Origin of the sequence: Actinomyces sp. 2119 (assembly GCF_003591215.1) — a bacterium.
Lineage (GTDB): Bacteria > Actinomycetota > Actinomycetes > Actinomycetales > Actinomycetaceae > Actinomyces > Actinomyces lilanjuaniae.
The window spans coordinates 230687-288357 of sequence record NZ_QYRR01000005.1 but is presented as its reverse complement, the minus strand read 5'-3'; the positions used below and the strand labels follow the sequence as shown (position 1 = coordinate 288357).

General features: G+C 69.9%; 41 protein-coding genes (2 of these 41 running past the window's edge). 22 read left to right on the top strand and 19 right to left on the bottom strand.

From position 1 onward, the window contains the following. Positions 1-1726: the 5' portion of a 2-amino-4-hydroxy-6-hydroxymethyldihydropteridine diphosphokinase gene (gene folK, locus D4740_RS08000; RefSeq protein ID WP_119836397.1), read on the bottom strand. It extends 488 nt beyond the left edge of the window; 1726 of the gene's 2214 nt are visible here — the first part of the coding sequence; its start codon is at positions 1724-1726; its stop codon lies off the left edge, out of view. After that, positions 1723-2583, bottom strand: coding sequence for a dihydropteroate synthase (gene folP, locus D4740_RS07995; protein ID WP_119836443.1), 861 nt, complete (start codon positions 2581-2583; stop codon positions 1723-1725). Before folP ends, folK begins: the two co-directional genes overlap by 4 nt. Positions 2584-2830: 247 nt before the next feature. Between folP and D4740_RS07990 the strand changes: the two genes are divergently transcribed. From D4740_RS07990 to D4740_RS07925, 14 genes are all read left to right on the top strand, one after another. Then, a complete protein-coding gene (locus D4740_RS07990) occupies positions 2831-3772 on the top strand; it encodes an ABC transporter ATP-binding protein (protein ID WP_119836396.1) in 942 nt (313 codons plus the stop codon). Next, the gene (locus D4740_RS07985) at positions 3772-6330 is read left to right on the top strand and encodes an FtsX-like permease family protein (protein ID WP_119836395.1); all 2559 of its coding nucleotides are present in this window, start codon (positions 3772-3774) and stop codon (positions 6328-6330) included. Before D4740_RS07990 ends, D4740_RS07985 begins: the two co-directional genes overlap by 1 nt. A gap of 145 nt (positions 6331-6475) precedes the next feature. Next, entirely contained in the window at positions 6476-9043 is a 2568-nt protein-coding gene (locus D4740_RS07980) for an FtsX-like permease family protein (protein WP_259390739.1), read from the top strand. 121 nt (positions 9044-9164) lie between these two features. Further along, entirely contained in the window at positions 9165-11714 is a 2550-nt protein-coding gene (locus D4740_RS07975) for an FtsX-like permease family protein (protein WP_119836393.1), read from the top strand. A 506-nt stretch (positions 11715-12220) separates the two neighbouring features. After that, positions 12221-12433, top strand: coding sequence for an actinodefensin (locus D4740_RS07970; protein ID WP_119836392.1), 213 nt, complete (start codon positions 12221-12223; stop codon positions 12431-12433). A 145-nt stretch (positions 12434-12578) separates the two neighbouring features. Continuing rightward, a complete protein-coding gene (locus D4740_RS07965; RefSeq protein WP_119836391.1) occupies positions 12579-12797 on the top strand; it encodes an actinodefensin in 219 nt (72 codons plus the stop codon). Between the two features lie 162 nt (positions 12798-12959). Then, positions 12960-13160: an actinodefensin gene (locus tag D4740_RS07960; protein ID WP_119836390.1), complete on the top strand. Its 201-nt coding sequence runs from the start codon at positions 12960-12962 to the stop codon at positions 13158-13160. A 124-nt stretch (positions 13161-13284) separates the two neighbouring features. Continuing rightward, entirely contained in the window at positions 13285-14496 is a 1212-nt protein-coding gene (gene adfA, locus D4740_RS07955; protein WP_119836389.1) for an actinodefensin-associated protein A, read from the top strand. After that, positions 14493-14771 carry an actinodefensin-associated protein B gene (gene adfB / locus D4740_RS07950; protein ID WP_119836388.1) on the top strand — a complete coding sequence of 93 codons (279 nt, stop codon included), beginning with the start codon at positions 14493-14495 and terminating at the stop codon, positions 14769-14771. Before adfA ends, adfB begins: the two co-directional genes overlap by 4 nt. Further along, positions 14768-15622, top strand: coding sequence for a hypothetical protein (locus D4740_RS07945; RefSeq protein WP_259390738.1), 855 nt, complete (start codon positions 14768-14770; stop codon positions 15620-15622). The genes adfB and D4740_RS07945 overlap by 4 nt, the downstream gene beginning before the upstream one ends. Next, a complete protein-coding gene (locus tag D4740_RS07940) occupies positions 15589-17361 on the top strand; it encodes an ABC transporter ATP-binding protein (protein WP_119836387.1) in 1773 nt (590 codons plus the stop codon). Before D4740_RS07945 ends, D4740_RS07940 begins: the two co-directional genes overlap by 34 nt. Next, positions 17358-19592 (top strand): prolyl oligopeptidase family serine peptidase, encoded by a 2235-nt coding sequence (locus D4740_RS07935; RefSeq protein WP_119836386.1) that lies wholly within the window; start codon positions 17358-17360, stop codon positions 19590-19592. Before D4740_RS07940 ends, D4740_RS07935 begins: the two co-directional genes overlap by 4 nt. After that, positions 19589-19969 carry a hypothetical protein gene (locus tag D4740_RS07930; RefSeq protein WP_119836385.1) on the top strand — a complete coding sequence of 127 codons (381 nt, stop codon included), beginning with the start codon at positions 19589-19591 and terminating at the stop codon, positions 19967-19969. Before D4740_RS07935 ends, D4740_RS07930 begins: the two co-directional genes overlap by 4 nt. Further along, positions 19963-21441, top strand: a complete 1479-nt coding sequence (locus tag D4740_RS07925) for a S8 family serine peptidase (protein WP_147392879.1) — start codon at positions 19963-19965, stop codon at positions 21439-21441. Before D4740_RS07930 ends, D4740_RS07925 begins: the two co-directional genes overlap by 7 nt. Positions 21442-21527: 86 nt before the next feature. Here the strand turns inward: D4740_RS07925 and D4740_RS07920 are convergent, their stop codons facing one another. Further along, positions 21528-22217 (bottom strand): response regulator transcription factor, encoded by a 690-nt coding sequence (locus D4740_RS07920; protein WP_119836383.1) that lies wholly within the window; start codon positions 22215-22217, stop codon positions 21528-21530. Here D4740_RS07920 and D4740_RS07915 point away from each other — a divergent pair. Further along, entirely contained in the window at positions 22216-23526 is a 1311-nt protein-coding gene (locus tag D4740_RS07915) for an ATP-binding protein (protein WP_119836382.1), read from the top strand. The two genes, D4740_RS07920 and D4740_RS07915, sit on opposite strands and share 2 nt — an antisense overlap. A 172-nt stretch (positions 23527-23698) precedes the next feature. Then, positions 23699-23944, top strand: a complete 246-nt coding sequence (locus D4740_RS07910) for a hypothetical protein (protein WP_147392878.1) — start codon at positions 23699-23701, stop codon at positions 23942-23944. A gap of 40 nt (positions 23945-23984) precedes the next feature. Here D4740_RS07910 and folE read toward each other — a convergent pair whose 3' ends face one another. From folE to dacB, 6 genes are all read right to left on the bottom strand, one after another. Next, positions 23985-24533 carry a GTP cyclohydrolase I FolE gene (gene folE, locus D4740_RS07905; protein WP_119836441.1) on the bottom strand — a complete coding sequence of 183 codons (549 nt, stop codon included), beginning with the start codon at positions 24531-24533 and terminating at the stop codon, positions 23985-23987. 38 nt (positions 24534-24571) lie between these two features. After that, entirely contained in the window at positions 24572-26593 is a 2022-nt protein-coding gene (gene ftsH, locus D4740_RS07900; RefSeq protein WP_119836380.1) for an ATP-dependent zinc metalloprotease FtsH, read from the bottom strand. Between the two features lie 402 nt (positions 26594-26995). Continuing rightward, positions 26996-27907, bottom strand: a complete 912-nt coding sequence (locus tag D4740_RS07895; RefSeq protein ID WP_119836379.1) for a hypothetical protein — start codon at positions 27905-27907, stop codon at positions 26996-26998. 461 nt (positions 27908-28368) lie between these two features. Next, positions 28369-29922: a hypothetical protein gene (locus tag D4740_RS07890; RefSeq protein ID WP_147392877.1), complete on the bottom strand. Its 1554-nt coding sequence runs from the start codon at positions 29920-29922 to the stop codon at positions 28369-28371. A gap of 116 nt (positions 29923-30038) precedes the next feature. Next, entirely contained in the window at positions 30039-30593 is a 555-nt protein-coding gene (hpt, locus tag D4740_RS07885) for a hypoxanthine phosphoribosyltransferase (protein WP_119836377.1), read from the bottom strand. Between the two features lie 143 nt (positions 30594-30736). Further along, positions 30737-32134 (bottom strand): D-alanyl-D-alanine carboxypeptidase/D-alanyl-D-alanine-endopeptidase, encoded by a 1398-nt coding sequence (gene dacB / locus D4740_RS07880; protein WP_119836376.1) that lies wholly within the window; start codon positions 32132-32134, stop codon positions 30737-30739. 356 nt (positions 32135-32490) lie between these two features. Here dacB and D4740_RS07875 point away from each other — a divergent pair, with 356 nt between their 5' ends. Next, on the top strand, positions 32491-32988 hold the full coding sequence (locus tag D4740_RS07875) for an inorganic diphosphatase (protein ID WP_119836375.1): 498 nt from the start codon (positions 32491-32493) through the stop codon (positions 32986-32988). A 174-nt stretch (positions 32989-33162) separates the two neighbouring features. Here the strand turns inward: D4740_RS07875 and D4740_RS07870 are convergent, their stop codons facing one another. Then, the gene (locus D4740_RS07870; protein WP_259390736.1) at positions 33163-34701 is read right to left on the bottom strand and encodes an NlpC/P60 family protein; all 1539 of its coding nucleotides are present in this window, start codon (positions 34699-34701) and stop codon (positions 33163-33165) included. An 866-nt stretch (positions 34702-35567) separates the two neighbouring features. On the opposite strand from D4740_RS07870, the gene D4740_RS07865 reads away from it, so the two are divergent. The 5 genes from D4740_RS07865 to D4740_RS07845 all read left to right on the top strand — a co-directional run bounded on the left by D4740_RS07865 (position 35568) and on the right by D4740_RS07845 (position 40420). Then, complete coding sequence (locus D4740_RS07865; protein WP_119836374.1) at positions 35568-36953, top strand: O-acetylhomoserine aminocarboxypropyltransferase/cysteine synthase family protein; 1386 nt, start codon at positions 35568-35570, stop codon at positions 36951-36953. Between the two features lie 59 nt (positions 36954-37012). Then, the gene (locus D4740_RS07860) at positions 37013-38200 is read left to right on the top strand and encodes a homoserine O-acetyltransferase (RefSeq protein WP_119836439.1); all 1188 of its coding nucleotides are present in this window, start codon (positions 37013-37015) and stop codon (positions 38198-38200) included. Positions 38201-38369: 169 nt separating this feature from the next. Next, complete coding sequence (locus D4740_RS07855; RefSeq protein WP_162933787.1) at positions 38370-38657, top strand: hypothetical protein; 288 nt, start codon at positions 38370-38372, stop codon at positions 38655-38657. 118 nt (positions 38658-38775) lie between these two features. After that, entirely contained in the window at positions 38776-39189 is a 414-nt protein-coding gene (locus D4740_RS07850; protein WP_119836372.1) for a hypothetical protein, read from the top strand. Positions 39190-39229: 40 nt separating this feature from the next. Continuing rightward, entirely contained in the window at positions 39230-40420 is a 1191-nt protein-coding gene (locus D4740_RS07845) for an alpha/beta hydrolase (RefSeq protein WP_119836438.1), read from the top strand. A gap of 147 nt (positions 40421-40567) precedes the next feature. Here the strand turns inward: D4740_RS07845 and D4740_RS13455 are convergent, their stop codons facing one another. The 9 genes from D4740_RS13455 to D4740_RS07800 form a co-directional block, all read right to left on the bottom strand. Further along, the gene (locus D4740_RS13455) at positions 40568-42010 is read right to left on the bottom strand and encodes a hypothetical protein (protein ID WP_119836371.1); all 1443 of its coding nucleotides are present in this window, start codon (positions 42008-42010) and stop codon (positions 40568-40570) included. Positions 42011-42138: 128 nt separating this feature from the next. Continuing rightward, a complete protein-coding gene (locus D4740_RS13450; protein ID WP_147392875.1) occupies positions 42139-44928 on the bottom strand; it encodes a transglutaminaseTgpA domain-containing protein in 2790 nt (929 codons plus the stop codon). A gap of 38 nt (positions 44929-44966) precedes the next feature. Beyond that, positions 44967-46268, bottom strand: a complete 1302-nt coding sequence (locus D4740_RS07830) for a DUF58 domain-containing protein (protein WP_119836369.1) — start codon at positions 46266-46268, stop codon at positions 44967-44969. A gap of 90 nt (positions 46269-46358) precedes the next feature. Then, a complete protein-coding gene (locus tag D4740_RS07825; RefSeq protein WP_119836368.1) occupies positions 46359-47459 on the bottom strand; it encodes a MoxR family ATPase in 1101 nt (366 codons plus the stop codon). 70 nt (positions 47460-47529) lie between these two features. After that, entirely contained in the window at positions 47530-50238 is a 2709-nt protein-coding gene (gene ppdK, locus D4740_RS07820; RefSeq protein ID WP_119836367.1) for a pyruvate, phosphate dikinase, read from the bottom strand. A 387-nt stretch (positions 50239-50625) separates the two neighbouring features. Then, the gene (locus D4740_RS07815; RefSeq protein ID WP_119836366.1) at positions 50626-51705 is read right to left on the bottom strand and encodes a putative glycoside hydrolase; all 1080 of its coding nucleotides are present in this window, start codon (positions 51703-51705) and stop codon (positions 50626-50628) included. Then, positions 51702-54095 carry a GT4 family glycosyltransferase PelF gene (gene pelF, locus D4740_RS07810; protein ID WP_259390734.1) on the bottom strand — a complete coding sequence of 798 codons (2394 nt, stop codon included), beginning with the start codon at positions 54093-54095 and terminating at the stop codon, positions 51702-51704. The genes D4740_RS07815 and pelF overlap by 4 nt, the downstream gene beginning before the upstream one ends. Beyond that, positions 54092-55540 carry a hypothetical protein gene (locus D4740_RS07805; protein WP_119836365.1) on the bottom strand — a complete coding sequence of 483 codons (1449 nt, stop codon included), beginning with the start codon at positions 55538-55540 and terminating at the stop codon, positions 54092-54094. The genes pelF and D4740_RS07805 overlap by 4 nt, the downstream gene beginning before the upstream one ends. 285 nt (positions 55541-55825) lie before the next feature. Further along, positions 55826-57671, bottom strand: the 3' portion of a protein-coding gene (locus tag D4740_RS07800; RefSeq protein ID WP_119836364.1) for an ATP-dependent Clp protease ATP-binding subunit. The gene runs 752 nt beyond the window's last position; the window shows 1846 of its 2598 coding nt (coding positions 753-2598); its start codon lies off the right edge, out of view — the gene reads right to left on this strand; it ends in the stop codon at positions 55826-55828.

Here is a 57671-nt window from a genome sequence, read left to right as displayed (position 1 = left end):
CTAGCTCAGCGAAGGGGTCGGCCAGGCTCCAGGGAACCAGGACAAAGGCCCGTTCACGGGCGTGGGGGTGCGGTAGCGTCAGCCCGGGGTCGTCGGAGGAGACACCCTCCAGGGCCACCAGGTCCACGTCCAGGGTGCGCGGCCCCCAGCGCGTGGTGCGCACCCGGCCCGCGTCGCGCTCCAGCCCCTGGCACACCTCCAGCAGCTGCCTGGCAGACAGGGTGGTCAGCGCCGTCACCACCGTGTTGAGAAAATCGGGCTGAGGCTCGCTGCCCTCCGGCACGGCGGCGACGCTACGCGCCAGCGGAGCCACCTGCATGACCTGGATCCCCTCGGTGCGGCGCAGGGTGTGCACCGCCTGGCGCAGGGTGTCCAGCAGGTGACCCACGTTGGCACCCAGCGCGAAGACCACCCCCACCGGGCGCCCAGGCAGCTCTTCCAGCGGGTCAGCCGCCCCGCTAGCCGCTCCGGCGGAAACCGCCTCAGTCTCAGTCACGGGGAGGGGAGCGGGGGAGGCTAGGACCGTCTGCTCCGGGGAGGTGACCACCGGGCTGCCAGGCTCTTGCACCGCAGCGTCCTGGGCAGTATGGAAGACGGAGTCGGCTGGCTCGTCCTGAGCCAGGCTCCCGGCAGCCTCCAGGGTCTCCTGGGCAGCGGCATCCTCCTGGCCGAGGGCATCCTCCTGGCCAAGAGCACCACCCAGGGGCACGACGCCCTCGGCCACTGGCACGGCCTGAGTGAAGGCGGCAGACGGGGACAGGGGCGAGGACGGCACAGCCGGGGACACAGCAGAGGGGGACAGACTAGAGGAGGGCGGAAGACCGAGCCCGGAAGGGCCGGGCAGATCCGTACCAGCCGCTACCTCACCGTGGGAGGCAGGACTCGCCGAGGACGAGGAGGCGTGCCGCCCCTCGGCCGGGGGCTGGACCGCCAGGGCGGCAGTGGACAGGTCCTCGTCCCCCTCCTGGCCCCTCTCCGGGAACGGCTGCGCCGTCTCCTGCGCCGTCTCCTGCGAGGCCTCCTGCGCAGCACCGTTAACAGTGTTGTCAGCGGTGTCGTTGGCGGTGTCGTCAGCGGTGTCGCGGATCCAGGGATCAGGCGCCCAGGGGTCAGCAGGCGCTGCCTGCGCCCCAAGGACCGCAGCCTCACCCGGCACCTCCGCCACCACCTCACTGGCCGTGGCCTCGGACGTAGGCACGACCTGGTCAGCACCCGCCCAGGTGGGCCCAGAGGCAGCCTCCTGACTGGGGCCGACCTGCGCCGCTGAAGCCGCCGGGGCGCCGGAGGCCGCCCACGCCGCCTGGGTCACACTGGGACCACCCTGGACCACCGCGTCGTCAGCCACACGGTGGATCGTGACGGAGACATCCTCAAAGGCCACGTCCAGCGGCGCCTGGGGCTTGTGCACGGTCACCTCGACGGCAAGCACCCGGGGCACGCCGAGGACCTTCTCCGCGACACGGTCCGCCAGGGTCTCTAGCAGGCTGACCGGCTCCCCCTCGATCACGGTGACCACGGTCGTGGCCACAGCGGCGTAGTCCACGGCGTCGTCCAGGCTGTCGGTCACTGCCGCCACGGCCGTGCCGCGCTCCCCCAGGTCCAGGACGAGGTCGACGGTGAAGAGCTGGCCCTCCTCACGTTCAAAGGGCAGGACGCCGTGGTGCCCGCGGGCGGACAGCCCGACCAGGCGGATCCGGTCGGTGGTGGCTGTGACAGTGGTACTCACTGGTATTCCTTCCACAGGGAGGCGGTACGGAGGGCGTCCCGGTTGGCCGGGACCTCATGGACTCGCACAGCCCAGGCGCCAGCGGCAGCGGCCAGGGCTGTGGTTGCGGCGGTGACGGCGTCACGCTGGAGGGGCGTGGCACCCTCTGGTGCCGCCATCGTCAGGAAGCGCTTGCGCGAGGCCCCGACCAGCAGGGGCTGGTCCAGCTCGGCCACCAGGCGCGCGGTGCCTGCCAGGAGCTGCCAGGACTGGGTGTGAGTCTTGGCGAAGCCCAGGCCCGGGTCCACCACGACCTGGCTGCGGCGCGCACCCGCGGCGTCGAGATCGTCCAGGCGCTCCCGCAGCTCGGCAGCCACTCCCTCCAGGACCCCGTCCGGGTAGCTGGTCAGCCGGTCCATGGTCTGGGGGTCGCCACGCCAGTGCTGGCACACGTAGACCACACCCGTCTGCGCCACCAGGCGGTGCATGGCAGGATCGGCCAGCCCCCCGGAGACGTCATTGACGATGAGCGCACCGGCCTGGAGCGCCGCCTCAGCGGTCGAGGCGTGGACCGTGTCCACCGAGACGACAGCCCCCTGCCCGGCCAGCTCACGCACCACCGGCAGGACCCGGCCCATCTCCTCCTCCACCGTCACCGGTGCCGCGCCCGGCCGGGTGGACTCCCCGCCGACGTCCAGCAGGTCGGCCCCCTGGGCCAGCAGCTCGCGGGCACGGGCCAGGGCCGTCTCTGTGGTGGCCCAGCAGCCGCCGTCAGAGAAGGAGTCCGGGGTCACGTTGACCACGCCCATGAGGAGGGGCCGACCAGCCGCAAGCGTGTCCGGCAGAGGCGCCGGAGCCGGGGCGGTCAGCCTCGTCAGAGTGGTCAGAGAGGTCACGGACCCAGGCTAACGGGTGCTCCGCCCCCATGGGCGCACCACGGCGTTTTCAGCCCGTCGCGAGCCCGGGAGAGCTCCTCCCAAAGGAGGAGACCGGGCAGACAATCCGTTCCTTTGGCTCATAGGCAGGTCGGGAGGGGAGTCCTAGCGTTGAGGGCACCGGGCCAGAGGCGTCCGGCGAGATGTCCGTGCAGATGTCCCAAGAGAAGACCAAGAGAAAGGCAGGGCGATGTCAGTCGCTACAGGATTCCAGGCGGGGTCGTACGGGGGTGTCGGCCCTCAGCCGCAGGCTCCTGCCGTGCCCGGCCATGCTGGTCGGCGCGGTGAGACCGTGGTGGAGGCCCGGGGCCTGACCCGGGTCTACGGCAGCGGGGAGGCCCAGGTCATCGCCCTGGACGAGGTGAGCCTGGCCGTGCAGCGGGGCCAGTTCGTGGCGATCATGGGTGCCTCCGGGTCGGGCAAGTCCACCCTCCTGCACTGCCTGGCTGGGCTGGACGCACCCACGCAGGGCCAAGTCCTCATCGCCGGGCGCGACATCACCGCGATGAGGGACCAGGAGCTGACCACGCTGCGGCGCGACCAACTGGGGTTTGTCTTCCAGTCCTTCAACCTGCTGCCCACGCTCAGCGCGGAGGAGAACATCCTGCTGCCCCTGCGCCTGGCCCACCGCAAGCCCGACACGGACTGGTACAACGCCGTGGTGACCGTCCTGGGCATCGAGAACCGGCTGGAGCACCGCCCCTCCGAGCTCTCCGGAGGCCAGCAGCAGCGCGTGGCGGTGGCGCGGGCGCTTATCGGCCGCCCCGCAGTGGTCTTTGCCGACGAGCCCACCGGCGCCCTGGACACGGCCTCCTCGGCGGCGCTGCTGGACGTCCTGGCCCAGACCTGCCAGACCCTGGGACAAACCGTGGTCATGGTCACCCACGACCCGGAGGCCGCAGCCACCACCAGCCGCATCATCCGCCTGGCCGACGGGCGCATCACCCAGGACCAGGCCGTGGAGCGCCGCTCGGGCGCGCATGCGGCCAGCGCACCCGCCCCCGGCACAAACGCACCCGCCGCCCCCGGCACGCAGGCACAGGCGGCACAGGCTCCCGGGCACCAGGTCCGCGCAGCCGCCTCACCGGGCGGCGCCTCCTGGCGCCCCCGGCACGCAGCAGGGAGCCTGTGATGCCCGCCCTGCTTGACCTGCGGCGCACCGTGGCCGCCACCGTCGCGGTGGCCCTGAGCGCCGCCCTCATCGTGTTCTCCCTGGTGGTCACCGACACCTACACCACCCAGGCCTCCGCCGACGCCCGCACCAGCATCCACGGAGCCGACGTCGTGGTGACCAGCGAGGTAGCCACTCCCACCAGCAGTAACCGCATACCGACGGAGGTGGCCGAGGAGGTCGAGGCCCTGGACCAGGTGGCCTCCGTGCGCGGGGAGCACTGGAGTCTCTTGGACCTTGACCTTCCCGAGCAACTCAGGAACGGCGCTAACACGGACGTCATGGTCCTTGACCTGCCCGACCTGGACGGACCGACCAGCCTCACCGACGGGAGGCTGCCCCAGGCCACGGGCGAGTTGGCCATTGACACCACCCTGGCGCAGTCCCGGGGCCTCCGGGTGGGGGACACCCTCAACCTTGTCGCGTCCGCAGAAGAGGAGGGCGGTGAGGGTAGTGAGAGCAGCCTCAGCTCCAGCTCGACGGTGGTGGGCATCGTCTCGGCCGGGGCGGACAGCGGAGAGATGCTGGAATCGGGGGCCTCGCAGCATAACAAGATCTACGCGACCCCGGAGCAGCTGGAGGCCATAGGCGCCTCCACGGACTACTCCTTCCTCTACGTGACCGCCGCCCCGGGGGCTGACACGGCAGCCCTGCAGGAGGAGGTCGCCCAGGTGGTCCACACCTCCTCGGCTGAGGCTGATGTGGCCTCCGCCGAGGAGGTGGTGGTCCGGCGCACGGCAGAGAGCGCCGCCGGTGGCGGGATCATCACCACCCTGCTCAACCTGCTGGCCCTGGTGTGCGCCATGGTTGCCGGGATCGTCATCGCCACCACCTTTGCCACGCTGGTGGCACGCCAGACCCGCCAGGTCGGGCTGCTGCGCTGCGTGGGCGCCACCCGCCGCCAGGTCATGGGCTCGGTGCTGCGCACCGGCGCCCTCACCGGCCTGGTGGGCTCGGCAGCCGGGGCTGTCCTGGGCATCGCGGGCACGGCGCTCCTGGTCCGCGCCGGGGCCATGGAGCAGCTGGACGGCGCCAGCTTGACCATCTCACCCGCAGCCGTCCTCCTCGCCGTCATCGCCACCACGGTGGTGACCCTGGTGTCCGTCCTGCGGCCAGCGCGCCGGGCCGCCCGGGTCTCCCCCCTCATTGCCGTCACCGGCCAGGACCTCAACCGGGAGCACGCCAGCCGCAGGCGCCGCCGGGTGGCTGCCTTCGGGGCGCTCCTGCTGCTGGCCGGGCTGGTCACCACCGTCACCGGAATGTCCATACGGTCGATCAGCACCGCAGCCGCCGGAGGCGCGGTCCTGGTTATCGGTCTCCTGCTGGCCCTGCCGCTGCTGGTGACCGCCGGGGCGGCCCTCATCGAGCGCCTGTGCAGCGCCCAGCGTTTCCCCGTGCTCCACCTGGCCGCCCGCAACCTGGGCCGCAACCCCGGCCGCTCCGCCGCCAGCGCGGCGACCATCCTGGTGGGGGTCGGCGTGGGCGCGGTGCTCTTCACGGGCCTGTTCTCCTTCCAGTCCTCCTTCCAGAACATCCTGAACGACGTCTCCCAGAAGGACATCACCGTGCTGGGCGTGACGCCGGAGAACGAGGCCACAGTCACCTCCGCTGTCGCGGAGGCCGAGGGGGTGGAGTCCCTGACCACCGTGCCCGTCATTGACGTCACCCAGACCGTGGACGGGACCACCCAGGACCTGTCGGGCATCGCGGTGCTGGACACCGAGGCCATCAGCCCTGTGGTGTACTCCACCGCCGGCCTGGAGGACCTGGAGGACGGCGTGCTCATCGTCGGCGGCATCTACGGCATCCCCGACGGCACCACCGTCACCCTGACGGGGCCCGCTGGCAGCACGGAGGTCACCGCCCGTGTCCGCGAGGGCTGGGGTGCTGTGGTCACGCCCGGCACCGCCCAGCAGCTCACTGGGGGCACCGGGACCAACAGCATGGTGTGGGCACGCGCCACCGAGGGCAACACCCCAGGAGCCGCTGAGGCGAATATCCGCGAGGCCCTGCGCGGCCAGGAGGTCATGGTCGACGGCCGGGAGGACGCCTTCGCCACCGTCACCCACAACCTCAACCAGATCGTGCTCATGGTCTCGGTGGTCCTGGGCCTGTCCCTGGTCATCGCCCTGGTGGGCCTGGCCAACACCACCAGGGTCTCTATCCTGGAGCGCACCCGGGAGATCGGGGTCCTGCGTGCCATGGGCACTCAGCGCACCGAGGTCAGGCGCCTCGTGGTGGCCGAGAACGTCCTCACCGCCGGGCTGGGAGGGCTTCTAGGTATCGCTACGGGGACCCTTCTGGGAGCGGTAGGAATGATGACGATCATCAGCGCCATAACAGATGACCTGCCCACCGGGGAGAACAGCCAAGAGGCTGGCAGCATCGCCGTCTCCGTCCCGTTCCTGCCCCTGGTCATCACCCTGCTGGTGGCCCTGGCCGTGGGCGTGCTGGCCTCAATGCGCCCGGCGGGTGCCGCCAGCCGGGTGCCACCCGTCCAGGCCCTGGCCGTGGACTAGCGGGACCAGCCGCCGTGCGCGCACCCACCACACGACCCAGCCATCACCACCACCGGGACCTCCACGGGGACCAGCCTCGTGGAGGTCCTCGTGGAAGAAGACGCCCCGTACTTCCCATCCTTTCCATTTACTTCCCACTGTTTCCATGAAGGAGTCCCCCCTGATGCCCGCCCTGCTCGACCCCCGCCGCACCGTGGCCGCTATGGTGGCGGTAGCCATGAGCGCCGCCCTCATCACCTTTGCGCTCATCGCCTCCGACTCCTTCCGCGCCCAGCTCACCGCCAGTGCCCGGGCCAGCGTGGGTGAGGCCGACGCGATCGTGCTCGTGGACCCCAGGGACACCACGGCTGGCGGGCGGCTCTCCGCGCAGACGGTGCAGGAGGCCTCCCAGGCCGACGGGGCGGCAGCTGTTCGCCCCTACACCGAGGGCAACGTGTCGGTCCGCCACCACGGGGGCGTCTCCGACACCTCGGCGATCGTCCTGGACGTGCCGGAGCCGACGGGCGGCACCGAGCTGGTCCAGGGGCGCCTGCCGGAGGGGACCGGTGAGATCGCCGTGTCCCCCTTCTTCCTCCAGCACGAGGAGGAGCTGGGATCCGGTCCCGGCACCACAGTCGGCTCCACCATCACCCTGGCCTCCGGCGACCCGGGCTCCGGGCAGACCTCCACAGAGACCACCTCCACGGCAACCATCGTCGGCGTGGTCCAGCCCGGGGCTGAGATCACCCGCAACGACCCCAACGGCATCTCCCACATCTTTGCCACGGCCGAGGAGCAGGCTGAGCTGGGGCTCTCGCAAGACCCGGCCGTCCTCTACGTCACAGCACAGCCGGGAACCAGCGCAGGCGAGCTGGTCTCCACGCTCACCCAGGCCGTGACCGCCGTCCAGCCGGGCGCGGAGGTCTACACCGCCTCGGACATCATCACCATGCGTGCGCAGAACGCGGGCGCCACCAGCTCGAACGCGCTCAACCTGCTCCAGCTCATCACGCCGGTGTGCGCGGTGGTGGCCGGGATCGTCATCGCCACCACCTTCACCACCCTGGTGGCCCGCCAGACCCGCCAGGTCGGGCTGCTGCGCTGCGTGGGCGCCACCCGCCGCCAGGTCCTGGCCTCCGTGCTGCGCACCGCCACCCTCACCGGACTGGCCGGCTCCGTGGCCGGAGCCGCCGTCGGCACAGGCCTGGCCGCGCTGGTCATCAGCTCGGGGGTCATTGAAGGTGTGGGGACCGGCCACCTCACTGTGTCCTGGAGGTCCCTCGCCCTGGCCGTCCTCATCGGCACCGTGGTGACCCTGGTCTCCGTGCTGCGCCCTGCCCGCCAGGCCACCCGGGTCTCCCCGCTGGTGGCGCTGCGCGGTGAGGCCGCCGGGAGCGGCTCACCGCGCAGGCGCAGGCGGCTGGTCGCAGTGTCCGGGGCTGCCGTCATCATCCTGGGCCTGGGACTCCTCTGGGGTGGTGCCACGTGGCGGGCGCTGCAGGTCCTCGTCACCGGGGCCGTCGTGGTGGTCCTCGGCGTCATGATCCTCCTGCCGACGCTGGTCACCAGGGTCTCCCGCCTGGCCGAGGCCCTCAGTGGCGGCCCGCGCCGCCCCGTCCTCCAGCTGGCCACCCGCAACCTGGCCCGCAGCCCCCGGCGCTCGGCGGCCACCGCCGCCTCCCTGCTGGTCTGCGTGGCCGTGGCCGCTGCCATGGCCACGGGGGTGTCTGTCTTCACCGCCTCCTGGCAGCGCTATCTCAGCAGCAGGAGCCCTGTCGACATCATCGTCGGGGACCTGGCCGCAGGCCAGGACGCTGAGGCGCTTACTACCCAGGTCCAGGCGGTCGAGGGCGTGGAGACGGCTGTGGCCGTGCCGACCCTCGACGTGCAGATGACCTCAGCCTCGACAGAGGTCGATGAAGACGTCGACGACCAGACCGTCACCGTCATGGCGACCGACCAGGGGACGGTCTCCCCGGTCCTGCGCTCCCCGGAGGTGCTGGAGGGCCTGGACGACCACACGCTTGTCCTGGAGAGCGTCTACGAGATCCCCGACGGCACCCAGGTGACCCTCACCGGCCCGGAGGGCAGCACCGACCTCACGGTCCGCGTCAACCCGGGTGCCAGTGACGCTCTGGTCACGTCCGCAGTAGCCCAGCAGCTGGTCGGGGACGCCCCCACCGCCTCCACCCTGTGGGTACGCGCCAGCGGGGAGATCACCGACCAGGCACCGGCCGCAGCAGTGCGCGAGGCGCTTGAGGGCACCGGCCTCTACGTCGCTGACTTCATGGAGTCCCGCAGCGGCCTCACCGATGAGGTGGTCCAGGTAGCTGCAGCCGTGGGCGCCATGCTCGTTTTCACGCTGTTCATCGCCCTGTCCGGCATGGCCAGCACCACCTCCATGAGCGTCCTGGAACGCACCCGTGAGATCGGCGTGCTGCGCGCCACCGGAACCCAGCGCGCAGAGGTCCGCTCGCTCTTCGTCTCCGAGGGCGTCCTCACCACCCTCCTGGGCGGCGGCATCGGCCTTGTGCTGGGGTGTGGCGTCGGCATCGCGGGAGCCGCCGCCCTGCTCAACAACGGGGAGGGGAGCCCCCTGTCCGTCCCCGTGTGGCTGGCACCTGGACTGCTCATCATCCTCCTGGCTGCGGCGGCTGTGGGTGTGCTGGCCTCGCTGCGTCCTGCCGAGGCCGCCAGCCGGGTCCCGCCCGTCCAGGCGCTGGCCGTGGACTAGCAGGACCGGCCCCAGTCGCCGTGACCCCGTGAGCACCCGACGAACCAGCACGACAGGAAAACCGAAGCCCCAGAAAACAATAAAGGCCCCAAACAACCCCAAACAACAAGGAGTACCCCTGATGCCCGCCCTGCTCGACCTGCGCCGCACCGTGGCCGCCGTGGTAGCGGTGGCCATGAGTGCCGCCCTCATTGTGTTCTCCCTCATCGTCTCTGACTCCTTCCGCGCCCAGCTCACTGCGGACGCCTGGGCCAGCGTGGGTGAGGCCGACGTCGTGGCCGAGGCCTCCGCCACAGCAGACGAGGGGGTGTTCCCCGAGCAGGCCGTGCGCGACGTCTCCCAGGCCAACGGGGTGGCGGCGGTACGCCCCCAGATCCAGAGGCAGATGTGGGGAATCCCGCCGGGCGCGAACAGCGCCGACGTGTTCTCCCTGTTTGCGCTGGACGTGCCGGAGGTCTCGGGGGGCACCCGGCTGACTAGTGGCCGCCTGCCGGAGGGCGCCCAGGAGGTGGCGGTCTCCTCCACCTTCGCCCGGCAGTACAGCCTGGAGGTGGGCAGCACGACCACCCTGGCCCAGGGCCCACGCGGTGGCCCGGCCAGGACGACCACCACGGTGACCGTCGTAGGTATTATCCAGCCCAGCGCCGAGGTCGCTGCTGACGTCAGCTCCCTCCCTCTGGTCTTTACCACCGCCGAGGCACGCGCCGCGCTGGGGGTGCCCGAGGACCCCGCCTTCCTCTACATCACCGCCCGGCCGGGCACCAGCCCCGAGGAGCTGCGGGACACCGTCACCGAGGCGCTCCAGGCCACCCAGGCCGACGCGCAAGTCAGCACGGCCGCAGACGTGGTCACCTGGCGCGCCAGCACCTCCGGTGGGGGTGCTACCTCGACGGCGTTCCTGCTGCTGCGGCTGCTCACGCCGGTGTGTGCCGTGGTGGCCGGGATCGTCATCGCCACCACCTTCACCACCCTGGTGGCCCGCCAGACCCACCAGATCGGCCTGACCCGCTGCGTGGGCGCCAGCCGCCGCCAGGTCCTGGTCTCGGTGCTGCGCACCGGCCTGCTCTCCGGGGTGGTGGGCTCAGCAGCCGGGGCGGCCGCTGGCGCGGCCGTGGCCGCCACGGTGGTGCGCTCCGGGGTGGTGGAAGGGCTTGAGGCCCGGTACCTCACCGTGTCCTGGAGGTCCTTCGCCCTGGCCGTCCTCATCGGCACGGTGGTGACCCTGGTCTCCGTGCTGCGCCCGGCCCGCCAGGCCACCCGGGTCTCCCCGCTGGTGGCCCTGACTGGCCAGACCGCTGACACCAACGCACTGGGCAGGCGGCGGGTCGTGGTCGCCGCAGCAGGGGTGCTCATCGCCCTGGTCGGCTGCGGACTCACCTGGCAGGGCGTCACCGCGCGAGTGCTGGAGTACATTACGGCCGGAGCGGTGGTCACCGTGCTGGGGGTGATTGCTTCCCTGCCGCTGCTAGTGGTCGGCGCTTCCCGCCTGGCTGAGGTCCTCAGCGGGCGCGCGCGCCGCCCCATTCTCCAGCTGGCCGCCCGCAACCTGGCCCGCAACCCCGGACGGGCCGCCGCCACTGCCGCCTCCCTCCTGGTCTCCGTGGCCGTGGCCGCCACCCTGGCCACCGGCCTGTCCAGCGTTGACGCCTCCATGGAGGGCTACCTGGCCTCCGGCTCCCCGGTGGACATCCGCGTGGAGGGGATCACGGCTGAGCAGGACGCCACTGCCCTGGTCTCCCAGGTGGAGGCCGTCGAGGGCGTGGAGACCACCACGCTGGTCCCCCGCATCGAGGCCCAGGTCATCTCTAGTACTGCCGAGAGTGGCAGCAGCGCCGAGGATCCAGAAGACCCAGAAGGTGCTGGGGACCCGGACGACTCCTCCATGACCCTGGACGTCATTGACCGCGACGCCGTCGCCCCGGTCATCCGCTCCGACCAGGGCCTGGAGGGCCTGGACGACCACACCCTCATCGTCGGGGGCATCTACGGTCTGGAGGACGGCTCGGCCATCACGCTGTCCGGCCCGGCTGGCAGCGCCGAGCTCACCGTCCACGTGTCGGAGGAGGCGGGCACCGTCGTCACACCGGCAGTGGCCCAGCAGCTGGCCGGGGACGCCCCGACCAGCCTCTCCCTGTGGGCACGCGCCAGCGGTGACGGCTCTGACCAGGCACCGGCCACCGCGGTCCGTCAGGCCCTGGCGGGCTCCGGTCTCCTGGTCTTCACCTCCGCCGAGGGCAGGGCCTCCTTCACCCAGATGGTCCAGCAGGTCACCGTAGTCATTGGCGGGGTGCTCGTCTTCACGCTGCTTATCGCCCTGTCCGGTATGGCCAACACCGCGTCCGTGGGCGTGCTGGAGCGCACCCGTGAGATCGGGGTGCTGCGCGCCACCGGAACCCAGCGAGCAGAGGTCCGCCGCCTGTTCCTCACCGAGGGCCTCCTCACCGCCCTCCTGGGCGGAGCCATCGGCATCCTGCTGGGCTGCACGGTAGGTATCGCAGGGTCGGCTGCCCTGTTCGACTCGGAGTCCGGTGACAACCTGGTGATCCAGGTGCCCTGGCTGGTCCTGGCCGGGGCCTTCCTGGCTGCCGCAGCCGTGGGCGTGCTGGCCACCTGGCGTCCCGCTGAGGCTGCCAGCCGGGTCCCGCCCGTCCAGGCCCTGGCCGTGGAGTGAAGCAACCGGATCTGGTGACAGAGCCAAGACCTCGCAGTTTACTTCCAACCCATTGCGGCCCCGTGCTGCGCCTTATCGGTGCGGCACGGGGCCGCAAGGCATTTCCTGGCGTGCCACCGCTCCCCTTGCTAACAGCGCATGCGGACACGACAACCCGGTCTCCCCGCACGCCATATCCCACCTTTGCCGCGCTATATGTTCCGCGCCGACACCGTATGGAGTCAGGAACAACCAACACACTCACCCTTAAGGAGGAGGCACAGGAGAAGTTCCACCTTCTGCCCCATAACACTGCCCGAGGCGAGCACATAGTATTCAGGTATCAGAAGGAACGAAGACGGGAGCACGAGGGCAGCTACTTCATCTGGAATGAGATGCTGTCAGCCGCTCCCATCGGCACACCCCTTCTGACCTATTCACCATACCCCTCCCACCCGGGAGGTATATGGCAACCACACACCGACCGCCCCGGACTCAGGATACCCGGAGCAGAAAAGGAGGACACCATGTCCCAGTTCATCCGCCGCACCACCGCCCTGGCTGGCGCCGACTTCACCCAGGCCCTGCGCTCAGAGACCCACGCACCCACCGAGGGCGGCGAGCCCTTCGGCTGCCCCTTCAACTCCTTCACGTGTCACAGGCACTGCAAGAGCATCCCGGGGTACAGGGGGGGTTACTGCAAGGGCAGGCTCAACCAGACCTGCAAGTGCTACCGCTGAGCAGCGGAATGCCCATCCGACCCTGCCCTGTCCCACATACTGCAACCATGTGGGACAGGGCAGGGCGCGGCCCACGAGAGCAGATCAGAACCACACGCCGCAAGCCGACAGGGCACATAACCCTGGAAGAGAGAAAGAGAGAACCATGCCCCACTTTATCCGTCGCACCACCACTCTGGCTGGCGCCGACTTCACCCAGGCCCTGCGCTCAGAGACCCACGCGCCCACCGAGGGCGCCGAGCCCTTCGGCTGCCCCGCTCTTGAGTTTGTGTGCAACCGTCACTGCAGGAGCATCGCCCGCAATTACTACAAAGGTAAGTGCGTAGGCATGTTTAAACAAACTTGCAAATGCTTCTCCTACTAAAAACCTGGCCCCTCTCATCTTATGGATTGGGAGGGGCCAGGAAGCACCCCAACTAAGGTGCAGCAATTCACGAACCAACCCACCCCAAGCAACATACCGCATCTACACCAGCAGCCTCCATAGAAGCAGAAAACTGATCATCACCAGAAAAGGAAGAGAACCGTGCACCCGCTCATCCGCCGCACCACCGCCCTGGCTGGCGCCGACTTCGCCCAGGCCCTGCGCTCCGAGACCCACGCACCTGTCGAGGGCAGCGAGTCCTTCCCTTGCCTCGGTCATCCTGCTAGGTGCTTCGCCCACTGCCGCAAGGCCGGCTTCAGGGGAGGCTACTGCGTCCCCATTCGCCGCTGCGTCTGCTACTGACCCAGACTCCTGGCCCCTCCCAGGCCCCAAGACGAGAGGGGTCAGGAGCACCCCAACCAGCCTCGACCTGTCCAGGCCGACAGCCAATGTTTCCTAGCACCCCCGACCCGATTGAGACCTATCCATGACTACCCAGACCGATCCACCATGGAATGCCACCCCGGCGCTGCTGCGGTACAAGGAGGGAACCTGGCAGCAGGTCGATGAGAAGACCCTGGCCGACGAGCACGCCTCCGCAAACCTCATGTTCGTGCTCGCCCGTATCGCGGGCCTGCGCCCACCGTTCGGCCGCTCCGTCTTCACCGACGTGCTCCAGCGGACTCCCGGAACTGTTCTCAGCGGTGAGGAGATCACGCCCCAGGCCCAGGAGGGTGACGACCCCGGCACCCGCAGCCTGGAGAGCGCGGAGCGGCTCCTGGCCGCCTCACTGGCCCGCTACGGGGCCCGGGGCGCCGTCCAGTCAGCCCTGCCCGTGGACCACATGATCACCCGCTACCTCAGCGACATCACCTCACGGCAGCCGGAGACCTCCCCGCAGGGCGAGCAGAGGAGGAGCGCCACCGCCGTCGTCGACGCCCGGGGCGTGCGCGACCTCATCGGAGCCGTCGAGGGGGAGACGCGGGAGGAGGCGGGCAGCGCCTACCCTGCCTTCCTCCAGAGGCTGCTCAGGCGCGACAAGTCCCGCTCCTCCCAGCCCGGCCCCGTCCTGGCAGACGCTCCCGAAGCCTCCCCTGGCTCCCTTGACTCCGCTGACTCCACCGGGACGGCCCCGGAGGCTGCCGAGCCGGAGCTGAGCCTGGACCCCCAGTGGCTGGCTGGTGAGGCCATCCAGATGATCGACGTCGCCCGGATGGTCTCCCTGACCTCCTGGCAGGAGGCCGTCAAGGACCTGCCGCCCCGCACCAGCCAGCTGCTCTGGACCGCTGCGGAGGACCCGGCCACCAGCGCCCTCGCCCCCTACCGCCCCGCGCACGACCCGCAGGTGCTGGCGGCCTTCGCCCAGGTGCCAGCCACGCAGCGCGCCATCACCCTGCCCAACGGGCTGCGCACCCTGGACGCCGCCCTGTGCCAGCGCTACGGCCGCGACCCCGTGGACGACCATGCCGCCGCCCGGCTCCAGGCCGTCCGGGAGGCCCCCCGGGTCTGGCAGAGGTGGGAGGAGGAGCTGGCCCAGGGCAGCCTGGCCGCCCGGGGCCTCATTGACGCCGACGGCATGAGGCGCATCGGCCAGGACCCCTTCCTCAGACAGAAGTACGCGCTCAGCGTCAAGAAGACCGTAGAGACAGAAAGGTGGGTGACGTCATGGCTAGAGGCTGGCGGCTCGCTGACGGAATGAGCCTGACACACCTGAAGAACGGTGGCTGGACCCTCGCGGACCTGCACCGGCTGTCCGTCCACGAGATTGACGAGGACACCGGGACGGTCCTCCACGCCGCCGTGACTGGGGCGCCCGGTACCAGCTCCGACACGACCTCCGACTCCGCCTCCAGCTCTGCCTCCGAGCTCCTTGGGGCCGCAGTCGCCTCCGGGGTGCTCGTCGAGACGAAGGACCCCACAGCCTCCTCACCCACCGACGCAGACACCACGACACACAAGGAGACACAGCCATGACCGACATGATCACCATAACCCCCCTGCTCACCACCCTCCTGGCCCGGGCAGCCACCGGCACCCTGCTCGTCACTCTTCTTGCCGGAGGGGCCGTCGGCGTCCTGCTGGGCACCGCCGCCGCCAAGACCTGGGCTGCTGCGCAAGCCCGCCTGGCCTGGCCCCAGGGGGCGAACTTCCTGCGTCTCCACCTGTCCCTGGGCCTTGTCGTCTCGGTCGAGGTGCTTGCCTCTGCCGTGGCGCTCAGTCTGCCCAGCCTGCGCCTGGCCTGCCTGGTGCTCGCCGCCGTCTACGCCGCCTTCGTGGTGGGCGCCACGACTCTGAGAGGGCAGGAGTGCGGCTGCTTTGGCGTGGAGGGCATGACGGTCGGCCCCCTCCACATCTGGGGGTGCGCCCTGACCTCCGCCGCCCTGGGACTGGCTGCCCTCCTAGGGGACGGCCTCACCGCTGCCCGCCCCGCCCGCCTGGCCGCCGCCGTGGCCACCGCCCTGGTCATGACGCTGGCCCTCCAGCTCCTGCGCGGGCGCGAGTCCGCCAGCGCCCGGGCCAGCCAGGAGCACCACGACCGCCTCCTGGTGGTCCTCTCCCCCACCTGCCCGGCCTGCTCCGCCCTGAAGATCATGGAGAACCACGACGTCAGCGACACCGAGGCGGCAGGCACGGTCAGCTGGGTGGACCAGGACTCCCAGCCTGCTGCCGCTCTGCGCCAGGCTGGGGTGGACATCTCCTCCTTCCCGGCCGTGGTCTCCCTGGACAGTTCCAACCCCGCCGGGGCACAGGTGCGCTCCGGGCTCCAGGAGTGCAGGGAGGTGCTTCAGTCATGGCGGCAGCGTCACCTGGTCCCACAGGCGTAGGCACCGCTGGGCGGCGGGTGCTGTCCCGCTCCAGCGCCACCGGCCGGGCGCTGCGGGCCATGACCCCCTCGGTGATCATCATCACCATCCTGCTGGCCATCCAGTCCGGCCTGGCCACCGTCTCCCCGCTCATGCTCCAGCGCGTCATCGACGGCACCCGGCCCGGCGCCTCCCTGGCCTCAGCGGTCGTCATCCCCGCGCTGCTGGCCGCCGGTGCCGCACTGGCCAGCACGGCAGCCAACGTGATCGAGCAGCGTGTCACGGCCTCCACCGGGCAGCGATTCCAGGAACGGCTGCGCGTGCTCATGCTCGGTAAGCTCACCCGGCTTCCCTCCTCAGCCGTGGGAGCCGAGCCCAGCGGCGCCATGCTCTCCCGTATCACCAACGACACAGAGCAGGCACAGTCCTTTGTCTCCAGCATCCTGCCCCAGGTCTTCGGGCTCATCACCCGCCTGGTGGTCCTAGTCACCATCATGTCCTCACGCTCGGTCACCATCACCCTGGTCGTCCTGGGCCTGGGGCTGGTCCTCATCCTGCCCACCGAGGGGGTCTCACGCAGGCTCGCCGCCACCACCGACCGCATGCTCGACGCCATGTCCTCCTTCAGCGGCACCGTCATGGAGCGCACGGGCGTGGCCGGGCACCTGTTCTCCCGCACGGTGGCCGACACCGAGGTGGACCAGCAGCAGGCCAGGCAGACCGCCGCAGAGGTCCGGCGCACCTACACGCGCATGATCACCATCGAGACAGCCTTCTCCTCCTCCCTGGACCTGGCGGGCTCCCTGGGGACGGTGGCCATCCTTGTCATCGGGGGGCACAGCGTGATCCGCGGGGAGATGACGGTCGGCTCCCTGGCCGCCCTCATCACCCTGGCTCCCCAGCTCTACGAGCCGCTCCAGTCCGCCTCCGGGATACGCACCGCGCTGGCCTCCACCTGGGCCGCGCTCGTGCGCGTCCACGGCTTCCTGGAGAAGGACGAGGAATGGTACGAGCCGCCGGCAGAGCCCGTGGACGTGCTGGACACCGGCTCACTCATCGTCCGGGAGGTCGACTTCTCCGTCCCCAACGACTCGGGTACCACCACCCTGCTCCACTCAGTCAGCCTTACGGCGCGCTGCGGGGAGATCGTCAGCGTGGTGGGCCCCTCCGGCTCGGGCAAGTCCACCCTGCTCAGCCTCATCGCCGGGGCCAACCGACCCGAGCGCGGTCACATCACCTTTGGCGGCCTCTCCCCCGCGGACACGGGCTCCGCCAGGTGGAACCGCATCGTCCAGCTCTGCCCCCAGGACCCGTTCTTCCGCAGCGCCACCCTGCTGGAGAACTTCACCCTGGCCCGTCCGGGAATCCGTGAGGACCAGGTGGACAGACTCTGCCGCCAGATGGGCCTGGACCTCTCCCGGCTGGGCGACCGCACCGGGATGACCACCATGATGGGTGAGCACGGCATGCGGGTCAGCGGGGGCGAGCGCGCCCGCCTGGCTGTCGCACGGATGCTGGCCCTCTCGCCCCGAGTGCTCCTGCTCGATGAGCCCACCGCTGCCCTGGACGACGAGTCCACCCAACGGTTCATCAGTGTGCTGCTGACCCTGCGGCGCAACCACTGCGTCATCGTCACCACCCACGACGCCAGGCTGTCCACCGTGACCGACCGCACCTACCGCATGGAGGACGGGCGGCTCAGCGAGATGCGCCCCGCACGCGCCTCCGCCCTGGCAGGGGCGGGAGACCGGCTGCCATGAGGCACGACGCCACCCCGCAGCCCCCGGACGCCGCCGCCGTTCAGGTCGCCGCGCAGGCCAGCCTCCCACCCGCCGCGCCGGTCTCGGTCCGGGCGGTGTCGGCCGGGCTGGACCGGCTGGCCGTCCACACGCTCACCCTGCCGTGCGGTAGGCAGGCCGTCCTGGAGGCGCCCGCCTACCGCAGCCTCCCCCGTGCCCGGCTGGACCTCATCAGGCACCGGGGCACGGCCTACGACCGCCTCTGCGGGGACACTATCCCCTCACCTGTGCCCACCGGCTACGCCGGAGCCGTGGAGGGCGAAGCCCGCACCCTGCTCTCGCAGCAGGCCAGCGGGCTGCCCCTGCCCCACGGCCCCGGCGGATGGGTGGTCGCCCACCACCAGGACGACGGGCACGTCACCGTACGCCTCCACGAGCACGACGAGCACCACGAGCACGCTGCCGCCGCCCCCACCACCTGGGGCACCAGCACCCGCTCGCTGCTGGGCCTGCGAAGCAACCCGGCGCAGGAAACCCGCCTGTGGCGGCTGGGCGACCAGGTGGTCTGGCTGCGCCAGGAGCACAGCCCCTCCTCCTCCGCCCTCGTGAGGAGCCGTGACGACCGCGCCTGGCCGCAGGCGCTGGTGACCGAGCTCTTTGAGGCCGCCCTGTGCACCGTCATGGTCGGCCCCCGCCCCCTGCCCGGCCTGCCCAGGGGGGTCGTGGTGCTCCTGGAGACGCAGGAGCCAAGCACCCAGGGGCCAGGAGCCCAGGAGACGGAGGCCCGGAAGACACCGGGGACGCTGGTGGTCGGCCTGGCTCAGACGCCCCGGGAGCTGTCCGCCTTCCTCCACGAGGACCATGTCCCCCACCATCTGGTCGCCCCAGGCCCCGACGGCACCTGGTCCCCCTCCCTGGTCGGGGACCTCCCCCGGGGCTCGGTAGCCCACCAGCACCTGAGCGGCCAGCCCGTAGTGGTCTTTACCGAGCGCCTGGAGACCGCCACCACCTCCTACCGGGTGAGCGACGGCAGCGTCCTGGCCCGCGTCGAGGCCCGGGTGGACCACTACACGGGCGTACCCGGGCTCAGCGGCGCGTGGGTGGAGCACGCGGAGCCCCACCTCCTGCGGTGGGCCACCGGGTCGTGGAGCGACGGCACAGCCGTGACCCACCTCCAGGAGGAGGCCGACGGCGTGGTCACGGTCATGACCCAGGGGGGCCAGGGGCACCAGGAGGTCCCCATGGTCCCCGGCGCCTGGCAGGTCAGCCCCGTCGTACGCGACGACCCGCCCGTACCCCCACCGCCCCCAGCCGCGCACCCGCATACTCCCGTCCTGTGGTGCCCCTCCGTGCAGGACCCGGTAGCCGGGCGGCCCGGGCTGCTCCTGGCACGGCGGGAGGAGGGGCACGTGGTCGAGGTGGTGACCAGCGACCCAGCGGGCACGCAGACGCCCCTGGTGTGGTTCGACGACTCCGGTGACCTCCCGGCGGCACCCGTGGGCGGCCGGGGCGTGCGCCACGGCGTCGACCTGGGCACCCTGCCCGTGGGGGACGCGGCCTGGTGCCACGCAGGGACGCGGCCGGTTGTGCGCGTGGGTATCGACTACCACCACCTGGCAGCCCTGGAGCCGGAGGGGCTTCTCTCCGAGCTGCATCAGGCATGGCGCGCGGCGCTGGTGGTCATCAGCACCGAGCTCGGGGACGGTCCAGGTAGCGCCCAGGACACCCCCTTCCTGGGCGGGCACAGCTTTGGTGCGGCGCTGGCGGCCGTCGCCGTGCTGCGCGGCCTGTGCTCACCGGCGGGTGCCCTTCTGCGCAGCGGCGCCTACGACCGCTACGCGACCCCGCACGGCTTTGAGCACGACCACCGCACGGCCGCCTCACACCCGGGGCTCTACCGCGTCATGAGCGTGCTCCCCCGGGCGGGCGCGCACCGGGGCACCCCCTTCCTCATCAGCTGCGGCGGCAGCGACCAGAACTCCGCTACCACCCCGCAGCAGTCTCTGGCCCTCCACGAGAACCTCCTGGCCGCGCAGGCCGACACCATGCTGGCCGTCTTCCCCGAGGAGGGGCACGTCTTCTCCTCCCGGCAGGCACTCCTAGAGCGCCGACACCTGGAGGAGGAGTGGATGCGCAGCCACCCTCCCCACAGCCGCCCAGTCCACACAGCCCGGCCGGACCCGACAAGCCCGGGCCAGACGCACCAGCAGCAGGACGACCCGCACCCCACAGAAAGGAACTCACAGCCATGAACCACCGCACCCGCACGGACATCAGGCAGTCCGTACGCACCGTCCTGTCCTCACGGCAGCAAGGAGGGATGAGGGGGTGGCTGCCCCGCACCGGCCAGCCCTCCCCCAGGCCCCGCAACCAGGTCGAGGCCGAGCTCCTCCAGCTGCGCCGCGCCCTGGTCAAGGAGGGCAGTGAACTGTCCGGTGACATTGAGAAGGACGCCGCGCTCGTGCTCGCCGCCCGCAGACAGGGCCACCGGGTGGACCTCGTCATCGGCCGGGAGATCGCCCCGCCGGACCAGGACTGCCGGTACGTGTCCTGGGTGGAGCACAACGAGTCAGTCATCCTTACCGTGGCGCCGGTGCGCGAGCTCTACGAGGAGGTCGCCCGATGGTGAACCCGAACCGCCCCCGCGCACGGACCCGACACGCATGCGTGGTCCGGGACGTCCCGGGACGCGAGGCGGCAGCCCGGCGGCCCGCCTGGCTGCCGGTGCGCTCCCTGGCCGCTGTGCTCACGCTCCTGGCGGTCTGGACCGCCCCCGCCCTGGCACTCCAGCCCCCGCCGGGCCAGGGTCCCGCCCAGCAGCACGCTGAGAGCCCTAGCAGCCCCGGCAGCCTCGATCCTCCTGGGGAGGACCCCCTTGCCGCCCAGCAGTGGTATCTGGACTGGCGCGAGGGCACGGTCTCGCAGGAGGACGGACAGGGGGTCTCCGTCGGAGTCATGGACAGCGGGGTCGATGCCACCCACCCCGAGATCGCCTCGTCCTACGACGCTGAGCGCAGCCGGTCTTTCCTCCCCTCCGACTGCACACCGGGCAGCGAGTGCCCCGACCTCGACCCGGCGCACGACCCCTACGGCCACGGCACCGAGATCGCCGGGCTCATCACCGCCGACGTAGACGGGCACGGCATCGTGGGTGCCGCCCCCGGTGCCAGCATCGTCAGCCTCAAGGCCGGTGACGCGACAGGCCGCTTCTACGCCGAGGCCGTCGCCCAGGCCCTCAGGTACGCGGCGGACACGGGCCTGGACGTCCTTGTCCTCAGCTTTACCACCGACCCCTGGTTCCGCTACTGCCCCGACGCCCCAGGTGACACCGACCAGGAGCGCCAGGAACAGGCTCAGGACCTGGCTACCATCACCTCCGCCCTGGAGTACGCAGCCCACCACGGTGTCATCATGGTGGCTGCCGCCGGCAACGAGTCCTTCGACCTCGACCAGGGCACCGCAGACTCCTCCTCCATCGGATGGTCCGGGCAGGGCGAGCGCCCGGTCACCGACCAGTGCGTGACCATGCCCGCCCAGTCTGAGCACGTCCTCACCGTGGGCGCCCTCGACCCGGCGGGAGCCCGGACCTTCTACTCCAACGTGGGCAGCGCGGTTGACATCGCCGCGCCCGGCGGCGCACCCGTCTGGTACGACGACACCGACACACCGCACGGGCTGGAGTCCGCGATCCTCACTACCGCACCCACAGATGTCGTCCGCAGCGGGGGCACCGACGAGGAGGGGGTCTCGCTGCTGCCCGACGTGGTCTCCGACTGCGGCGAGGGGGGCCAGCGGTGCCGCTACTACTGGTACCGCAGCGGGACCTCCTTCGCCACCCCGCTGGCTGCTGCTGCGGTGGCCGTCCTCCTGTCCCAGGGTGTCCCCGCTCCACAGGCGCCAGGTCTTCTCCTCGACCTGGCCGCACCCGCAGCCTGCCCAGCCCCGGCCGACCAGGACCTGCCCTGCCGGGAGAGCCCGGACCACCCCGGACCGACCACCACCTGGTACGGCCGGGGCAGGCTGCGGCTGCCGACCGTACCGCCAGTGGGCACGGGCGACCATGACGAGGCGGACCAGACAGGCCAGCCACGTCAGCACTGAGGCGGGTAGCTCAAAAGGACGGAAAGACAGGAGACGGCCAGCTGGCGGGTCAGGAGGCCTTGCCAGGGGCTTTAGCCAGTCGCCTCTCAGCCGCCCGACCCGCCAGCCTCCTCCTGGTGGACGGCCACCACCAGCTTGAGGCGTGAGGTCACCCCGTACTTCCTCATGAGGCTGGAGACGTGGGTCTTGACCGTGGACTCCGCGACAACGAGCCTGTCGGCAATCTCCGCGTTGGAGTAGCCCTCGCACAGCAGCGTGAGCACCTCACGTTCTGCACCCGTGAGGTCCGGGCGGGCGGGCACCCGGGCCTCCCGCAGGTAGCCCTCCGAGATCAGCCGGGAGGTGGCACGGGGTGAGATCGTGGTCCCCCCGGTGCTGGCTGCACGCACGGCCTGCACGACCTCCTCCGGATCGGCGTCCTTGAGGAGGAACCCGCTGGCCTGCTGGGACAGGGCCTCAATCATGGCGGAGTCGTCGTCGAAGGAGGTCAGCACGAGGACCGCCGTGTCCGGGTACCTCGCCTTGACGCGCGCCAGCAGCTCCAAGCCGTCTACGGGGAGCATGCGTATGTCGGTGATGAGGACGTCTACCGGCATGCGGCTCATAAAGGCCAGGGCGTCAGTGGCTATGGTGAAGGTGCTGAGGACCTCGATCCCCTCCGCAGCTGAAAGGTAGGAGCGCAGGGCACCCAGCACAAACTGGTCGTCATCGACCGCGACAACCCGGATCATCTTGCCGGGGGTCCTGACAGGGGGTGGAGAACCGCTCGCAGGCATGCGACGATACTACCGTATCGTCACCGTTATCTCCGGCCCCTCGGACGTGATCGCAGTGCCTACCGCATGGTCCCGTATCTTTTCTCGGATTCCTCCAAGAGCTGCGGCGCTGGCCAGGCCCAGTTTCTTTGACACCTGGCAGCCCACCACCCGCACCCACCTGCTGCACGCAGGCCTCGCGGTGTTCCTGGTCCTGGTCGACGTACTCGACTTCACAGTCCCTCTCACACCCACCAGGCTGGGGCTCACCATCCTCAGCGCCTCCTGCCTCCCCCTGGCATCTCGCCTTCCTCTGGCAGGCTCCGCAGCAAGCCTGGCCATCACAACTGCCGCACTGGTGGTGCCAGACGAGATTGGTATTTTTGGAGTCACCGTGTGCTGGGCGCCGCTGACGCTGTTGGTCTCCCGGGGCTACCACCTTGGGGTTGTCTGGTCGATGACCGCCATCCACCTGCTCGGCACTGGCTTCCTGAGTGACCTGTACCCAACCCAAGCCCTGGCTAGGTTAGTCGTAGTCGGAGCCCCATCCATGACACTGGGTCTCACGCTGCGCCACCAGCGTCACAAGAGCGACGAGGCTGCCCGGCAGCGCCGGGAACGTCGGGGCCTCCGGCAGCGCCTGCTGGTCTCTGAGCTCCACGACACCGTGGTGCGTAACCTCACCCACGCCGTCATGCAGGCCGAGCAGGCTAAGATCGCCCGCCCCGAGGACTTAGAGCTCACCCGCGCCCTCGACTCTGTCATCGGCCCGGTACGCAGCGCCACGGGCCAGCTGCGCTACCTCCTCAGGGTTATGTCGTCCGCCTCCAGCGACGAGGCCCTGCTGCTGCTGTCCACCACCCCGCCCCGCCCTCTGGAGGAGACCCTGGCCCAGGCTGAGCAGATCCTCACCCAGCGAGACACCACCTTGGAGGTCACCGGCCTGGAGGCTCTTGACACCGCCACGATCGGCCCCGGCATGCGCCAGCAGGTCACCCGCGTCCTCGCTGAACTTATCGAGAACGCCGTCAAGTACACCAGCGTGCACGGACGCGTCACCCTCCTGCTGGAGACCGACGGCGGCACCCTGGAGTGCATGTGCACCAACACCCACGGTCCCACCCGCCATCAGCCCCCGCACAGACAGGCAGGACACCGGCACCAGGCAGAGGCAGAACAGGAGACACAGCAGGAACAGGTGGTCTCCTCCGGCCTGGGCCTGGACACCGCGCGCCGCCGCATCGAGTCGCTGGGCGGGGCGCTGACCACCACCCACACCCCGCGCCGCTGGACCACCGCCTTCAGCATCCCCCTCACACCCGCGGTCTAGAGCCCGCACCGGTCAGCAAGCAGCCCCAAGAGCAGCCACGGGCAGCCGCCGTGGTCCTTTGGGACGAGGCGAGCGGGAACTCCCGACCTTCCGCCAGCTGGCTACCCGTCAGAACCCCGGAAGGATACAGGTATCAGCCCACCCGCTACCGACACGCACTGAGGTGATCTTCATGTCCGTCCGCACCGCGCTCCCCACCGTCCTGGCCACCCTCCTCATTGGCAGCACGGCCATCCTGCCCACAACCGCCGTGGCAGCCTCACCCGACACGGGACACCAGTCCAGCGGCGGCTACGCCGCCAGAACCACCAGTATGCACACCGAACCTGCCAAGGCAGACACAACGGACATGGCAGTCACCAACGTCAAGGACAGGAACTGCTACAGCCCGCTTGGGGTCCGTATCTGCATCCTCTGACCTTCACGCCCCCACACCCCGCCCTACTTACGACCACCGCTCAGTGCCGCCCACCCAGGATGAGGCTCATGGCCTCACTCCGGGTGGCGGCACTGCGCATGCTGCCACGCACGGCGCTGGTGACCGTGCTGGAGCCCGGCTTGCGCACTCCCCGCATGGACATGCACAGGTGCTCCGCCTCCACCACCACGAGCACGCCCTGGCAGCCCAGCCGCTCCACGAGGGCGTCAGCCACCTGGGAGGTGAGCCGCTCCTGGACCTGGGGGCGGCGTGCGTAGCCGTCCACCAGGCGGGCCACTTTGGACAGCCCGGTCACGCGACCGTCCCGGTCAGGGATGTAGGCCACGTGGGCCACCCCGTGGAAAGGCAGCAGGTGGTGCTCACACACCGAGTACATGGGGATGTCGCGCACCAGGACCATCTCCTGGTGGTCGGCGTCGAAGACCGTCTCCACGTGCCGGGCTGGATCCTGGCCCAAGCCGGAAAACATCTCCGCGTAAGCGCGGGCCAGCCGCTCCGGGGTCCCGCGCAGACCCTCCCGGTCCGGATCCTCGCCGACGGCCACCAGCAGGTCGCGCACGGCCCGCATGACGCCCTGGGAGTCGTAGGCGCCCTGGGCCTGCCCGGTCACCTCACAGGCTCCGTGGTGCCGTAGTCAAGAGTCTCGTCGCTGCGCCACAGAGGGCGCTCAGCCTGCTTGACCACGGGGGCGAAGATCCTCTCCAGGTCCATCTCCAGCAGTGTCTCCCGCTCCAGGAGCTGGCTGGCCAGGTCGTCGAGCACAGCCCGGTTGCGGGTAAGGATCTCCCAGGCCTCACGGTGGGCGGCGTCCAGGAGCACCCGTACCTCCGCGTCGACGGTGGCAGCCACGTCCTCAGAGAAGTCCCGGCTGGTGGCGTTGAGCCCCAGGACGGTCTCGTTCTCCGTGGTCCCCAGCTTGACCGCCCCCACGGCGGCCGTCATGCCGTAGTCGGTGACCATCTTGCGGGCCGTGGCCGTGGCCTTCTCGATGTCGTTGGAGGCACCGGTGGTGGGGTCACGGAAGACGATCTCCTCCGCGGCCCGTCCGCCCATGGCGTAGACAAGCTGGTCCAACAGCTCGTTACGGGTAGTGGAGTACTTATCGTCACTGGGCATGACCATGGTGTACCCCAGGGCCTTGCCCCGCGGCAGGATCGTCACCTTGGTCACCGGGTCGGAGTAGGCACCCGCCGCGGCGCACAGGGCGTGGCCGGCCTCGTGGTAAGCGGTTACGCGCTTCTCGTGGTCGTTCATGACCCGGGTGCGCTTCTGGGGGCCTGCCAGCACCCGGTCGATGGCCTCGTCCAGGGCGCGGTTGTCAATGAGGTTGGCGTTGGACCGTGCGGTCAGCAGGGCCGCCTCGTTGAGGACGTTGGCCAGGTCGGCACCGGTGAAGCCTGGCGTCCTCTTGGCCACCAGCCCCAGGTCGACGTCAGGGGTCAGCGGCTTGCCCTTGGCGTGGACCGCCAGGATGGCCTCGCGTCCGCCCATGTCGGGGGCCTCGACACTGACCTGCCGGTCGAAGCGCCCGGGCCGCAGCAGGGCAGGGTCCAGCACGTCGGGGCGGTTGGTGGCAGCAATGAGGATGACGTTGGTGTTGACGTCGAAGCCGTCCATCTCCACCAGGAGCTGGTTGAGGGTCTGCTCCCGCTCGTCGTGGCCTCCCCCGGTTCCGCTGCCGCGATGACGGCCCACCGCGTCGATCTCGTCAACGAAGATGATGGCCGGCGAGTTCTCCTTGGCCTGCTCGAACAGGTCGCGTACACGGCTGGCGCCCACACCCACGAACATCTCGACGAACTCGGAGGCAGCCATAGAGAAGAACGGCACGCCCGCCTCCCCCGCCACGGCCTTGGCCAGGAGGGTCTTACCGGTCCCGGGGGGCCCGTACAGGAGGACCCCCTTAGGAATCTTAGCCCCCACGGCCCGGAACTTGTCCGGCTCGGAGAGGAACTCACGGATCTCCTCCAGCTCCTCGACCGCCTCGTCCTCCCCGGCGACGTCGTCGAAGGTGACGTCAGGCATCTCCTTGGAGCCGACCTTCGCCCGGGACCTGCCAAAGCCCATGGCACCGCCCCGGCCCCCGCTCATGCGCGTGAGCATCCACCACATGAGCCCCAGGAAGATCATGGTGGGCAGCAGGAGCTGGAGCATGGAGGACCACCAGGAGGAGGTGGGTACCACCGAGTTGAAGCCTGCTGAGGGGTCAGCACCCTGGACCAGGGAGTCCACCTGCTCCGCCTGGGCGTCGGTGAAGGTGAACTGGACCCTGTCACCCATGTTCTGCTCCGAATCACCCTGCCGCTTAGGCTGCTGGACGTAGCTCTGGGTCAGGTCCAGCTCGACGCGCTGAGTGCCGTCGATGACGGTCACCGACTCGACGATCCCGGGGTTGTCCCGCAGCAGGGCGAGGCCGTCGGAGGTGTCGATAGACCGGTAGCCACCCAGGGAGGAGGCCAGCGACCACACCAGCAGGACCACCAAAATAATGACGGGGGCGACCCACAGCAGGGGGTTGCCCAGCGCCCCACGACGCCTTCTGTCACGGCCGCCACGACCGCCCCTCTTGTTCTTCCCGCCCCGGAGGTCCGGGGTCCTTCGACCAGGCTGCTGGCCCGATTCACTCATCAGCGGTGGATCCCTTCACGTGTCTGATGCCCACACGGTAGCCGATGAGAGGCGGAGGGACCCCACCGATTCCTGTTGCGGTGCCTCACGTTCGCACACGGCGTGCAGAGGGGGTCACAACGAGCACCGCAGAACCAGCGGCGGCACCGACCTGCGGCCCCTCCACGGGAGGCGGCCGCAGGCTCTACATCGGCCCCAGCGGCAGCACCGGTATCGGCCCGGCCCTGGCCAAGAGGGTCATCGACCTGCACCACGGCCGCATCAGCGCCCAGAATACCGGTGAAGGCACCCGGTTCGAGGTCCGTCCTCCCCTGGGACGGCGACAGCGCCCCAGGCGCCGTCGCCGCCTGGCCCCAGGTACCCGGCCCCCGAGCACAGGATCATCCGAGAGGCCGACCTCCTCTAAAGGCTGCTCCAGGCTGGGCGGGCCACAAAGCTCAGATCTTTCTTGAGGAAGTTCCACATCTTTGACACGTGAACTCCCTGGCCGGCAGCTACGCCCGTGGAGTGCATGAGCATTCCGTCCCCCAGGTAGATAGCCGCGTGGTAGACGTTCCCGAATATGGTCCTCGCACCGACGCCGCCTCCCGTTACCGCATTCCGGTCCGGGTCGGAGAAGAACATGATGTCACCGCGCTCATAGTGGTTATCCACGTCCAGCCACACGTCTCCACGCGCATAGAACCAGCTGGCAAGATTATTCGCCGACCAGGCCCTGGAGGTCTCAAAACCATCACCAAAGTCGACGTAGTAGCCCACCTTGGTGTTCTGGTCGGCCACATAGGTCGTGTGCTGGTAGTCCCATCCCAGAACCGCCATGCCGACAAAGGTGGAGCACGACACCGCGTAGGGCTCCGAGGCGACCTGGTGGACCACCTGCCCCGTCAGCGGGGTGAGGCCGTTACCGTCCCACCCCAGGCGGGTACCCGCGTCGACAAAGCTCTGCCCCCGTGATATCAGGTCGTCTGCTGCCGCAGTGCTCGTACTGCGGGCAGGCTGGGTGGAGAAGCTCTGCGGCACCGCCCACTTGCCGTTGGCAAGGAGCATTGACACGTTCCCGAGCCTGCCTGAGGGCCGCGACGACTCCACGGCGTAGGTGACGCCAGCGCCGTCGCCGGCCAGCTCGTCACCCCGCGTCCAGACCGTCCCTGACGGGTTAGAGGCCTGCAGCAGGTCGTAGAGGGTGTCGTACTGCGTTGCCTCGACCGACCCCGGGGCTGCCGCAGCCGGCACCCAGGAGATAGTGGGCGAGGCGAGCAGGGCCGCTCCCAAAAAGGTGATACCGCGCCGCGAAATAGAGGTTGTCTCAGCCATGAGCCGCTGTCTCCTGTCATAGAGGTTCTGGCATCTTGCGGCCGTGACCATACCGCTACTACAGCTTCTGCCAAACAGGAGAGGCCTCATAGCGAGTGTCACATTGCTGACAACTATGAGAGCGTTCCGTCAGGCTTTCCAACACGGCCTGACCACGGGTCTTCCGCATCAACGATCCCGCTTATAGGAAACGGACCAGCGAGAACAAGAGGGTTGTCTGTCAGCACTAGGACCGTCAGCCCAACGCTTTCTGCCAGCGGTGAATTATGGGTGACCTCACCTTGTGGCACACGCTGGTTCCGCAGAATACGTTTCCATGCCACACGACCCGCCCCAGCCACACGCCCCGCAGCCCGAGAAAGGCGTGTGCCCGCACCTCTGAGAGGTGCGGGCACACGCTGTCGGCCATCAGATGGCGGTCCCAAATTGAGACCTTATTGTTGCCGTCTCCGGTGTCGTCGTCACCGTCTCCGGCGCACCAGCCTGCGGGCACCGTCCACCGTAGCCCGCAGACGCGACGCCTGAAGGCTGCGCTGACGCAGCAGCAGGAACACCGCGCCCGACGCCAGCATCACCAGAGCCACGACCCCGGCCAGAAGGCTGGAGGAGGGGAGCCCCGTACGTGCCAGCACGGAGTCTCCCTGGTCTCCCTGGCCATTCGCCTCTGCATCGGAGTCAGCACCAGGATCTGCCTGGGCCGCGGCTGCCTGCGCACCGTCCCGGGAACCTGCGTCCTCAGACTCGCCGACAGGGGCGTCATAGGAAGTCACCGCTGGGTCCTGGTCCTCCTCGGCCTCCTCCTGAGCCGTCCCGGCGTCCCCGTCCTGGGGGTCCGCTGCACCCGCGTCGTCGGCAGCCCCACCGTCCTGGCCAGCCTCAGCGTCCCCGTCCTGGGGGTCCTGCTGGACAGCCTGGTCCTGGTCCTCCTGGGCCTCGGCCTCCTCCTGAGCCGTCCCGGCGTCCCCGTCCTGGGGGTCCGCTGCACCCGCGTCGTCGGCAGCCCCACCGTCCTGGCCAGCCTCAGCGTCCTCGCCCTGACCGTCCTGCGCACCCCCGGCCTCGTCCTGGCCCTCATCCTGGGTGGCGGAGAAGACGCTGGAGGAGTCCCCCCAGCTCGGACGGGCCACGAAGCTCAGGTCCGCCTCAAGGCTGGCCCAGAACTGGGTGACCACGACGCCGCTGTCGGCAGACGGACCGGTGGAGTGGATCAGCTGGTTGTCACCGAGGTAGATCGCCGTGTGGTACACGTTACCGAAGAAGACGTCATCCGCCTGGACGGAGTCAGACTGCCCCCGGGGGTCCTGCTCGGAGAAGAAGAGGACGTCACCGGGCTCGTAGCCGCCCTCGCTGCCCAGCCACACGTCACCGTTGGCATAGAACCAGCTGGCAAGGTTGTTCGCCGACCAGAAGCCCTTGTCCTCAAGGACGCCGCCGAAGTCGACGCCGTAGCCGACCTGTGAGTTCTCGTCAGCCACGTAGGTGGTGTGGGAGTAGTCCCAGCCTGCCAGCGCCATTCCGACGAAGGAAGAGCAGGTCACCGCGTAGGGCCGACTCATCGTGGAGTGGACGACCTCACCGGACAGCGGCGTGAGTCGGCTGCTGTCCCACACCAGGTCGTCCCCCGCCTCGGCAAAGGTCCTGGCACGGGACAGCAGGTCCTCCACCGCCTCGGGGTCCGGCGAGGTGCTGGGAGAGGTGGCCAGTCCCTGCGGGACCGCGTACTGGCCGTCGCTCAGGGAGACGGCGATGCCACCCAGCGCTCCCTCAGGAAGAGTGCTGGTGATCTGGAAGGTCATCCCAGAACCGTCACCGGCCTCCTCGTCTCCGTCGGTGACGACAGTGCCGGACAGCCCGGAGGCCGCCTTCATGTCGGCAACCGTGTCAAAATGTGTGGCAGTGGATGTCGTCTGCCCGAGCGGCCCGGCCCCGGCAGCGGCAAGCGCCGGGGATCCCAGGCCAAGAGCGACGACAAGGGCTCCAAGGGCTCCGGCTAGGGGCCGGAGCACCGGTCTCATGAGTGGCAAGATCTCTTCTTCCTGTGGGGTTCGGGGACAGCTCGTAGAAGACGGCACGCTGCAGACCTGAGCCCCCGCACCCGCCCGCGGGACGAGCATCCGAGGAGGATCAGACCTCAGGCGCCGTAGACCTCCGGACGCAACGTACCAATTACGGAGAGATTACGGTAGTTCTCAGCGTAGTCCAGCCCGTAACCGACGACGAACTCGGTGGGGATGTCGAAACCGACGTACTTGACCCCCACCTCGACCTTGGCCGCCCCAGGTTTGCGCAGGACACTGGCGATCTCGACCGAACTTGCCCCCCGCGATGAGAGGTTGCCCACAAGCCATGACAGGGTGAGGCCCGAGTCGATGATGTCCTCGACGATGAGGACGTCGCGACCGGTGATGTCGGAGTCCAGGTCCTTGAGGATGCGGACCACCCCGGAGGAACGGGTCCCGGACCCGTAGGAGGACACCGCCATCCAGTCCATGGGCACCGATCGGTGCAGCCGACGGGACAGGTCCGCCATGGCGTAGACAGCGCCCTTGAGGACGCCGACAAGCAGGAGATCCCGTCCCTCGTAGTCCGCGTCAATCTGAGCAGCCATCTCGTCAAGGCGGCGCCCGATCTGTTCCTCGGTGAGCAGGACCTGCTGGAGCTTGCCCCCCATGTCCGTGACGTCCATTGGCATCGCCTTCCTCATGGCAGGTAGCCGGTCAGGGCAGGTACCGGCCTGTGTCGCGCCAAGCCTGCCACAGGCCGCAGCCGCAGCGCCCCACGGCACACGCCGCCACGGCCTCCTGGCAGACGCTCCTGCGACGTGTGACGTCAGCCCTGGCAGCCACACCCGGCCAGAGGCACCATGAGGTGCTCATCGAGCGCAGCCCTGGCCGCCGTCAGCCCGCCCTCGGCAAACCCGTCCACCACGACCGCGAAGGCCAGGAGCCGCCCGTCGGCGGTGGTCACCACCCCCGACAGCGAGACCGTCTGGTCCAGGGAGCCGGTCTTGGCCCGCACCGTCCCCGCCGCAGCCGTGTCTAGGAAGCGGTCGTCCAGAGTCCCGTCCAGAGCACCCACAGGCAGGGCCGCCAAAAGGCTGCGCCCGACCTCCCCACCCTGGTCACCGGCTGCCCGGCCGACAACCTGTGCCAGCAGGCGGGCGGGAACCTTGTTCCCCTTGGCCAGGCCGGAGGAGTCCAGGAGGGTCACGCCAGCAGTGTCAAAACCGTCCTGGCCCAGCTGGGCCAGGACCGCCCGCGCGGCACCCTCAAAATCGGCGCTCTCTCCCGCTGCGGCCGCGACCAGGTGCCCCTGGACCTCGGTCATGGAGTTGTCAGAGGTACGCAGCGACAGGGACAGGACGTCCGCCAGCGGCGCCGAGCTGACCGAGGCCACGGTCGCGGCGGAGTCCGCGGCCGCGGCCCGGGTGATGCTGCCCTGCACGCTGACCCCGGCCTCTCTCAGGTGGTCCGCAAAGGTCTGGGCGGCGTGAAGAGCCGGGTCGGAGGGATAGCCCCCCTGACCGTGGTAGGCGGACACGTCCACCATGATTGGCTGCACCCCCGACACCCACGCCTCGTTGCCTGCCTCCCATGCCTCGTTCCAGGTCGGCCCGCTGAAGAGAGTGTCGTCCAGGCGCAGGGAGACACCAGTGACCCCCTGGCTCCTGAGAGCCTCCGCTGTCTGACGGGCCAGATCTCCCAGGCCTGCCCGTCCCGCCGTCGCCGTGGGGTCCCCCTCGTCAGCGGCGAGCAGGACATCCCCCCCACCCACAAGAGTCAAGGTCTCACCGTCAAGGACCGTCGAGGTCTCCAGGGCGTGCTCCGGCCCCAGGAGGGACAGGGCGGCCCACGCGGTGAGCAGCTTGTTGGAGGACGCAGGCGTCAGGGCAGTACCAGCACGGTGGTCGAGGATCTCCTCACCGGTGACGACGTCGATGACGGAGGCGCTGACACTGGCCTCCTCCAGCGCCTCGTCCTCCTCAAGTGCCCGGACCAGGAGGTCCAGGGCGGCTGCCTGCGGGACAGGCACGTCCTCGGGCAGGGGGGAGGGTTGGGACACCGTGGCCTGCGGCGAGGCCACTTGGGGGAAGGGCTGGGGGGTGATGTCCTCGGCCGCGGCGGTGACGGGGCCAGGCACCAGGTCGAGGGCGTCGGCCAGCCCGTAGTAACCACCGGCAACAAGGAGAGTCGCCGCCGTCAGAGCAGCGATCTGGGCCTTGCGCATGTGTTCTCCGTTCATCCTCAGGTGCCGTCGAGCCACGGCAGGAGCGCACCCGCCGCTGTCAGGCAACTACCTGCCAGCGGCTCAACCAGGGCCGGTCCCACAACCAGGCACCAGCCAGGCTACCGGACGCGATGACCGGGAGAGCAGACGGCTCCCGGAGAGACCGGCCAGCGGCGACCGCCAGGACGGCTCATGACAGCCCAGGACAGCCGAAGATGAGGCCTGTGGCTGCTGTCGCCAGGGCCGACTGTGGGCCACACTAGTGCCGTTGAGACCCCACCAGCCGGGACGGGACCGCACCCCGACGTCGTGCCTAGGGCACTTTTCGGGCTGGAAGACACGCAAAGGAGGCTCCCGTGGAGTTCGACGTCACCATCGAGATCCCCAAGGGAAACCGCAACAAGTACGAGATCGACCACGAGACCGGCCGGATCAGGCTGGACCGGATGCTCTTCACCTCGACGCGCTATCCCGACGACTACGGCTTCATTGACGACACGCTCGGAGAGGACGGCGACCCCCTGGACGCGCTGGTGCTCCTGGAGGAGCCCACCTTCCCTGGCTGCGTCATCCGCTGCCGGGCACTGGGAATGTTCCGCATGCGCGACGAGAAAGGCGGGGACGACAAGGTCCTGTGCGTACCCAGCGCGGACCAGCGCGCATCCTGGCGCACAGACATCGAGGACGTCAGCGAGTTCCACCGCCTGGAGATCCAGCACTTCTTCGAGGTCTACAAGGACCTGGAGCCAGGCAAGTCGGTGGAGGGAGCCCACTGGGTCGGGCGCGAGGAGGCGGAGGAGGAGATCCGCGTCTCCTACCAGCGCGAGGCCGAGCGAGTCGCGCGCGAGAGCTGACGGGGGACCTGGCTCCGCCTCTGCGCTCCACCTCGGCAGCAAGGCCGCGAGCCAGGCAATCCAGACAACGAAAACGTCAGAGGACAACGCGGTGGAGTGTTGTCCTCTGACGTTTTCGTTGCGCTTTGTACTTGTACTTGTTGCGCAAGCTTGCCACGCAGGCCGCGTACGCCGTCAGGGCCGGACGGCGTAGGGCATAGCCCCGGAATAGCGCATCGCGGTGATCCGCACCGTGTACCCGAAGGTCGGCGCCTCGATCATCATGCCGTCACCGAGGTAGATGGCGACGTGGTAGATGCCCGACTGGGTCCCATTGGAGGACCAGAACACCAGGTCCCCCGGCTGGGCGCCGGACAGGGGCACCTGCGCTCCCTGGCCGTACTGGACCCGAGAGGAGTGGGTGAGGTATATGCCAGCCTCGCGGTAGGACATCATGGTCAGTCCCGAGCAGTCCAGGCCCGAGCGCGACTCCCCGCCCCACACGTACGGGGTCCCGATGTAGCTCCTGGCAGCGGCAATCGCAGTGGTCGCACCGGAGCCTGAGGATGTTGCAGGTGCAGCGGGCGCCTCCTGGGCAGGCGCAGGCTCCTGGGCGGGCGCCTCCTGGGCAGGCGCAGGCTCCTCAGCCGACTCCTCCTGGGCCGGCGCAGGCTCCTCAGCAGGCGCCTCCAGGGCAGGCTCCTCCTGGGCCGACGCAGGCTCCTCAGCAGGCGCCTCCAGGGCAGGCTCCTCCTGGGTCGGCGCAGGCTCTTCAGCCGACTCCTCCTGAGCGGGCTCCTCCTGGGCAGCCTCGCCATCCTCGGCCGCCATCTCGTCCTCAGGCTGCGGCTGCGCAGACTCCTGCACTGGCGGCTCAGAGGCCTCATCAGCAGCCTGCCCCTCGGAGCCCTCGCCCTCCTCAGAGGGCTGGGCCTCCTCCTGGGTCACACCAAGGGCTTCCCTGGCCGCCTCTTCCTCGCTCTGCCTGCGCTGCTCCTCCAGCTGGTCCTGGTACTGCGTCTCCAGCTCAACGGTAGTGCTGCGCTGGGTGGCCAGCTGCTCAATGAGGACAGCACGCTGGTCCTGGGCCTGTGTGACCGCGGTCTGGGCGGCCGTGGCAGCGGCATCGGCCGTCGTCTTGGCCTCCTGCGCGTTCTGGGCCGCAGTCTCCTTGGTAGTGAGCCTGCTGTCAGCAAGGTCCTTCTTGGACTCGGCCACAGCCTGGTTCGCCTCGACCTCCTGGACCTTGGCGTCGGTGGTCTCCCCCACGCGCGTCAACGCCGCACCGGCGTCAGCGAGGTCAGACAGTGACTCGCTGGTCAGGTAGGGCGTCAGGGCTGTCAGAGCGGTGCCGCCCTCCTGGTAGGTCTGCACGACGACGGACCCGAGCTCGGAGCGCGCCTCCTCAGTCTCCTGCACAGCAGCCTCGGCGTCCTCCTGCGCCTGCTGCGCCTGTGAGGTGGCCGTAGCCAGCTCGTCCACCGCCACAAGGTAGTCCTCGTTGGCAGCCTGGGCATTGACCTGGGCCGCCTCCAGGTTGGCGCTCAGCTCGACGAGGGCCTCCTCCAGGTCCTCGATAGATGCTGACGTCGTCGTCTCAGCGGCCCTGGCGTCGTCAATGTCCTCCTGGTCCACGGGGTCGGCGTACGAGGCGGGCGTCAGGGTGCACGCCAGCGCCAAGGCGGCGGCAGCCGCCAGGCCGCGCCCCCATCGGTTCTGGTACTTCAGGCTCACGAAGGTCTCCGTCGTCAGGCAGTTGTCACGGGTCAGCAGGGTGCTGGTCCGCCCGCGCTGCGGGTCACTGCGGGTCTTGGTATCGCCACATTAGTCGCTCGCGTTCATTCTGGAAACACTGCCCACATCATTCACATCAACAACTTACACCTCTGTCATTTCAGGCATTCCCCGCTATGACGCGGATCGACAGCGCTGAGACCGACGAGCGGCTTTTGTGATATCTCTCTCACTAAGGGTGGGTGAAGGGCGGCGCAGGGCGCGAGAAGGGGTGCCGTCCCCTCCTGAGCCGCCGCCCGGCGCTACGCACCGACCACCCCGGACGCAGTCCTCACCGAGTTACTCCGGGTACTCCAGGGACTCCGGTTACTCCGCGCCACTCCGGGCTACTCCGGGCCACTCCGCCCCCTCCCGGGCGCCGTCGGCCGTTGTCGACGACGCCAGCGTGGCCGACGCCCGGCCGATCCCCCTCCCGGACGCTGCGGACCCCGCAGCCTCACACTCGCGCCGCACCTCACGGACCGGTAGAGTGCGCACCATGTCCTGCACCCAGCACCAGACCGGGACCCGGCTCCAGGCGGGGGACAGCACCCGTCGAATGCGCCGCTGACGCGTACGCCAGCCCGCACGCGTCACCCCGCCCCTGCCCACCCTGGTGACAGCAGAGGACGCAGGACACCTTCCCGCACCACGCACCGCCAGCGTCAGGAACCGGTCAGGCAGTTGGCTCGCGCCCGGTCCGCCCCGGCCTGAGGCGGTCGGAGGACGGCAGCCTGAGGACGACCGAGGTCCACGGGCCGCAGGTGCACAAGGTCCAGGTCGTTCCAGCGCTCCCCCGGTCACCGCCGCCTCCAAGGAGCACCCCTATGCCAGAACCGACGTCCACCCAGACCAGCCCCACCACTGCTGAGCCCCCCAGTCCCGGCAGCCCGCACGGGTGGCGGTTCGAGACCAAGCAGGTCCAGGCAGGCCACGACCCCAGGTCGGACAGCACCCGCTCCCGGGCCATCCCCATCTACCAGACCACCTCCTACGTCTTCGACTCCGCCGAGCAGGCCGCCGCGCGCTTTGCGCTGGCCGACCTGGGCCCTATCTACACCCGGCTGAACAACCCGACCAACGAGATCGTCGAGAACCGCATCGCCGCCCTGGAGGGGGGCGCAGGAGCGCTGCTGACCGCCTCCGGGCAGGCAGCCCAGACCCTGACCTTCCTGACCCTGGGAGGCGCGGGCAGCAATATCGTGGCCTCCCCCTCCCTGTACGGGGGCACCACCAACCTGCTGGCCCACTCCCTACCCCGGCTCGGCATCGAGACACGCTTCGTGGACGACCCTGCCGACCCCCAGGCGTGGTCCTCCCAGGCCGACAAGCGCACCATCGCCTTCTTCGGGGAGACGATCCCCAACCCCCGCGGTGACATCCTCGACATCGAACCGGTGGCCGCAGCGGCCCACGCCCAGGGCATCCCTCTGGTCGTGGACAACACGGTGGCCTCACCGTTCCTGACCCGCCCCATCGAGTGGGGCGCCGACATCGTCGTGGCCTCAGCCACCAAGTTTCTGGGAGGGCACGGCTCGTCGGTAGCCGGGGTCATCGTGGACTCGGGGAACTTCGACTTCGCGGCTGCGCCGCAGCGCTTCCCCGGGTTCAACACGCCCGACGAGTCCTACCACGGCCTGGTCTACGCCCGGGACCTAGGTGTGGGCAGCCCCCTGGGAGCCAACCTGGCCTTTGTCCTCAAGGCCCGCACCCAGGGGCAGCGGGACCTGGGCTTCCCTCTGGCCCCGCACTCGGCCTTCCTCATCGCCCAGGGCATCGAGACCCTCTCCCTGCGCATGGAGCGCCACGTGGACAACGCCCTGGCTGTGGCCACCTGGCTGGAGGCGCGCGACGACGTCGCCGACGTGCGCTACTCGGGCCTGGCCTCCAGCCCCTACTACCACCTGCACCGCAAGTACTGTCCGCGGGGCGCGGGAGCGGTCTTGGCCTTCGACCTGCCGGGGGGCCGACAGGCCGGGGCCGCCTTTATCGACGCCCTGCGGCTGTTCTCCAACCTGGCCAACATCGGTGACGTGCGATCCCTGGCGGTCCACCCGGCCACCACCACCCACTCCCAGCTAGACGACGCGGGGCTGGCCGCCTCGGGGATCGGTGCCGGCACGGTGCGCCTGAGTGTCGGTATCGAGCACATCGACGACATCCTGGCGGACCTGGAGCGCGGCCTGGCTGCCGCCTCAGGAGGCCAGCCGTGAGCCTCCCGGGCACGCATGACCCGGGCACGGACCAGGCGCCCCGCCCCTCCCCCACGCTCATCAGCGACACCGAGGAGGCTCCCGCCTACGGCGTGGGCACAGCCTCCTCCAAGCTGGTGGACCGCGAGGCAGGCTCCCCCACCGGGGCGTGGAGGCCCGGCAACGACCCGGGACGCCGACGCTTCCTGGAGATCGGGAACATGCCCCTGGAGTCCGGCGAGGTCCTACCGGACACCACGCTGGCCTTCGAGACCTGGGGGCGCCTGTCCGAGCAGCGCGACAACGCCGTCCTGGTGCTGCACGCTCTGACCGGGGACTCCCACGTCACCGGTGAGGCAGGACCCGGGCACCCCACCCCCGGGTGGTGGCCCGGCGTCGTCGGCCCGGGCAGGGCCATCGACACGCAGAGGTACTTCGTCGTGGCCGCCAACATCCTGGGCGGGTGCCAGGGCTCGACCGGGCCGTCCTCCCTCGCGCCGGACGGCCGCCCGTGGGGGTCACGCTTCCCCTGGCTGACCACCCGCGACGCCGTGGAGGCCGAGACCCGCCTGGCTGACGCGCTGGGGATCGAGGCCTTCCACCTGGTGGTCGGCGCCTCCCTGGGAGGGCACCGAGCCCTCGAGTGGGCCGTGAGTCACCCGCACCGGGTACGCAACCTGGCACTGGTAGCCACCGGGGCCTCCACCACCGCCGACCAGCTGGCCTGGTGCCACCTCCAGGAGCTGGCGATCGTGGGGGACCCCTACTTCCTTGATGGCGACTACTACTCCCACCCGGTGGGGCCCGTGCGAGGCCTGGCGCTGGCGCGGGCGCTGGCCCACACCACCTACCGCTCGGCCGCCGAGCTGGACCAGCGCTTCGGCCGGGCGCACCAAGGGGAGGAGGACCCGGCAGTGGGCGGCCGCTACCAGGTGGAGTCCTACCTGGACTACCACGCGGGCAAACTGTTGGCCCGTTTTGACGCTAACACCTATCTTATTGTCACCCACTCCATGATGGTCCACGACGTCGGGACCGGGCGCGGGGGGATCCAGGCCGCCCTGGGGCGGGTCACCGCCCGCACCCTGGTGGTGGACGTGGACTCTGACCGCCTGTTCCTGCCCGCCCAGGCCCAGGAGCTGGCTGACGGCGTACCGGACGCCAGAAGGCGCACCGTGGCCTCCGTCCACGGCCACGACGGGTTCCTCATCGAGACCGACCAGATGGAGGCGATCCTGCGGGAGTTCCTGGAGGACCCGGAGGCCTAACCAGAGGAGCAGGAGGCGGACCCACCTCTGCCACGGCTCGGCACCCCGTCGCAGGAGCACATTTCTCTCCCATGTGAGAAAAGTGTTGCGCTAGACGACATTGACACATTTGTCACGGCTCGATAACGTGGTGGTGGCACGCCACCACGGAACTAGCGGAGCAAGAGCCTTGGCAGAGAACAGGCAGAAGACAGCGATCGGGAAAGTGCTGGAGCGCACCAGGACCGCACGCCTCACGCTGGACCTGGAGAACGACTCCACCAAGGCAGTCACGCTCAGCCAAGACCTGTCGGACTCGTGGACGTCTCCCCGGGCGACCGACTACGAGGAGATCCTCTTCGAGATCGTCAACACCATGCGCTCTGCCTGGTCCAACCTGGAGCTCACGCTGGAGGAGGCCTTTGACGGCCAGCCCGACGAGGTTGAGGAGGACGATCCCAGGGCTAAGTGGGACTAGGAATAAGTGGAGCTAGGAATAAGTGGGACTAGGAAGTTAGGACTAGCGGGCACCGCAGCCCTGCCCGGCACGCACCAGCAGCCCGGACAGCGGTACCACGACGAGCAGAGGACAGCCAGTGGCCTACATCTACCTTTTTATCAGCCAGTCCGCTATTGATACCCGCACCCAGGCTGCGGTGTCGGCCGCCCAGGTCGAGGAGGACGTGGTCGCGGCGAGCCTCGGCGGGCTCAGCACCGGGCTGTCCTCCATCCCGCACCCGGTCACGCAGGCAACGGGTGTGGCGATCTCCCTGGCCTCTCCCGTCATGACGGAGGAGGTGGGTGCGGTGGACCTCTCAGGGGAGGACTACGCCACCGGCCACGAGTGGATGAGCGCCCACCACACCATCGACACCGCCTCGGTCCTGACCAGCACCGAGCACAGCAGACAGCTCCAGAAGTGGCTGGAGGACGCCTCCATCCCCGAGGTCACCCTCGAGAACGCCCTCGCCGCAGGCGTCCAGGACGGACAGCACAGTGCCAGCCACTGACAGCACCGCAGGCACTGGCAGCAGCCCGGCAGGTGTCGGCATCAGCGGCGCCAACCCAGCAGGTACCGGCGCCCCCGCAGGCACCTGGGCACGCGACATCCTGGGTCCCGGCTTCCAGGCCCGCACCCTGGAGCTGGCACCGGACACCGAGGACGACGGCGCGGTGGCCACCCTGGTGCGGCACGTCCCCGCCGAGGACCCGCACGCCCTGCCCGGCACCCCCACAGCCCCCGTCTTCGCCTACCTCTACCTCCACGGCTGGAACGACTACTTCTTCCAGACCCACCTGGCCCGGGAGGTCTCTGCCCTGGGCGGGGCCTTCTACGCCCTGGACCTGCGCCGCTACGGCCGCTCCTGGCGCGAGGGGCAGATGCACGGGTGGTGCACCTCCCTGCTCGACTACGACGAGGAGCTGGGGCTGGCCCTCAAGATCATCCGCTCCGGGCACGACCTACGCCCCGGGCCGGGCGGGGGCGGAGGCCGTGACGGCCGGGCTGCCGCCCCGGCCAGCCGCCGGGAGCAGGACCACTGGGACCGCGCTGTCCAGAGCACCCCTGTGGTCCTCAACGGCCACTCCACCGGAGGCCTGACTGCCGCCCTGTGGGCGCACCGTCACCCCGGCGTCCTGTCCGGCCTAGCGCTCACCTCCCCCTGGCTGGAGACGTGGGGCGGGCATCCCACCCGCACCCTGGGTCGGCCGGTGATACGCACCCTGGCACGTGTGAGCCCACGCATGGAGCTGCCCACCGGCACCATCAGCCCCTCTGATGTGTTCTACGTGGCCGACGGCTGGAACGACGAACGCGACGGGGCGCTGCCGGACCCCTCCTGGGCGCAGGACCCCTACGCCACCGGCTGGGACCTCAACCCCGCCTGGGTCCTGCGTCCCTGGGCTCCGGTGCGACCCGGCTGGCTCCTGGCGGTCCTGAACGGCCAGGCCCGCGTGGCCCAGGGCCTGGACATCGACTGCCCCGTGCTGTCGATGGCCTCGGCCCGTAGCCGGGTGAGCCTGGGCTGGACGCCGCAGGCACGTCACGCCGACACCATCATCGACGCCCAGGCCGCCGCCCGGAACTCTGTAAGACTGGGCAACCTGGTAACCATCACCCGTTTTGCGGGCGGTGTCCACGACCTCACCCTCTCCGAGCCGCCCGTGCGTGAGCGGGTCTTCTCCACGCTGGGGCGCTGGCTCACGTCGTACGCCCTGCACACTGCGCACCCGAACCATTGAGAGCAACCTGGTCCTCACAGGACACCGAGTCCTCGTAAAGTACTGGCACGTCAGTCGTTCTGTGAGCGTCCTGCGAGGATGCGGCAGACCTCGCGTGCAGGCTACGATGACCGACGGGAGCCCTGCCAAGGGCGTGCCGGAACCACGTCACGACGGCGACCGGCGCAGGTCCTCACGCAGGTCCCCGAGCTGACGGCCACGCACGCCCAGCCTCCACACGCGCCACCCGTCGGCGTCGTCCACGCCCTGGGCGGCATTGGCGGCAGAGGTGGGGTCAGAGAAGGTACGACCGTCCACCAGGGTGATGATGCCTCCGGCAGACAGGACAGCCTCGTGGTAAATGCCCCGACGCAGCCCCTGCCAGATGATACGCGTGGGACCCTCCAGGTGACGCGCGATCGCCGCCAGGTCTGCGGCATCCTGTGCCGCCACCTCCGGGGTAGGGCGAGTGACCGCCTCCGCCTCGGCCTGGGCCGCCGCACGGCCCGGCGGGCTGACGGGCCAGGCCTGAGCCAGGTGCGCCGCCTCCGTGTCGTCCTGGGGCGGGGTGGAGACCGAGGGCGGCGTCAACGGCTGCACCGGTGCCTGCTCCTCACCGTCACCTGCGTGCCGGGAGGCCCCCGGTGCTGCCGCGTGCTGCCCGACGGCAGCACCATCCCACCCGGAGGAGCCCGGCGTACGGGTCCCCGCCACCGTGTCCCGCAAGCGGTGGCCGCGGGCGCGGGAGGCAAGCTCCTCGGCCTCCTCCTGGAGCCCCTGGGCGCCGTCGCGCACACCAGCCGTGCCCGCTACCGGCGTGGAGTCCGCTGCACCTGCTGTACCTGTCTGCGTCCCGGCTGTCTGCTCCTCAGCCACAGCCTCCGCGCGGAAGTAGTCTGCTGGCGGGGCCGACCCCTGGCCAGGATCAGCGGGCTGCCGCGGGGCGACGACCTCGATGGAGCCCGTGACCGGCTGGGGCCTGGCCTGCTGCGCCTGCGCAGCCCTGGTACCGGGACCGGTCAGGCCAGGGCGCTGAGGACGAGCCACCAGCAGCGGGCCGCCACCGCTCAGGTCGCTCATCCGGACCTGCTCAATGACCACGACCACCCGGGACTCGTCTACGACCCGGGTGTCAACCTCGTAGAGCTCGACCCCCGAGCCCATCAGCACCGACATGCTGGAGCGGACGTCAGGCGCCAGGGACGCCGCCAGCAGCGTCAGGCGCGGGCCGGACTCTACCTGGGAGGGCATGGCCTCGCGGAACTCGTTCCAGTCCTCCCGGAAGGCCGCCAGCCCGCCGGCGTAGCGGCTGGCCAGCTCACGCCGCCCGGCGGCCGCGGCTGCCGTCAGACGGGACATCGCCGACATCAGGCCCGCGGCGTCAACCGCGCTGAGGACCTCTACCAGGACCACCTGACCGGTCGCGTCCAGGGCGGTCAGGCTCTGCCCGTGGTCCACCTCGCTCCACCCCAGGGGAAACAAGGGTCGACGCAGCACGTCGACAACCTGGCGCTGGATGGCGGCAAGGCCGCGAGCCCGGGTCTCAGCATCCGTGGGGCGGCCGAGCCGTACCGGGAGGAGGTGGTTGCCATCGAGCTCGTACATGGCCATAGAAGGTCTGCCTTTCCTCGTCGTCGTGCCCGGCCCTCCGTCATGCGGAAGGCACCTGGCACGCCCCAGATGACCTGGGTCCCGGCAAAGAATCCTCTCGCGCGAGACGGAGGACCGTGTCCGGGGCGTTATTCCATCCTCTCACGCCCGTGGACATGTTCCGGGGATTCTCGGGTGGGCGCCGCCCGCCTGTCTGTGTCGCCGTCCCGGCGACCCGGTGACGCAGCACCACGACGGCGATCTGACTGTAACACTGACCGTGGCAGGTCAGGGGGCGGCAGGAGGCTTGCAGGCAGCACCACGGCCAGGAGCCGACGCCACCTCCCCGCAGCACTGCGCAGCCCGGCACTGGCGGTGCTGAGCCTCTCGTCGGCCTCCCGCCTCCCAAGAGCCTCGTGAGCAGGCTCAGCCTCCTGCCGGGTCGGGGGGCCGTAACGCTCCGCGACAGCCCCGGCAGCCAGTCGGGGGACCGCCTCCCGCGCCCGCCTGAGCAGGTCCCCGGTGTCCGGGTCCGCACCCTGCGGCTGCCGGGTAGGGGAGGATAGGACCGCCACGAGCCGCTCAGCCACGGCCTCGTGCGTGCGCGCCCTGCCCACCGGCGCCCGGCTCAGGAGCCGCAGGTCGGTTCCTAGCGCCACCAGCTCCTCCCAGGCCGCTGCCGCAGGGTCCCGGCCTGAGCTCACCCGCCGACGACGTCGGCGCCCGGCTACCGCACGTAGCAGCCCCGGAGCCAGGAGGCAGGCAAGAAGCACCGCGAGCACCACCACGGCGCTCCAGCGCGACGCCGACGTAGCCGACGCGCGCACCCCCGCCTGCGGCGCGGAGGCGCCCTGGGCCTCGGCAGCCGAGGGCGTCCCCGGCTGGGAGGCGGGCTGGCCCGGGGTGGGCTCGGCCGGGGAGGACGTGGGAGGCGCGGACACGGCGTCCTGGCCCTGCTGGTCCGCCTCCACGCCCGACCCACCGGGCGTGGGCTCGAAGGCGACCCACCCCTCCTCCTCCACCCACACCTCGGGCCAGGCGTGGAGCTGGTCGCCCCTGACCTGCGTCCACCGGCCCGGTCCCGCAGCAGCAGAGGCGTAGCCCACGGCGATGCGTGTGGGCAGGCCCAGCGACCGGGCCATGACGGTGAAGGCGGAGGCATAGTGGACGCAGTAGCCACGACGCTCCTGGAGGAAGGTCGCCACGGTTTCCATGGCTGAGCCCCCCTCAGCGCCCTCGCCGCTATCTCCGCCAGAACCTCCGCCAGAACCGTCGTCTGTGCCGTCTGTGCCACCGGGGGCCGACTCGTCGTAGACGAAGCCCTCCCCCCGCAGCCAGGATGCCAGCGCCGCCGCCCGGGAGGCGGCGTCCTCACCGGCACCGGCCTGAGCCACCGCCTCACGCGCTGCCTGGGCGGCCGCGACCGGGGTGTCCTCAGGGAGACGGGTGTAGCGCTCCAGCACGTCCCAGGACGCGGCGAAGGCGACAGGCACCTGCGCCGCCGGGTGCCCAGAGGCGTCAGCGACGGCGTTCCAGCCCACAAGCGTGTAGGCCGTCCCCGACCCCAGGGTGGTACCGACGCCTGTGGCCGTGGAGGTCCCCTCAACCCAGCGCCACGCCTCCAGATCAGCCTCCAAGTCAGCCTCGACGTCAGGATCGGCGTCAGGATCGGCGTCGAGGTCCAAGCCCGCCCCGCTACCCGTGGGAGACGGGGACGGCGCACTCTCCTGCCCCTCGGGGCTCTCCTCCACACCGGTGCTGACGTCCTCACCGGCTCCGACCACCAGGGCCGTGGACTGGAGGACAGGCAGGTGGTCGGTGCGCAGGTCCTGCACGCGCACCTGTAGCGCCGTGACCGCACCGGCGCCGTCCCCCGCGGTACCGACCAGGTGGTCCAGGTCTGAGCCGCTCAGCCCGGAACGAGCCACGGCCCCTCCCGCTGTCAGGGCTCCCTCTCCAGAGGAGTCCTGGAGCCGGGAGACCTGCGTGGGGCCGGGGCTGCGCTCCGGCTGCCAGGAGGTCCCCTCCAGGTCGGCGACAACGGCGAGGGGCAGTCTCAGGCTGGTGCCCGTCTCCAGGTCACCCGTGTAGGACAGGACCGTGGTCCCCGGGCCTCGAAGCAGGTCCCGGGACAGGGTCAGCCCCAGCTCTGGCTCACTCGTCCGCGCCCTCACCGGTGCCCACACCTGCTCCGTCACCACGGGAACCGCCCCCGTCAGGGCGATGGACACGACCACGGCAACCGCCCCCATGACCAGGCAGAGCCTGCTCCGTGCCGCGCTGGGGCCGTGGGAGGCTCCCGGGTCGTGGCTGCGTGAGGGCCAGTAGCGCTCGGGGGCGGAGGTGACCACCAGGGCGGTCAGGCACAGCGCCACGCCCACGAGGCACAGCCGTGGCGGCTCCTGGCCCCTGACCACCACGGGCACAAGGAGGGCAGCGGCTGGAACCAGCCCGGTCAGCCCGACGACGTCGGCCCCGCCCGCTGACACGAGAGCACAGGCCCACGACAGCAGCAGGCAGACGATGAGGAGCCCCGAGCCCAGGGTCGCAGAGACCTCCAGGGGTGGTACGCCTGTGGCCAGCTCCTGACCTGCCAGACGCGCCGCCCCGACCGGGTCGTGCCACCACACTGCCGCACGCGACCACCCTAGGACGGCAGTCAGCACGCAGGCCGCCGACACCAGCCCCACCACCAGTCCCAGGGCCGGGCGGGAGGGCCGAAGGCCGCGCGCCACCCCCGGGACCACCACGGCCGAGGCGGTCACGGCTAGGACCTGGTACTGCCAGGCGCCCGGGAGCAGCACCGGCTCGACCGCACGCGCCCCGAGCCACCACAGTGTGGTGACAAGGAGCGCCGCCAGGAGCGGCTGCCAGCGAGCAGGCTCGGTCAGGACACGGGTCGCAGGGTTGAGCGGGCGCAGCCGGGCCGCAGGGCGCACGGGCTGCACACCTGCCCTGCCACGTCCCGGCCTGGACCTCACCTGCCGCCTCCCTCCTGGACGGCGGGCACACGCAGCACCTGCCAGCCCTGCGGGACCTCGCCGACAGCCCCGCAGGCCGCCGGCTCCTGCCCACCGCCCGCCGTGCCGCCGACAAGAACCAGGGTCCCGTGCACGGAAGGGTCCAGGAACGAGTAGCCGACACCGCTGCTGCGGTCACCACCGGCAGAGCCCTGCCTGCCTTCCTGCGCCCCGGGAGAGGCAACCGCCTGGACGACGACGTCGACGGCGAGGCCTGCCCGGAGCCCGGCCTGGACGCCCTGCTCCCGCAGCGCGGCCGGGGCCAGCGAGGCGACATCGCCACCGTGCAGGTCCAGCTGCGCCAGGACTCTCAGGAGAACGACGGAGCACGCCCCCTCCGCCTCCCACTGCACAAGACTGCCCCCGTCGGCCCCGTCGGCCCCGTCGGCTGCGGCGGGAAGGACCAGCACGGCCAGACCCAGGTCACGGTACCGGGCGGACCACTCCTGGATGATCCCAGCCGCCACGGATATGGCGACCTCAGCGTCCTCGTGGCTGGCACAGACCCCGGGTCCCGCCAGGAGGGCCAGACGTGCCCGGGGACGGGACTCGCGCTCCCGGTCGCTGACCAGGAGACGGTCGGCGCGGGCAGACTGCTTCCAGTGGACAAGCGCCAGCATGTCACCAGGACGGTAGTCGCGCAGGGTGCCGGGCGGCTCCCCGCCCTCGCTGCCGTGCTGCTCCCCCGGTGCAGGCCCCGGCACCACGGCGAGCTCCTCCTCCAGGGCCACCGGCCGGGGAAGCACCAGGAGCGTGGCTGACACGCCCAGCGGCAGGCTCCCACGAGCCAGGCCCAGCGGCTCCCACAGGACAAGACGCGAGACGCCCACGACCGCAGGACCGCGCCGAGCGGCCTCCAGCCCCAGCACACAGCCCCGGCGGTCCACAGGCGCCAGTGTAGAGACGCCGTCCACCCTCCACAGGACCCAGGCGGGCACGGCCACGGGCAGCCGCAGCCCCACGCGCACGCCCACCAGCACCCGTTCTCCCACCTGGGGCAGGGCGGGCAGGTCCAGCTGCACCCGGGGGCGGGCCACGGCACTGACCAGGGCCGTGCCACCCACAACGGACAGGGACACCAGGACCGGTGCCGCCAGGACCAGGGCGGCGCAGGCAAGCAGGCGAAGACCCGTCAGCCACCAGGCACCTGCTAGGACAGCCCCTACCGCTACCAGCCCCCAGCCCTGAGGCGTGGGGGCGGCCCAGGGGACGCCCCATCGCGCCCGGAGACGGTGGCGCTGCACCGCAGCAGTACTCACCGGGCTACACCTCCTGCACCTTTTCCTGCACCTTCCGCCCGCCCGCCTGCCGGGCACCCGTGAGCAGGGCAGAGCCCGGACCGGGACCCGTCACGAGCCCGGGACCGGTGTGCGCGACACGATCTGTGCCAGGACCTCACCGGCTGCCTGGTGCGCCTGGGCCGCTGAGGCAAACCGGTCGGCAGGCACCAGACGATGGGTCAGGACCGCGTCAGCGACCTGGGCGACGTCGTCAGGAGAGACGAAGTCCCGCCCGGCTGCGGCCGCCCGGGCACGGGCCAGGCCAGCCAGCTGCAGGCCCGCCCTCGGGCTGGCCCCCAGGGCCAGGGCTCGGTCGTGACGGGTCGCCGCGACCAGGGCCACGATGTAGGCCGCGACCGGCTCGGCCAGGTGCAGGCGGGCGACAGCGCTGCGCGCCCGGCGCACGTCCTCGGCACAGGCCAGTGGCCTCAGCGCCTCCAGCGGGTCCGCGCCAGCGCGGTCGGTGTGCATAGCGGTCTCCGCCGCTACGTCCGGGTAGCCCATGGAGATACGGGTCATGAAGCGGTCGCGCTGGGCCTCTGGAAGCCGATAGGTTCCCTCCATGTCCAGGGGATTCTGGGTAGCGACGACCATGAAGGGATCGGGTAGCGCCAGGCTCCGGCCCTCCACGCTCACCTGGTCCTCCCCCATGGCCTCCAGGAGGGCGGACTGGGTCCGCGGGGTCGCGCGGTTGACCTCGTCGGCGACGACGATGTTGGCAAAGACCGGCCCGGGGTGGAAGCGGAAGTCCCTGGTGGACTGGTCGTAGACGCTGACTCCGGTGATGTCAGCAGGCAGCAGGTCCGCGGTGAACTGGATACGAGACACGCTCAGGTCCAGGCAGCGAGCCAGCGCCAAGGCCAGGGTGGTCTTTCCCACTCCCGGGACGTCCTCGATAAGAAGGTGACCACCAGCCAGGAGGGTGGCCACAGTGGTCTGCACGGCCTGGGCCTTGCCGACCACGACCGACTCCACCTGCTGGCACAGGGCCCGGGCCAGGGCAGCCAGGGTCTGGGGAGACGACCCCTGCGCGCCCGGCTCCCGAGCGCGCGCACGCAGGTCGGCGGGGGAGACCAGGCGTTGAGCCCCCCTGCCCGCGCCAGGGCCGGGAAACGGCACCGAGGCTGGGGACACGGCAGAGGACGCCGCGGAAGACGCTGCGCTGGTCATGGCACGATCATGTCATGACCAGCGCAGCACTGGGCTGAGGCGTGCGCCCCAGGCACGCACCGCCCGGCGCCTACTCCCCTGCCGACGAGAGCACCGCCGCGCGTCCCGCCTCCAGACGCGCCACCGGCACCCGGAAGGGCGAGCAGGACACGTAGTCCAGGCCCACACGGTGGAAGAAGCCGATGGACTCCGGGTCGCCCCCGTGCTCACCGCACACGCCCAGCTTGAGCCCGGGCCTGGCGGAGCGTCCCCGCTGCGCCCCGAGCTCCACCAGGTGGCCCACCCCGCGCTCGTCAACGGTCTCGAAGGGGGAGACGCCAAAGACCCCCTCCTCCAGGTACTCCTTGAAGAAGGTGCTCTCCACGTCGTCTCGGGAGAATCCCCAGGTGGTCTGGGTCAGGTCGTTAGTGCCGAATGAGAAGAAGTCCGCCTCCTCCGCGATCGTGTCCGCGCTCACCGCCGCCCGCGGCAGCTCGATCATGCAGCCTACCGGGAAGGCCAGCTCGTACCCGGTCTCCGCGGAGACCTCGGCCAGGACGGCCTCAGCGCGCTCCCGCGCGATCTGGAGCTCACGGACGCTGCCCACCAGCGGGATCATGATCTCCGGGAGCGGGCTACCCCCCTCCCGAAGCCGCTCGACCGCCGCCTCAGCCACGGCCCGCACCTGCAGCTCGATCAGCCCGGGCATGGTCAGCAGGAGCCGCACGCCGCGCAGCCCCAGCATCGGGTTAGCCTCGTGGTAGCGGCGCACCACCGCCAGCAGTTCCTCTTCAGCAGGGTCCAGGGTGCCGCGCTCGCGCTCCAGGGCGACCTTGACGCTCAGCTCGGTGAGGTCAGGGAGGAACTCGTGCAGCGGCGGGTCAATGAGACGCACCGTCATGGGGCGCCCGTCCATGGTCTCCAGCATCTGCACGAAGTCGCCCTTCTGCAGCGGCAGGAGCGCCGCCAGGGCACGCTCGCGCTCATCCTGGTTCCCGGCCAGGATGAGGTTCTGCACGTAGCGCTTGCGCTCCCCCAGGAACATGTGCTCGGTACGGCACAGCCCCACCCCCTGGGCGCCACGGTGGATGGCGTGACGGGCGTCGTCGGGGGTGTCCGCGTTTGCTCTCACCTCCAGGCGGCGGACCTTGTCCGCGTGGCGCATGAGCCGGTGCACGCTGGTAACCAGCTCACGGGTGTCCACGCCGCCAGCCGCCTCCAGCGCCTCCTCCAGGCCACGGCGCAGGTAGGTCATGACCGGGGAGTCCACCACCGCGACCTCCCCGAGGAACACCTCACCGGTGGTCCCGTCGATGGCGATGACGTCCTTGCCGGTGAGGACCTCCTCACGGCCAGCTACTCGCAGCGTCTTGGCCTCGGCGTCCACCTCCAGGGCCTCAGCACCACACACGCAGGTCTTGCCCATACCGCGGGCCACGACGGCGGCGTGGGAGGTCTTGCCACCCCTGGCAGTCAGCACACCGGAGGCGGCCACCATGCCGGGCAGGTCGTCCGGGTTGGTCTCCCGGCGCACGAGGATGACGGACTCTCCCGCCTCGGCGCGGGCCACCGCCTCCTCGTTGTCGAAGACGACGTAGCCCACAGCCGCCCCCGGGGAGGCGGGCATGGCCCGGGTGAGCAGGTCCCGGTCGGTCTCACCGTTGAACTGAGGGAACATCAGCTGGGTGAGCTGGTCGCCGGTGACACGGGTCAGGGCCTCGTCCATAGTGATGAGCTTCTCGTCCACCAGCTGGGTGGCTACGCGGAAGGCCGCGGCAGCGGTGCGCTTGCCCACCCGGGTCTGCAGGAGCCACAGGCGGCCGCGCTCAATGGTGAACTCGATGTCGCACAGGTCGCGGTAGTGGGTCTCCAGCTTGCGCATCGCCGAGCGCAGCTCGTCGTAGGAGGCCTTGTCCAGGTGCTCCAGGTCAGCCAGGGACAAGGTGTTGCGGATACCCGCGACGACGTCCTCACCCTGGGCGTTGACCAGGTAGTCCCCGTAGACGCCTGAGCGCCCGGTGGAGGGGTCGCGAGTGAAGCACACCCCGGTCCCTGAGGTCTGGCCCATGTTGCCGAAGACCATGGTGCACACGTTGACAGCCGTGCCCAGGTCGTGGGGAATCTTCTCCCGGCGACGGTAGATGTGGGCGCGCTCGGTGTTCCAGGACCGGAAGACAGCCTCGGTGGCCATGTCGAGCTGGGCGCGCGGGTCCTGGGGGAAGTCGATACCCGCGTGCTCACGCACGATCGTCTTGTACTCCTCCACCAGCTCGGTCAGCGCCTCCACCCCCAGCTCGTAGTCGAGGCTGACGCCCCTGGCCTCCTTCTTGGCCTCCAGAGCGTCGGAGAAGTGGTCGCCGTCGATGTCCAGGACGGTCTTGCCGAACATCTGGATGAGACGTCGGTAGGAGTCCCAGGCGAAGCGCCTGTCCCCGCTGACGGCAGCCAGTCCCTCCACGGAGGAGTCGTTGAGGCCGATGTTGAGGACGGTCTCCATCATGCCGGGCATGGAGAACTTTGCCCCGGAGCGCACCGAGACCAGCAGGGGGTCCTGCTGGGCCCCCAGCCCGCGGCCGAGCTCCTCCTCCACCTCGCGCAGCGCGGTGGTGACCTGGACCGCCAGCTCGTCAGGGACCTCACCGTCAGCCAGGTAGGCGCGGCAGGCGTCCGTGGTGATGGTAAAGCCCGGAGGGACAGGCAGGCCCAGGCGGGTCATCTCAGCCAGGTTGGCCCCCTTGCCGCCCAGGAGGTCTTTCTGGTCCTTGTCCCCCTCGCTGAAGCGGTACACGTACTTGGGCATCCTTGCCTCTCTTCCCGGCGTGTTGTCGTTTCTGTGGTTGTCCGTGGTCGGTTACGCGTATATGCGGCTGCCTACGGCAGCCGCAGCCTCCAGCCGTGGCCACCACCCAGCTCACGGCCCACCGCTACGCACAAGCAGGTTCTACTTTAGTGTGACCTCAGTCCTAGGTACAAACTACTGTCGCTCACGGCGTTTCGTGGCGACTGGACCGCATCGTCTCTGGCCGAGTACCAGTCCCCCGAAGAGACCGACTACCTCCTGCCCAACCCGGCCAACGCGCGGCACCTGACCACCGGTCTGCTCCCGGTACGCCGTCCTTGGACGGTGCGCCCCTCAGACCAGACCGACCTTCCGCACAGCGGACCACGTGCGCACCCGCTCCTCTCCTCAGGGCCGCAGCGCCAGCAGCCCGTGGTGAGGTGCCAGCGCCACACGCCGGGGCAGGAGCTCACCATCGGGCCTGCCCTGGGGACCAGGACACACCATGCCGGGAGCCAGGTCCAGCTCTCCCCCCCGGTCCGGGTCGAGGACCACGGCCGCGGTCCCGCCCTCGAACTCCCGCACCCACACTCCTGCCTGGCGGTGGGGCGCCTCCAGCGGCGCCCCCAGGTCGGCGTCGAGAGCCGGGAACCAGGGCGTGCGGGAGTAGTCGTCGCGCCCGGTAGCCGTGTAGGCCCCCTCCCCCGCGCCAAACACCCAGAAGGCGGCCAGGCCGTACAGGGGGTGCGGGCTGCCCCCACCACCCCCGTCGGGCGTGCGCACCACGGACAGCCCGGGACCGTCGAGCTCGTGGACCTGGGCCAGCGAGGTGGGCTCGTCAAAGAGCGTCGCCTCCCCCCAGCCGAGCCAGCACTCGTCAAAGCCCCCGCCCCAGGAGGCGTGGTACTCCCAGCGGCCGGGCTCGCGCCGCGCCTCGGCAATGTTGGGAACCAGGATCTTGCCGACTCCCGCCAGACCCCAGCCGACCTGCTCCACGAAGCCGTCCAGGACCCTGCGCAGGCTGGCGGCGTCCTCGACCCCCTCCAGGGGCAGGTCCAGGTCGTAGTAGTCCTCAAAGACGTCATTGTCAGACATCACGCCGTCAAAGGCGGTGTCCGCGATGTCCTCACAGACCTGCTCCACCCAGCGCACCCGATAGCCCGGGTCCCACACCCGCGCCTGGAAGTGGCCGGGATAGCTCGACCACTCCACCAGGCTGCCGTCACGGCGCCGGGCGAGCCAGTCGCGCTGGCGCAGCTCGTCGAAGGTGAGGCCGGAGGCGCAGCGCTGCGGCGGCTCGAAGTCCCGGGCCGAGGACAGGCACCGGTAGGCCAGCACGGTCATGTCCGGCCGCTCCTGCTTGAGACGCTCAGCCGCCTGCGTCTCCCAGGGCTGGAGAATGGCCACCCGGTAGTGCCGGGCAGCGAAGTCCACCTCCTCACGCCCCAGAGGGTCCCCGTAGCGGACCCAGGCGCCGACTCCGCTCACGCGCGCGCTCCTTTTCTCCCGGTCCTGCCTGCCCCGCCCTGACGGTACACACGGTTGTAGGCAGCATTGACCTTGTCTAGGTTGTAGGCGGCTTCAACACGGCCCCGCGCCGCCAGGCACAGCTGCTGGTACAGGTCCACGTCCTGGATGATCTCCTGGACCTTGTCCGCCATGAGCACCGGGTCTCCTGGCTCGATAATGGTGCCGCACGGCCCCCACACCGTGCCGTCCTCGGCGACGATCTCGTCGGCGACCACCGAGCGCACCGCCCCGACGTCGGTGCTGACGGTAGGGATACCCGCCCCCATGGTCTCCAGCGAGACCACGGGAAGACCCTCGTTGTAGCTGGGCAGGACAAAGAGGTCGAAGTCCGGGAGGTGCTGGCGGACCTTGATCGTGCCTCGGATCGTGATGACCGACTCCAGCCCCAGCTCGACGATGCGGTTGAGGCACTTCTCATAGTAGGAGGGGTGGTGCTCCGTAGGCCCGCAGACGTCCAGGTGGATCCTCAGTCCCCGGTCCACCATGGTCCTCACCGACTCGATCATGTCCACCAGCCCCTTGATGGGCACGACCCGGGCGATGTAGACCAGCTTCCACAGGTGGTTGTCCGCCCCCTCCTGCCTGATGGCCTGCACAGCCCTCATACGGGCGGCGTAGGAGGCGTCGAACTCGCTGGTAACGATGCCGTTGGGGATAACCACCGCCTTGCTGGCGTCGCCCCCGAGCTCGGTCGCCTCCGTGATCGCCCGCGGGTAGAGGTAGGTGGTGGCATAGGCGTAGGGGTAGCACAGCCGCCCCATCTCCAGCCACCACGCCATCCACATGCGCTGCCTGCCGGTGACGTCAAAGGTTCGGTAGTCGTTGAGCGTGATGTCGTAGTCCAGACGGCGGTCCAGGAGGGTGTTGACCGTGTCGCGGACGTAGAGGTTGTGCTCGGTCAGCAGGAAGGAGGTGCCGTGCTCCTTGGCTGCGTTGACACTGAGCAGGGCGGCGTACCCGGTGGTGTGGGCGTGGTAGACGGCGGCACGCGGCATCGACTCCGACAAGACTGCGTAGGCCAGGGAGAAGAAGTCGCGCAGGCACCAGAAGACCTCGGACATGGGCATGTCCAGGTCAGGCATTCTCTCCCGGTAGACCTCCATGAACTCCTGGGTACCCAGGATCGCCCACACCGGGTAGCGCCGGGACCCCCCGCCCAGGCCCTCGGTGATAATCTCCCACAGCGGCTCGGTGCGCCCCTCGCTGGCCAGGGCGATGAGAGAGTCCACCAGGCGCGCCGACAGGGTGCGCCGCTGACGACGGCTCATGCGCAGGTCGCGGGGGCGCGCCCGCAGAAAGTCCTGCTGGTGCTCCTCCATGGACAGGTAGAGGACCCGGACCCAGGCGACGTTGCCCGGCATCCCGTAGAGGTCGCGGCTGGGGGCGTGGGAGTCCCAGGTGATGTGGATGATCCCGAAGGTCAGCTCGGGGTTGCCGGTGATGATGTCGTGCACGACGGCGGAGACACCACCCTTGAGGTAGGGGTAGGTGGATTCCATGACGATGGCGACGTCCACGTCCTGGTAGAAGCCGTCTGCCGGGACGCCGTCAGGCAGCCGGGAGGCGTCGTCCCCACCGTGCAGGGACTGCCCAGCATCGGCAGCACCGCTGGCCTCCGTGATGCTGCCGGCGCCACCACCGGGCGCCTGACCGGAGGGGACCAGGGTCGTGGCCGAATGCGTCTCCCCGGGTGCCGACTGCGGGGCGGCAGGAGGCGACAGGACAGAGCTGCGAGAGTCCCCCGGCCCCTCGGCCGGGCGGTGCTGAGTCGGCAGCGGGCTGTAGGGGGAGGTGAGATCGGGCGCAGCGGCAGCGACAAACCCGTAGCCGCTGGCGTCCGGCGTCATTCCCGGTGCCACCCCCTGCCTCGGTGAGGCGGAGAGTGGGATCGACACAGGTTGCCGCACCGATGCGGGCTCAGGACTTACCGGGGTCGAGGGGGTCGCTCCGGCAGCAGCGGGACGCACGTGGCGGCCTGCGTGCCAACGTCGCTCTGCGGAGGGGGATGCAGCAACCCCCCTGCCCCCGTCCTTCTGCTGACCCTCAGGCTGAGACGGGGCCGTACGCCCGGCGAGGCGCTCGCGGGGGGTGCCGCTACGCGCAGCGGGGTGCGCACGCACAGGCCGCTCGGTGCTCAGCCACATGCTGTCCGGGTGTCGGGCCACGTTCCCGTCACCGGTGCCCAGCACCTGCGCGGCCGCTGCCCGCCCGCTAGTGTCCAGCACCGGACCAGCAGACACCTCAGCTGCCGAGGGCTGCGCTGCGGGTAACGGTGCGTAGCCACCCGCAGGAGCCGAGTAGTAGGAGGGCAGGCTCTCCAGCCGTGCCCGATAGGACGAGGAGCTCACCAGGACATCGCCTTTCCCCAAAAGAAGGAGTACTCGGGAGAGGCCCAGCGTCGGCGGTAGACGACCAGAGCCACTAGGCACAGGACCAGGTCGACACCCACCAGGACCTGGTAGGCACCTGTGCCACCCAGATGCAGCAGGAGCCCGGCAGCCGCAGCGACGTGCGCACCTGACAGCAGCAGGGCCGAAGCCTGGTCGCCGATATGGTCGATCTCGTAGGACAGGAGCGTGAGGACGGTGAACAGCAGGGAGGAGGAGGCGACAGCAAGCACCAGCGGCACCCGGGCAGGGTCCAGCAGCGCCACCACCGTCACCTCCACGACCACGGCGCCCGCGCCCACGGACCCGGCCCGTACCAGGCTCGCGTCCAGCAGGTGGCGCAGCACCTTGCCCCGGGCACGCAGCCCGGTCATGTCGTCCTCGTTGAGCTGGGCCTGGAACAGCGCGATCTCCGTGTTGAGCCGGGGTGAGGTCACTGCGAAGTAGTAGCAGTAGGCGACGACGGCAGGCTGGAGGCACAGGTAGACCAGCGCGACCTCAAAGTCCTGACGCACCGCGAGGAACAGGAAGAACTTGTCCGACCACAGCACGCCGCCCAGGACCATTCCCCGGGCCATGTCCTGGAGCAGGGGCACCGCGGGCACCGGGCTGGGACGCACCAGCTGCCTCAGTGCCGCCCCCATCGGGACGACCTGGCTGAGCGTGCCCGCCAGGGGCGGAAGGAACCACCACCCCGGCGCGGCGAGGAGGGCAGCCGCGTAGCAGAGCCACCCGAAGGCCCACAGACGTCGCCGACCCGCCACGTCAGCCACGATGAGCGACTGGACAAAGACCACGTGGAGCAGGAGGAGGACCAGGTGTACCGCCACAGCGGCAGGCTGCCAGCGGGTCACGGCAGCCATCACCAGCACGACTGCGAGCGTAGGAACGAGCGCCCAGGCGAATAGGGCGGGCCACACCGAGCAGTAGCGCCTCAGAAGAGCCGCAGGTCCCCGCCCGATCGAGTCACCCAGGAGCCGGTAGACAGGGTTGCCGGTGACCTGGCTGAGCCAGGGCACCGCCACCGACACGCTGAGGATGATGACCTGGAGGTTGACACCCCCCGCTGAGTGCGCGGACACACGACCAGCCACCACCGGGAAGGCTAGGCCCAGGAGGATTGCCGGGGACATGGCCAGGACCATCGTGACGGCCCAGCCCCGACGGCCGCCGTGGGGCAGGACGCCCCACTTCAGGGCGGAGGTAGGCGGTGCCGTGACCAGCCCCAACGTCGTCCCCAGCGCGACAAGGCCAACCAGGGCAGTAGCGGGACGGGGCCAGCCGAGCAGGGGCAGCACAGCCACCAGGACGCAGGCACCCACGACAACCGCCGCCGCGTTGGTGGTACGCAGCAGCGGACGCCGGAACCTGTTGATGTGCCGTGGAGCGTATCTGGACTGAGTCATAAGGCCTGTTCGTCGACGAGCGGCGAGCCCAGATACCTGGGTCGTGCCTGTGGGTACACGGCCGCGGCCGTTGCCTAACTGTAACGGTCCAGAGATACCCAGGGCGGTAAGGTGGGAGGCATCGGGCCATTCTCACACCATGACGCTCCTCCCATGGAGTTGCCGTCACGCGTGCAGCCCCGCCGTGACAGGTCACGTCGTAGGAATCAGCCCTCCGAGAAAAGCCTCACGGCCCGGACAGGCGGACGCCCGTCCGAGCCGTGAGTGCCTACATCACAGGATGCCTCAGTAGGCACCCCCAGGAGCTGGCGCGGCGCCCTCTCCACCGCCCACGGGTGTCCTCGGCGCCCCCACAGGAGTACCGGCAGACCCAGCGGAGGAGGCGATCTTCTCCGCCTCACGTACCGCAGCCGCCTCACGCTCGGCCGGGGTCCAAGGCACGCCACGGAAGATGAACTCCCCGAGGATCGACTCGCCCTCGGCGTCGACCACCACCTTCTGTCCGCGCTCGATCTCCCCGAAGAGGATCTTCTCGCTCAGGGCATCCTCGATATCACGCTGGATAGCACGGCGTAGAGGCCGCGCGCCCAGGACGGGATCAAAGCCACGCTCGGCCAGGAGCTCCTTGGCGGCGTCGGTCAGCTCGATGGTCATCTCCTGCTCGGCCAGGCGGCCCGCCAGGCGGGTGATCATGAGGTCCACGATCTGGCGGACCTCCTCCTTGGTCAGCTGCGGGAAGACGATGAGGTCATCCACGCGGTTGAGGAACTCAGGCCGGAACTGCTGCTTGAGCTCACGGTTGACGTGGGCCTTCATCTCCTCGTAGTCCATGGCGCCAGACTCCGTGGACTGGAAGCCGGTAGCCACCGACTTGCCGATGTCCTTGCTGCCCAGGTTCGTGGTCATGATGATGACGGTGTTCTTGAAGTCCACCACGCGCCCCTGGGCGTCGGTGAGGTGGCCATCCTCCAGGATCTGCAGCAGTGAGTTGAAGATATCGGGGTGGGCCTTCTCCACCTCGTCGAACAGCACCACGGAGAAGGGACGGCGCCGCACCTTCTCGGTCAGCTGCCCGCCCTCGTCGTAGCCGACGTAGCCGGGGGGTGCTCCAAAGAGGCGTGAGACGGTGTGCTTCTCGGCGAACTCGGACATGTCCAGCTGGATGAGGGCGTCCTCGTCGTCAAAGAGGAACTCCGCCAGCGCCTTGGCCAGCTCGGTCTTGCCCACGCCGGTGGGGCCGGCGAAGATGAAGGAGCCGCCAGGACGCTTGGGGTCCTTCAGGCCCGCGCGGGTGCGCCGGATCGACTTGGACAGGGCCTCAATCGCCTTGTTCTGACCAACGATGCGTTTGTGCAGCTCGGTCTCCATGTTGAGGAGCTTGGCGGACTCGGCCTCGGTCAGCTTGACCACGGGGATGCCGGTGGACATAGCCAGGACCTCGGCGATGAGGTTCTCATCGACCTCGGCGACCTGGTCCAGGTCGCCGGAGCGCCAGGCCTTCTCCCGGGAGGCGCGCTCCTCGGCCAGGCGGTGCTCGTCGTCACGCAGGGACGCGGCCCGCTCGAAGTCCTGGTCGTCGATCGCCGACTCCTTCTCCCGCTTGACCTCGGCGATCTTCTCGTCGATGTCGCGCAGCTCCTGGGGCGCGGTCATGCGACGGATGCGCAGGCGCGCGCCGGCCTCGTCCACCAGGTCGATAGCCTTGTCCGGCAGGAAGCGATCGTTGATGTAGCGCTCGGAGAGCTTGGCGGCAGCCTCGATAGCGTCATCGGTGATGACCACGCGGTGGAATGCCTCGTAGCGGTCCCGCAGCCCGGTGAGGATGCCGACCGTCTCCTCGATGCTCGGCTGGTCCACAGTCACCGGCTGGAAGCGACGCTCCAGGGCAGCGTCCTTCTCGATCTTGCGGTACTCCTCCAGGGTGGTAGCGCCGATGGTCTGGAGCTCACCACGGGCCAGCATGGGCTTGAGGATGCTGGCGGCGTCCACGGCGCCCTCGGCTGCCCCCGCCCCTACCAGGGTGTGGATCTCGTCGATGAACAGGACGATGTCCCCACGGGTGCGCACCTCCTTGAGGACCTTCTTGAGCCTCTCCTCGAAGTCACCACGGTAGCGCGAGCCCGCGACCAGG

Coding starts and splice junctions, on each gene's coding strand:
- D4740_RS07965 (WP_119836391.1), top strand. CDS start 12,579: ATGCCCCACTTTATCCGTCGCACCACCACTCTGGCTGGCGCCGACTTC.
- D4740_RS07865 (WP_119836374.1), top strand. CDS start 35,568: ATGCCAGAACCGACGTCCACCCAGACCAGCCCCACCACTGCTGAGCCC.
- D4740_RS07990 (WP_119836396.1), top strand. CDS start 2,831: ATGTCAGTCGCTACAGGATTCCAGGCGGGGTCGTACGGGGGTGTCGGC.
- D4740_RS07805 (WP_119836365.1), bottom strand. CDS start 55,540: ATGACTCAGTCCAGATACGCTCCACGGCACATCAACAGGTTCCGGCGT.
- D4740_RS07975 (WP_119836393.1), top strand. CDS start 9,165: ATGCCCGCCCTGCTCGACCTGCGCCGCACCGTGGCCGCCGTGGTAGCG.
- D4740_RS07910 (WP_147392878.1), top strand. CDS start 23,699: ATGTCCGTCCGCACCGCGCTCCCCACCGTCCTGGCCACCCTCCTCATT.
- D4740_RS07945 (WP_259390738.1), top strand. CDS start 14,768: ATGACCGACATGATCACCATAACCCCCCTGCTCACCACCCTCCTGGCC.
- D4740_RS07890 (WP_147392877.1), bottom strand. CDS start 29,922: ATGAGACCGGTGCTCCGGCCCCTAGCCGGAGCCCTTGGAGCCCTTGTC.
- D4740_RS07970 (WP_119836392.1), top strand. CDS start 12,221: ATGTCCCAGTTCATCCGCCGCACCACCGCCCTGGCTGGCGCCGACTTC.
- D4740_RS07980 (WP_259390739.1), top strand. CDS start 6,476: ATGAAGGAGTCCCCCCTGATGCCCGCCCTGCTCGACCCCCGCCGCACC.
- D4740_RS07915 (WP_119836382.1), top strand. CDS start 22,216: ATGCGACGATACTACCGTATCGTCACCGTTATCTCCGGCCCCTCGGAC.
- D4740_RS07925 (WP_147392879.1), top strand. CDS start 19,963: ATGGTGAACCCGAACCGCCCCCGCGCACGGACCCGACACGCATGCGTG.
- D4740_RS07825 (WP_119836368.1), bottom strand. CDS start 47,459: ATGACCAGCGCAGCGTCTTCCGCGGCGTCCTCTGCCGTGTCCCCAGCC.
- ppdK (WP_119836367.1), bottom strand. CDS start 50,238: ATGCCCAAGTACGTGTACCGCTTCAGCGAGGGGGACAAGGACCAGAAA.
- D4740_RS13455 (WP_119836371.1), bottom strand. CDS start 42,010: ATGGCCATGTACGAGCTCGATGGCAACCACCTCCTCCCGGTACGGCTC.
- ftsH (WP_119836380.1), bottom strand. CDS start 26,593: ATGAGTGAATCGGGCCAGCAGCCTGGTCGAAGGACCCCGGACCTCCGG.
- D4740_RS07930 (WP_119836385.1), top strand. CDS start 19,589: ATGAACCACCGCACCCGCACGGACATCAGGCAGTCCGTACGCACCGTC.
- D4740_RS07895 (WP_119836379.1), bottom strand. CDS start 27,907: ATGGCTGAGACAACCTCTATTTCGCGGCGCGGTATCACCTTTTTGGGA.
- D4740_RS07935 (WP_119836386.1), top strand. CDS start 17,358: ATGAGGCACGACGCCACCCCGCAGCCCCCGGACGCCGCCGCCGTTCAG.
- folE (WP_119836441.1), bottom strand. CDS start 24,533: ATGCGGGCCGTGCGCGACCTGCTGGTGGCCGTCGGCGAGGATCCGGAC.
- D4740_RS07985 (WP_119836395.1), top strand. CDS start 3,772: ATGCCCGCCCTGCTTGACCTGCGGCGCACCGTGGCCGCCACCGTCGCG.
- hpt (WP_119836377.1), bottom strand. CDS start 30,593: ATGGACGTCACGGACATGGGGGGCAAGCTCCAGCAGGTCCTGCTCACC.
- adfB (WP_119836388.1), top strand. CDS start 14,493: ATGAGCCTGACACACCTGAAGAACGGTGGCTGGACCCTCGCGGACCTG.
- D4740_RS07940 (WP_119836387.1), top strand. CDS start 15,589: ATGGCGGCAGCGTCACCTGGTCCCACAGGCGTAGGCACCGCTGGGCGG.
- dacB (WP_119836376.1), bottom strand. CDS start 32,134: ATGCGCAAGGCCCAGATCGCTGCTCTGACGGCGGCGACTCTCCTTGTT.
- adfA (WP_119836389.1), top strand. CDS start 13,285: ATGACTACCCAGACCGATCCACCATGGAATGCCACCCCGGCGCTGCTG.
- D4740_RS07920 (WP_119836383.1), bottom strand. CDS start 22,217: ATGCCTGCGAGCGGTTCTCCACCCCCTGTCAGGACCCCCGGCAAGATG.